Here is a 56,342-nt window from a genome sequence, read left to right on the forward strand (position 1 = left end):
ACCGGTTCAGGAAAACGGGAAGAATCTCGCGTAGCGCAAACTGCGCAATCTCCACGGCGGTGGTCAGCCGGATCACACCGCTGGGTTCGGCCAGGCGCTGGCGCACCGCCTCTTCGGCCACGTCGGAACTGTGCAGCATCGCGACCGCGTACTGGTAGAACTCCTTGCCGATGTCGGTCATACCGAACTGGCGCGACGTCCGGTTGAGCAGGCGCACGCCCAGGTAGCCTTCGAGTTCCTGGACGCGATGGCTCAGTGTCGACTTCGGCAGGCGAAGGGCTGACCCAGCGGCCGTGAACCCTCCGCGGTCGACGACTTGGACGAAATAGAAGACATCCTTCAGATCCAGCATCGCAATCCTGGTGAGAGCGCAGGCAAATCGCGCCGCATGTGCAGCGACAGCGCTGCCGTCGAGGATAGCGCCGCCGCTGCCTGCCCGCTATTCCCTCTCTCAGGCAGCTTCGGCCACCGGCTGCACCACACGCAGCGACCGGGCCACCGAAGCAACACGCCGGCCCTGGTAGGTCGCGACGGCGAGGTCTTCGGCACCGGGCATGACCGCGTCGCGGTTGGAGACGTGGGTCGCGCCATAGGGCGTGCCTGCCGCGAACATCGCCGGATCGGCATAGCCCAGCGGCACGATGATCAGGCCCAGGTGCGCCATGGGGCCGTACAGCGACAGCAGCGTCGACTCGTTGCCTCCGTGCCTGGAAGAGGTCGAGCCGAACACCGAGCCGGCCTTGCCGTTCAGCTTGCCCTGGAACCAGAGACCGCCGAGCGAGTCGATGTAGGCCTTGAGTTCGGCGGCAATGGAGCCGAAGCGCGTCGGTGTGCCGAAGACGATGGCATCGGCCCATTCGGCGTCAGCCTCGGTCGGGGCTTCGTACTTGGCGTTCATCTCGCTGGCCCGCTCGGACCATTCGGGCACCTGGCGCATGACCTCGGGTGCAACGAATTCCCGCGCGCGGCGAAGGCGCACTTCCGCGCCCTCGGCCATGGCGCCTTGCGCGAGGGCCTTGGCCAGAAGCTCGGTGGAACTGTTGCGGGAATAGAAAGCGATGAGAACCTTGGGTTTGGACATGGGTTGACCTGTATGGGAAGCTAGGGAAAAAAGAAGGTGCCTTGCACGTCGTCAGACGGCGATGGGCTCCAGGCGTGCAAGCAGCTCGTCCTTGCGCTCGCGCAGCCATGGCGGCAGCTGGAACTCCGCCCCGAAGTGGCCGGGCTCTTCGTCGATGGCAAAGCCGATGTCGGTGGTCGCCGCCTCGAACATCACGCCGCCGGGCATCTTGAAATACATCGAGCGGAAGTAGTTCCGGTTGACCGATTCGGAGGTGTCGATATGACCCATCGACATCAGCTTCTCCTTGATCTGCATCTGTTGCTCGACGTTGTCCACCGCGAAGGCCACGTGATGGATCGTGCCCTCGCCGTAGATCGACGAGCCTTGCAGTCGGTCGGGTTCGTGCACGAACTCGACGATGGTGCCGGGCTTGCCGTCGGCGGTCTCGAAGCGATGGTGCGGGCCGGCTTGGCCGGCGTAGTGGAAGTCCAGCGCTTCCCTCATGAAAATGATGGATTCATCGACCTCTCGCAGCGACAGCGTGATGCTGTGCACGCCGCGGATCGCGACCTCGGCCGGAATGTCGTCCGCGATGCAGGGCGGGCGTGCGTCGTTGTCGGAGGCCACAAGATCGAACTCGATGCCGCAGGGATGCTGAAAGCGTTGGCGCTGCTCGCCGAAGCGCTCGACGACGTTCTTGTCGAAGGTCACGCCATGGGCGCTGAAGCGGTCGCGCCAGAAATCCAGCGAGCCTGCCGGCACCGAGTAGTTGATGACCTTGATCTGGCCCGAGCCGCGGCGCCCCTTCACGCCCTTCTGCTTGAAGGGGAACGAAGTGACCAGCGTGCCGGCGTCGCCCTGTGCGTTGCCGTAATAGAGGTGGTAGACCGGTTCGTCGCCGTCCAGCAGCACCGTTTTCTTGACCAGGCTCTGGCCCAGTAGCTTCACGTAGAAATCCACGTCTTCCTGTGCGCCGCTGACGCACGCGGTCAGGTGATGAAAGCCTTTGATGATCGACATGTGTGTACCTTGTGTGAATGCGGTTGGTGGCTAGTGGGTGAACGAGGCGAATTGCTCGACCGGTGTTTTGTGCAGGGTCATGCGGTTCTCCGGCATGCCGTTGTTGGCCCAGCCCAGCGACATGCCGGCGATCACCATCTCGTTCTGCGGAATGCCCAGCTCTTGCCGCAAGATGTGGTGTTGCAATGACCAGATCTGCTGCGGGCAGGTGTCCAGGCCCCGACCTCTGGCGGCCAGCATGATGTTCTGCAGGAAGCAGCCGTAGCACAGGAAGCTGGCCCATTCCAGACGCCGATCCATCGTGAAGATGATCCCGACCGGCGCATCGAAGAACAGGAACTGGCGCTCCACGTCGCGAAGGCGCCCGGTCTTGTCGCTGCGATGCACGCCCTGTGCGTCGCCGAGCTGGCCACGGAAGGTGTTGAAGCGGGTGCCGTAGGGTTCGTGCAGCGGCTGAGGGAAGAAGGGGTACTCCGGGGCCAGCGTGGCATGGTTGGCACGGAACTCCGCCACGGCAGCCCGGGTGACACGGTCGCGGGTTTCTCCGGTCACGACATAGCAGCGCCACGGTTGCGTGTTGCTCGAACTGGGTGCGTGGCTCGCGGCCGAAAGGATGTCCTTCACTGTGTCGATGGGAACGGGCCGGTCGAGAAAGCCTCGCTTGCTGCGTCGATCCCGGATGAGGTTATCGATGAAAGGTGCCGAATTCATTTCCAGAATCTCCATCAGTAGGTTGGCTGACATGGTTGTCTCTTGCGGTGTTGTTGTTGAATTCACGCGATCTCGTGAAGGCTGGGGAAATCGTAGGCAGACGGCTGGCGCCTGAGAAGACGTTGCTTCTTGCACGCACGGTCCGACAATCGCGAACGATCAGGGTGTTCATTTCCCCTGCCGGGCCATGTGAGGGCACACGGGTGGCGGATCACCGATGAAGGTGCGTGCCGACCAGAGTTCGGGGAACGGAATCTCGTCCATCGTGGGCGCGAGCCACGCGACGCCTTCGGTGCCGAAGTACGCCGGCCGCGCACCGAAGGTTCGCCGCGTCGCCATCAGGTGGCGGAATTTCCAGTTGCAGAAGCCTTCGGCAATGTCGGCCAGTGTCTCGCCGAGTTGCTGGAGCTCGATGTTCGCGTGCGGGTCGGCATAGACCCCGCGCCAGACCTGTTCGACGTCGCGACTGGGCTTGTAAGGCGCGCGCAGGTCGCGTGCGAGCACCTCGGCCGGCACGTTCAATCCACGACGCTGGAGGAACGCGAGCACGTCGTCATACAGGCTGGCTTCGCCCAGCGCCTTGTTGAGCTGTTCCCAGCGATGGGGTTGCGGCTCGAAATGCTGCAGGTGCTCGGCCTGCTTGATGCCCAGCAGATAGACCATCTGCCGGTAGGTCCACCCTTGGAGCGCCGTGTCCTTGCCATGCGTGGCGACCGCGCGCGAAAGGATGGCGAGCAGGTCATTCGGCGTCATCCAGTCGATCGAGCGCCAGATGGCGTCCAGCGGCGCGTGGTGCGCAACGACGCGCTGCAACGTGCGGCAGGCCTGCGGCAGATCGTCGGCCCGCAGGAAGGCCTGGGCCGACTGAATCTCCTTGATGATGAGCATCCAGTAGAGCTCCGACACCTGCACATGCACGATCCAGGCGTGCTCGCCCGGATGGTCGCTGACCGTGCGCTGCAGCGAGTGCAAGGTGTCGGTCTGCATCCATGCGCTGTAGGGTGTCTGGCCGGCCGCAGGACGTTCGATGGTCTGAGGGGTGGGGGTGTCGCTCATGGTGTGCTCCTGGTGGTGGGGGGAAACGTCGTCGATGCGCCGGCGTGCAACAGGCGTTCGATCTGCTGTGCGATCTGCAGCAGGGCGCCGTCGTGGCCCGGCTTCGCCACGATCTGCAACCCGACGGGCAGCCGGCCGTCGCGTACGGCAAGGGGGATCGAGAGGGCGGGGAATCCTGCGACGTTGAAAGGCGCCGTGTAGGTCATCAGCGCCTCGCGCACCGTGCCGGACCATGGGCCGATGTCGATCGATGGCTGGCCCACTCGCGGTGCGATGCAGGGGCAGGTCGGCAGCACGAGATAGTCGAGCACCGACATCGCGCGATGCAGCCGGGCGGTGAAGTCGCGCCGCGTCTGCTGCGCGCGCGCGTAGTCGCCGAGCGTGAGGGTCCTGGCGCGCTCGAGCCTTTCGATGGTTTCACGGCCGTAGTGGGCTGCGATGCGATCGACGTCGTTGCGCCGGAAGTGCTCGACCCCGCCTTCGGTGAGGACGATGTGCGCAAAGGCTTCGAAGACGCCGTCGAACAACCCGGGCGCATCGAGCGCCGTGCACGCAAAGACCTGGCCGAGGCTCGCCACGGTGGCGTCGAACGCGTCCGCGACGTCCGCGCCCAACGGCACGGGCGCGATCTCGCGCACCACGCCCAGGCGCGCGGAGGCCGGGACGGCGTGCTGCGGCATGTCGATGGCGAAGGCAGCCGCCAGCATCGCGACGTCGTCGACCGTCGCGCCAAGTAAGCCGGGATGGTCCAGCGTCGGCGCCAGTGGAAAGATGCCGCGCGTGGACAGCGCGCCGTAAGTCGGCTTGAACCCCACGACCGCGCACAGCGCGGCCGGGATGCGCACCGACCCGCCGGTGTCCGTGCCGAGGCCGGCCGCCACGGCGCCGCAGGCGATGGCCGCCGCGGCGCCGCCGCTGGAACCGCCGGGAATGCGTGTGCGGTCCCACGGATTCAAGGCGTCGCCGAAGGCGGCGCTGGCGGTGGTGACGCCCCATGCGAATTCGTGCGTGGCCGTCTTGCCGATGGGAATGGCGCCGCGCTCGGTCAGCGTGCGCACGATGTCGGCGTCCGCGCTCGGAATGTGCCCCATGTAAGCCGCAGAGCCATAGCTCGTTTCGACGCCCTGGGTGTCGATCAGGTCCTTGATGCCGATGGGCAGTCCTTCCAGAGGCCGCTGCCGGCCTTGCGCATAGCGCCTGTCGCTTTCGGCCGCGGCGGCCAGCGCGCCGTCCCGGTCGATGGCTGCGAACGCGTGCAGGTCGCGCTTGCTGGCCTGTGCGGCCTCGAGTGCCTGCTCGACCAGCGCCACGGCTGTGATGCGCCGCCCGGCCAGTGCCTCGAGCGCAGAGCGCGCACCGGGTGCGCGAGGGATCACGGGGGATGGCGGGCGATCGGCGATCAAGGTTTTTCTCCGTGTTCAAGAAGGCGTGGGACGAGCGCACCCGCCACCACGACATGTCGGGTGAGGGGAACGAGAATGGAAAAGGCAGCGGCTTGGCTGCGCAGGGAGACGTCAGGCCGTGGCGTCGGCCCGGCAGTCAGCCAGTGCATCCATGCAGCGGGAGTGCGGCATCGAATCGATCGAGGCCTGGATCGACTCCTTGCACAAGGAAGGCCGCTTGGCCAGCGCATCGACATAGCGGGCGAGATGGGGCAGCGCATCCCACATCGACGCCAGGCCGAGGTAGTTCAGCCGCACGAGGTTGACACCCCAGAACACGTCGGCCAGGGAGAAGGCGTGACCATTCAGGAAAGTGAATGACCCCGCGGCCAGGTCGCGCTCCAACTCGACGAGAAGCTGCTTCGTCTGCTGGCGCGCCGTGCGTTGGAAGACTGGATCGCGGGATACCTTTTTGCCACCGCTTTCCTTCACGATCTTGGCCCGGTAGGCGGCCACCAGATCGGGCTCGTCCGCGTTGTCGGCAATCAACCGCTCCAGCGCCATGACCTTGTAGTCATAGACCGTCTGCATCGAAGCCTTGAGTGCGTCGGGCCGCAGATCCGCATCTGGATGAAAACCGTAGAGCAGGGCGCCGTTGGCGATCCGGTCGACGATGCCGACCTGTCGCAGGACTTGCGCACGTGCATCGGGTGCATCGGGAACGAGCTGGACCGGGGTGCGTGAGACGCCGTCGAGATAGATGCAGATGCGTTGCGAATCGGCAATCACGCGGCCGGTGTCGTAGTCGACCAGCAATGGCACAACACAGGGATCGAAGCCTTCCGAGTCGACCGAGGTCCGTCCGCTGTAGCCGCTGACGTACTCGCGGTTCAATTCACGCGCGGCGACCAGGCGCAGGCGGATGTAGGCGGGGCTGTAGTGTTCGGCCGGAACCAAGCCGCCGCTATCCATGGTGCTCAGGATGCGCATGTCGTTGGAGCGATACGGCAACGCCTTCTCGTGCAGCACCGTGCGCACTTTCTGGGAGCACAGTGAGCTTGCCGCATGGAAGAGCTCGAACCGGGGTTCCGAGCCACCGCCCACGGTGGTGATGCGGGAAGGGTCCGCAACGGCGGCGCGCGCGGCGGCGGCCATTTCGATCAGCAAGGCACGACTCGTCATCACATTCCTCATCTGCCTGCGCGGCAGGCACACCAACCAACAATCAATGAGCAGCTTTTCGTTCGATCCGGCGGTGGATGAACGCAGGCAAATCGTAGGGAAGCGGTGGGTGATTGAGAAGGCGTCGGACCTTGTACGCACGGTCCCGGAATGTCGAACGATCGAAGGCGCGATTCAGCGTCCGGCTGCCTGGCCGGCTTCCGGAATCAGGGGCACCCAGCCGCGCTGGCCATGCACGCGTACCAGCCAGTCACGGATGCCGGCAAAGCGGGCCATGTCGTAGCCGCCCTGCTCGGCCAGTGACACGTAGCCGGAAAGTGCGAGGTCGGCGACGGTGTAGTGCGTGCCCACGAGCCATGTGTGCCCGCGCAGACACTGGTCGAGTTTTTCGAGGCCTGCGTACCCGTCGACATGGAGCCGCTCGATGTCCTGCTGCCTTTCCTGGGCAAGGCCTTGCAGGTGAAGCACGCGCGGGATGGCAATGGCTTTCTGGAGGTCGGCCTGCTCGAAGAAGAGCCAGCTCATGACCTCCGCTCGCAGGTACGGGTCGTCGGGAAGGTAGGGCGTACCTTGGGCAAGATGCAGCAGGATCGCGCCCGATTCGACGATCGGGCGCCCGTCGTCGAGTACCAGGACCGGCACGCGTGAGAACCGGCTGATCCGGCCAAACGCGGGTTCGCGCGCCTCGCCCTTCTGCAGGTCCAGCGTGACGCGCTCGTACGCCAGGCCCAGTTGGCTCAGCAGGATGCGGATCTTCCAGGAGTTGCCCGACAGACGGCTGTCGTAGAGACGCAGCATGGTTGACTCCATCAAGTGATGGCCCGCGACAGGCCGTGCGGCGATTTTCGCTGGAGAAAGTCGTTGCTGCTACGGGTGCGTCAGGCGTTTCAGTGCGGCTGCAGATGAAGCGCCAGGAAATCCGCGGTCCTGCCGTTGGCCAGGTAACCTTGCGCCGCGAGTTCATCACAGGTCTGGCGCATGTCGGCGTTAACGCCAAAGACTTCGTGGATGACGACGATGGCTGGCGCGGGAAGTTTCTGCGGGCGGGCGACGTACGCGGTGAAGCGGCCGCCGGTGGTGGCGATCCGAAAGGGCGCGTGCATGGTTTTCTCCTCAAGCGGGCTGGTCGGCGCTGAGCCAGAAGGCGACGTTGCGCACGTATTGCTTCGTCGAGCGAAGCGCTTCGGAGAAGCGGATGATTCCATCGCCGGCCGGTTCCGCGACGAAGGAAGGACAACCGGCTGAAGGGTCCCAGTTGTAGTCGGCGAAATGATGAAAGGTCGACTGCGCGATGGCCCGACCACCGTGCTCGGAGTGCTCGAACGCGACCGCGATGTTGAAGCGCCTGCCGGACAGCGAGCTCTGCCCTTCCATGACCACGCGGCAGCTCGAATCACCGGGCGGTACACCGACCGTGCCTTCATGCGGATGCGCGGGAAGGTACTGGATCACACCCGTGGCCGAGCGCCTGTCGCGCATCACCGGGTGAATGCTGCCGACCGACCGGATGCGCTGGTAGTCGCCGTTTGCGCCCGAGTGGTAGTTGGGCCACGAGATGGCGCCCGAGAACGGGTTGTCGACGCATTGGCGCTTCGTATCGGGCTCGCAGTTGCGGCTGTGGAAGTGGTGCGCGGCGCCGACGCCATTGAGGTTGCAGATCGAACTGCCCAGGTCCATGTGGTCGCGCGTGACCATGAGGCCGCCGCCGCGACGGCGGAATCGGCTGATGCTCGCACAATCTTCCGGTGTCAGGCCGTCGCCGGTATCGACGGCAAAGAGCCAGAGCTGGTCGAAGTCTGATTCATCCAGGGTAGAGAGTACGGGGTCGGGAACGGTGCGTGACGAACGGTCGCGCGCGGTCACTTGGAAGGCGGGCCGACCGTTGTCGTCCTGCAGCTGCGAGAGAAACGAACCCAGGCGACTGAAGCGCGCGATGTTCCAGTCGTCCGGGTCTCGTTCGATCGTGGTTTGCAGCAAAAGATTCAGCATGGTGCAAGTTCGAGGTCGGTCGTGTGCGTGGTTCAGCTCTTGAGGAAGGCAAGCAGGTCTGCATTGATCTTGTCTTGCATCGTGGCGGTGAGCCCGTGCGGCGCGCCGGGGTAGTAGATTGCCTTGGCGCCTTTGACGAGCTGGACGGACTTCTTTGCCGAGTCGTGGATGGGCACGATCTGGTCGTCCTCGCCGTGCATGATCAGGGTGGGCACATCGATCTTCTTCAGGTCTTCGGTGAAGTCGGTTTCGGAGAAGGCCTTGATGCACTCGTAGGAATTCTTCTGGCCGCATTGCATGCTCCAGATCCAGAACTGGTCCAGGATGCCTTGCGACACCTTCGCGCCCGGTCGGTTGGCACCGAAGAACGGGAGGGCGAACTCCTTGTAGAACTGCGAGCGATCGCCGGCGACCCCGGCGCGAAGGCCGTCGAACACCTCGATCGGGAGGCCTTCGGGGTTCGCTGCGGACTTCAGCATCACCGGCGGCACCGCCCCGATGAGCACGGCCTTCGCCACGCGCTTGCTGCCATGGCGTCCGATGTAGCGCGCCACCTCGCCGCCGCCGGTGGAGTGGCCGACCATCGTGGCCTTCTTCAGGTCGAGCGCCTCGAACAGAATCGCGAGGTCGTCGGCATAGCCGTTCATGTCATTGCCCGACGAAGACTGGCTCGAGCGGCCATGCCCGCGCCGGTCGTGCGCGATGACGCGAAAGCCGTTGCGCGCCAGGAAGAGCATCTGTCCGTCCCATGCGTCGGCGTTGAGCGGCCAGCCGTGGGAGAAGGTGACGACGGGGCCGTCGCCCCAGTCCTTGTAGTAGATCTGCGTGCCGTCGGGGGTGGTGATGGTGTTGCTGGTTCTCGAGGGGCTCTGAGACTGGGGCGCTCGGTTGCGGTTTGCTGCGCCGGCTGCTTCTTGCATGCCGAACGCGAGGGTGCCAGTGGCGACGGCAGCGCCGGTCGCAATCAGGTGTCGGCGCGAAGGATTCTGTGTGGTCTTCATGGTTTCCTGCGGTTGAATTTGAAACGTCGGACCACGGTGCGCGAGCGCTGCGAAAGAGGCCGTGGAACGATTGAAATGCTAGGTTTGCCGAGGGCGAGGGGGTAGGCCCGCGCAGGGACTCATGCTGTTGTCGCGACGGCACCAATCCCGGCATCGGCCCGCAGCTTCGGGCTGAGGTCGGTGAGGCAGTCCAGGTCGGCGGCTCGGATCTTCGAAGTCATGAAGTCGATGAACACGCGCATGCGCGAAGGCAGATGTTGGCGGCTCAGATAGCAGATGTAGTGGCCGCTGTCGTCGGGCGCGTACTGAGTCAGGCACGGGACAAGCGCACCGGTCCTGAGCGCCTCGCAGACCAGGTAGCCCGGCAGTTGGGCGATGCCGTGGCCGTCGAGCACGGCCTGCAGCACCAGGTCCGCGTCGTTGTAGGTGAGCTTGGCCTGCGGCACGAGCTTGCGTGGCTGGCCCCCGACCTTGAACTCCCACTCGAAGATGCGGCCGGATGAAAAGCGAAAATTGATGCACTCGTGCTGGGCCAGCGCTTCCACACTGTCGGGCAGTCCGTGGGCCGCCTGGTAGGCGGGGGAGGCGCACAGCAGCAGCTGCATGGGGATGATCTGCTTGGCGATGATCTGGGCGTCTTCCATGCGGCCGTTGCGAAACGCGATGTCCACCCGGTCGGAGGTGAAATCGGTCGGCTTGTCGTTGAGCAACAGGTCGATGGTGACCGCCGGGTAGGTCGCGCGAAATTCGCCCAGCAGCGGTGCGACGACCCGGCGGCCGAAGCCGACTGCGGCGTTGATGCGCAGGTGCCCGCGGGGTGGGCCTTGCCGCAGGTCCCGCATCTCTTCCACTGCCTGGACGATCCGGTCGACGCCGGTGTGGCAATTGGCGTAGAAGAGGTCGCCTTCGCGCGTGAGCGTGGTGCTTCGCGTGGTGCGCAGGAAGAGCCGGACGTTCAGCTGGTCTTCCAGCTTCTGGACGCTGCGGCTCACGGCGGACCGGCCGATGCCCAGGCGATCGGCGGCCCGTGCGAAGCTGCCTTCCGTGACAACGGCAATGAAGGCAACCACCCCGGCATAGCTGGTGGCGAAGCTGGAGGCCAGCGGGTCCGCGCGTGGCGTGAGGGGGATGGAAGAGGGCGAAGGAAGGGCAGAGGTTGTCATGAGTACGGCTTCTCGGTTCGAGGGATCAGATGTCCTGGATCCCCCCATGAAAGCGAAGCAGTCACTCTGCGCGCAAAGCCGTGCCGGGGCCAGTTAAGCCCTGTCAATGTTTGTTATGCCCGTCGTTCCGGCACTGTCCCCGTGAGCCCGATGCGGCGCGGACCTCTCAGGTGCGGGAGAGTGCGCGGCGCAGTGCGCGGGCTTGCGCAAGGCCCGGGTGCTCGACGCGAGGCGCCGCGCGCGCGCAGATCAGGTCCAGAAGGTCAAGGGCGTCCTTCCTCTTGCCTCGGCGATCCCACAGCCGGGCGGTGCTGATCGCCGCACGAAATTCCCATCCCAGCGCGCCTTGCTGCCTGGCAGTGTCGACGGCACGCAGGTAGAACGCCTCAGCTTCATCGTCGAGGCCGCGCTGCTCGCAGCGCCGGCCCGCAGCGCGCCAGGTCTCGGCCGCGCTCCATTGGCCGTGTCCGGCGCCGGCGCGCGCGATCGTCTCGTCGTCGATCCAGTCGGCGCAGAAGGTCACGAGCATTTCTTTGCGTGGCGCGTCAAACTCGTCGAGTTGCTGCGCGACCTGGCGTATATGCCGGTGGGGGTCGTGCGTGGTGAGCGCCTGCAGGCCCAGTGCATAGCAATGCGCCCACTGGTGCCAGTACACCAAACCTCTGCGCTGGGCCTCGTCCAGCAGCATGCGCACCCATTTGCGCGCCAGTTCCAACTCGCCCGACCAAAGGGCGACCGGGCATGTGCCGAACAGCGCGAAGCACAGCGACAGCGCATTGCCCCCGGCCTCGGCAAGAGCCACCGCGTGGGTGGCGGTGGCCATGGCCTTCGCCGCATCGCCCTGGAGCCAGAGCGTACGGGCCAGAAAGGCGTTCGATGCGACGGCGGCATCGACCTGGAACAGATTGACGGGTGTCTGGCGCACGGTGCCGCCCACAACGATCGCCGCCTGGGCGCCGGCGCTGGCCGCAAAAAAGTTGCCGCAGAAGTGACTCGCCAAGGCGGTCATGCGATGTGCCAGGTTGAGCGCGGCGGGATCGGGGGTCGATTGCGCGAATTCGAACAGCACCTGCGAGTGGTGTAGCGCGGCCGAGTATTCGCCGCGAATCGCATGCAGCACGCAGATACCCCAGCGGGCCTGGAGCTCCAGCACGACCGACCGGACCAACATGGCCACAGCAAGCGCCCGATCGTAGGCGGCGCTCATTTCGGGGACCGGTCCGCGGGTGTGCCACAGCGCATTGCCCAGGGCGATCTGCAGCCATGCCTCTGTCTCTGTGCCCGCACCCGGCGGTTGCACGAGGCATGCGAGCGCAGCGATGACCCGGTCGCGATACTCCTCGACCTGCGAGACGTGAAACCACAAGGGCGCCGAAGCGATGGTGAGCGCGGCGCCGGTTTCCCAGTCGTCCTGCTGCGACAGGCAGGCGTCCAGCGCACTGCGCACGTCGTCCAGCCGGTGCGCGTAGCGCGCGTTCCAGGCCAGTACGGTGAGTTCGCCCGAATCCGACGTGGCGGCGCTCATCAGCTCGCGCATGAAGAGCGCATGGCGCCGCCGCAACGCCGGGCCTTCATCGGTCTGCGCGAGAAGTACGGCGGCGTAGCTGCGCGTCGTGTCGAGCAGCCGGTAGGGCGCGATGCCGTCGCTGTTATCGAACGACACCAGCGATTTATTCGCCAGCGAGATCAATGCATCGAACGCCACTTCGGAATCCATGTCCGCCCGGGTGACGCTCAGCGCCGACTCGACATCGAAGCGCCCCCGGAAGACCGAGAGCCGCCGAAAGAGTCGCAGTTCCGCGTCGTCGAGCAGTGCGATGCTCCAATCCAGCGCGGCCGCGAGCGTGCTGTGCCGGGGCAGAACGGCTCGACTGCCTGCGGAGTACAGCCGCATGTGGTCATTCAGCCGGAAGGCAAGGTCGCCGATCGGCTGGACGCCCAGGCGTGCCGCCACCAGTTCGATGGCCAGCGGGATGCCATCGACCTGTCGGGCGACTGCGGTGAGCAACGGGCCGTCGGAATCCTCGAACGCGCGGGCACCCACGGCCTTCGCACGCTCGACCAGCAGTTCGACCGCGGGCGACGCCATGGCTTCGGCCAGGTCGGCACACTGCGCGCCGGGCACCGCGAGCGGCGACAGTCGCTCGACGTGTTCTCCCTCGATGCGAATCGCCTCCCGGCTGGTTGCGAGGATGCGCAAGCCGGGAAGGGCGCCGAGCAGTTCGGTGACAAGAAGCGCCAGCGCGTCGAGCACGTGCTCGCAGTTGTCGATCAGCAGGAGCACGTCGCGGTCCTCCAGGCGCTGCAGGATGGCCCTCGTCGTGTCGGGGGTGTCCGCCGGTGCGTCGAGCGCGCGGGCCACCGTGCTCGCCAGATGGGCCTGCGAGACCAGTGACGAAAGGTCGATGAAAGCTAGCTGCATGGCCGTGCGTTCTGCATGGCATTCGGCCGCATGGATCGCGACACGGGTCTTCCCGATGCCGCCGGTGCCGACGAGGGTGACCAGCCGGCGCGTGGCGAGTGCCGCTAGCACGCGCTCCATGTCGGCGTCGCGGCCCACCAGCCGGGTGAGGCGCTCCGGCAGCTTCGCGAAAGACAGCGCGGGCAGGGCCGCCGCCCGCGGCCGATCCTCGGTCGGCATGCCAGCCTGTTCGCGAAAAACCGTGCCATTGAACCGATAACCACGCAGGGGAATGTTCGAAATCCATTCCTTGCAGTTGTCCCCGTCTTGAGGCTCACCCAAAGCCTTGCGAAGCGCGGAGATGTGGACCCGCACACTGGACTCCTCGACCACCACCCCGGCCCACACGGTGGCGAGCAGCGCGTCCTTGCCCACGACTTCGCCCACACGTCTGAGCAGTTGCAGCAGCAGCTCGAACGAGCGCGAGCCCAGGCGCACGCTATGCCCGAGTCTTTCCAGCCGGCGCTGGGACTCCCAGAGGATGAATGCGCCAAAGCGCCAGCGCACTTCGCACGGCCCCTGCGCCGCGCCGTCATGCGCGTCCCCTGGCGTGGGGCGCGCCGCGATGTCGTACATGTCACCCACTCGCGAGCCCTCGCAATGCCTGCGCTGCGGGCAGGCCCGTGCGGCGTCGGACGGCGGCGACCCGCCAGCCCGCGATGGGAAATGCCTTGAGCGCAGATTTTTTCATTCGATGATCCAGTCAAGAAGATGAAGGCCGCAGCCATTCAGACCCACGACGGGGGAGGAACTGCCTGCCTGGCGGCCGGGGACACGCTCCTTCAAGATGCAAGACGGCCAGGCCTGGGGTTTTGTGACGGCGGCGATGTGCGCCTTGCATGGGCAGCAATCACCGCCGTCGGCGTTGTCGAGCGATTGGATGCGATGAGGGGCGGTTCAGGAATCCGGTTCGGGTGAACGAAGCGTCCTGAGATCACGAACGATGTGCCGCGGCCGGCTCTGGTCGATTGGTGTTCCGCCGGCAACACGGTGCGCCACCGCAGCGCCCTTCTGCGAGGAGATGCGGCTGCCTACGATCGGTGTCGTCGCGAAAAACAGAGAACAACATCGTTCATCACCGAGGCCCCCTGCCGCGTGAATCCGGGGCGGCCGCATCAAGAAGCACGGATTTCTCGTGAACCTTTATCACACCGGGGGCGCGCAGTCCGCCCTTCAGACCCCGCACGACGTTCGAGCCGCAACGAACTTGCGCTGCACGACCCGAGACCGGGCACTGGCCGTCATCTCGCACGAACTCAGGCAGCCCCTGAATGTCATTCAGATGAACGCCAGCCTGCTGCAGCGCCTGCCCGCATCCGCGGAGCCCTCGCAACTGCAGCGCATCGCCCAGGCGATGCAGCGCGCCATCGAAAGCCAGACGCGGCTCATTGACGACCTGCTCGATTTCTCGCGCCTGCGAACCGGCAAGCTGGCGCTGCGCCGCGCGGAGGTCGACTTCGGCGCACTCGCGCTGGACCTCGTCGCCGCCTTCGGTGCGCGCTGGTCGTCGGGCCGCTTGCGCGCACAGATGCAGACGGCCGATGCGTTGATCTGCCATGCCGACCCGGTGCGGCTGGAGCAGGTCGTGGGCAACCTGCTGGACAACGCGATGAAGTTCTCGCCCGCCGGCGCGGAGGTTCAAGTGCGCCTGTCCTCCGAGGATGGCTTCGCCCGGCTGGCCGTCGCGGACAGCGGCTGCGGCATCGCGCGCGAGTTCCTGCCGCATGTCTTCGGCCTGTTCAGCCAGGCCGGTACCGGGGACCGCGGCTCGCGCAGTGGGTTGGGCATCGGCCTGGCGCTGGTTCACGGTCTTGCGGTCGCTCACGGCGGCTTCGTGAAGGCGACCTCCGCGGGACCCGGACGCGGCGCCGAGTTCAACGTGTGGCTTCCTCTTCATCGACGCGCCTGACAGTGCGCCGCACATTGATGCCGGGCATGCAACACGGCAGTACCTCCGGCATGACTACCGCAACCGAGATGCGAAACCTAGCATTCGAGCCGTGCCGCGATGTTCGCGAACCGGAGCCCAGCCGTCCTGAGGCGAGGGCCATCACACCCTTGAGGAGTCACCATGACGCAGCGCATTCGTTCCTTCGCGCCATTGGGCGCGACACGCCGCACGCTCAAGGCGCGCACGCAGGCCTTGCAGGCGGCCGGCGACGCCGCGCCGCGAGGTGCGATCGATCGGGTCTGGAGCGCGGGATACATAAGCATCTCGCTGCTGGCCATCGTGGCCGCCTACGCGATTGCCACCGGTGAGGCGGCGCACGCGGAACTGCGATTTGCGACCGCGGCCATCCATGCGACGGCGTCCGTGCATGACATCTGTTCCGCTCATGTGCACGGAAGCCACTTTCCGGGCGCGTATTGAGTCGCCGCCCATTGCGGCCGCCCAGGCCATCCATTCATCAAAGGACATCAGCATGAAGAATTTTTCCAGCCTCGCACGCGCATTCACAGCCCTCGGCATCCTGACGCTGCATCTGTCGGCACCTGCAACCGCGGCCACATCCGGCGCGCCGACAAAGCCCACTGTCGTGCTGGTCCATGGCGCCTTCGCCGAATCGGCCAGCTGGAATGACGTGGCGCGCGACCTTCGTGCGCGCAGCTTTCCCGTTGTCGCCGCCGCGAATCCGCTTCGCGGCGTGAAGTCCGACGCGGACTACGTGGCAGCCCTCGTGGGGTCGATCCTCGGTCCGGTCGTGCTGGTCGGACATTCGTATGGCGGGTTGGTGATTTCCGCTGCGGCGATGGGAAAGCCCAACGTCCAGGCCCTGGTCTTCGTGGCTGCGTTCGCCCCCGAAGTGGGCGAGTCCGCGGCCGACCTATCGGGCAAGTTTCCCGGCAGCACGCTCGGCTCGGCGCTGGCGGCGCCGGTGCTTCTGCCGGACGGCGGCAAGGACCTCTACATCCAGCAGGACAAGTTCAGCAAGCAATTCGCCGAAGACGTGCCGCCGTCTCTTGCCGGGTTGATGGCCGTGTCGCAACGCCCCATCACAGAGGGCGCCCTGGGCGAACCGTCGCCTGCTGCCGCATGGAAGAACGTGCCCTCCTGGTTCATCTACGGCGACCGCGACAAGAACATTCCGGCTGCCGTGCAGGCCTTCATGGCCGAGCGTGCCAAGTCGATGAAGACGGTCGTGGTCAAGGGCGCTTCACACGTGGTCATGATCTCGCGGCCGAAGCTGGTGTCCCGGCTGATCGTCGAAGCCGCGGACGCGGTCGCGAGGGCACAGCCCTGAGGCTGCGTGCCGCTCGTGTCCTGGCGCTCGTGTACCCATGAAGGTCTCGCTGCCTGGCGCATCCGGGCCCTTAACAAGGCTTGACACGCTTTAACTGGCGACGCGATCGCCAACTGCACAGACTTCCACCCATGACTTTCAGAAGGACTTGAAGCCATGACCGCGCCGATCCAGGCCAGGCCGATCCATGTGGCGGTCACGCACCGCGACCGTTATGTGGCCGCCGGCACCATCACCGTCAAAGCACACGTCTCCAGCATCTGCGAGAAGCCGCGTGTCGGCTCGAGGGTGCAGGTGGGGGCGAAGGCGGCGCAGCGCGGGCTGGTCCGTGTCTGAGAGTCGCCGATGGCGCTTTGGTGCCTTCGTACTGTTGGAAGCCGAGCCAAGGCTCGAGCGCGACGGGCAGCCGGTGCGGCTCGGATCGCGCGCCATCGGCCTGCTGGTCGCACTCGTAGGTCGCGCCGGCGAAGTGATCAGCAAGGACGAGTTGCTCGCGGCGGTCTGGCCTGACACGGCGGTCGAGGAGGCGAGCGTTCGAGTCCATATGTCGATCCTGCGCAAGGCCCTGGGTCGGCCCAGTGCCCAGGACGGCTGCCTGGAATGGATCGCCAACATCCCACTGCGCGGCTATCGCTTCCTGGGCCGGGTGCACTGCGAGTTCGTGCCGCCCGCTGCGGTCGCGCAAGTGGCCCATGCGTCGCTGCGGGATGCGCCTGCCGGGTTGCCCGTTCGCTTCTCCAGGCTCGTGGGGCGCGAGGCGGAGGTCGAGCGCCTGCTCGCCATGCTCGCGGCGAGCAGGCTGGTCACGGTCGCCGGACCCGGCGGCGTGGGCAAGACCAGCGTTGCCATCTGCGTCGCCGCGCGCTATCGGGAAAGGCCGCCGCATGGCCAGGTCTGCTTCGTCGATCTCGCGCCGCTGACCTCGCAGGACCACGTGCTGACGACCATGGCGCGCGCCATTGGCGTGCGAGGCGGCGTGCCGGATATCGAAGAAGCCATTGTCCAGCGCCTCGAAGGCCAGGCGATGCTGCTGCTCGTGGACAACTGCGAACATGTCATCGAGAGGCTGTCGCCGCTCCTGGGCAGATTTCTGGCCGCCTTGCCCGGGTTGCAGGTCCTTGCCACCAGCCGCGAGGTGCTTCGCATGGGAGGCGAGCATGTCTTTCGCTTGATGCCCCTGGCAGTCCAGCAGTCCCAGCCCGATTCCCTGGCGCATGCGTTGCGCTCGCCGGCGGTTCAGTTGCTCGTCGAGAGGGCCGAGGCCGCGGGGGCCCGCGAATTCGATGACGCAAGCAGCGGTCCGCTGACCAGGATCTGCCAACAGGTGGACGGCATCCCGCTGGCGATCGAGTTGGTCGCGGCCCGCCTGGGCGCACAACCCGTGAGCGAGCTCGCATTCAGACTCGACGATCACATGCGCCTGCATTCGACGGCCAAGCGGGCTGCGCTGGCAAGACAACGCACACTGGCTGCGACGCTGGACTGGAGCATCGGCCTGCTGGGCGATGCCGAGCTGCTTCTGTTCCGCAGGTTGTCGGTGTTCCGCGCTTACTTCGGCGTCGCGGCGGCGCTGAGCGTGGCAGCGAGTGCGCTGGACCCGGACGTGGCGTCCGATGCGTTGCTGAGCCTGGCCAGCAAGTCGCTCGTCGTCTACGACACCGATCAAGCCGCGGACTCGCCCTACCGCCTGCTCGATACCACCCGCAGCTATGCGCACGCGCTGCTGGTGCGGGCGAGCGAGAAAGACGCGGTGTCGAAAAGCCATGCCCTTTTCATGCTGGACCTCATGGGCATTGCCACCGCGGAACTCGCGTCGCTGGACGCAGATGCCTGGACGCAGCGCTACCGCGGCTCCCTGGACGACGTTCGTGCGGCGCTGGATGCTTGTATCGGCCACCACGACGACATGACGATCGCGGGCGCGCTCACTGTCGCATCGGCGCCGCTGTGGTTTCGCCTGTCCGAGGTCAGCGAATACCGGGATCGTGTTCGGGCGGCGCTGGACCACGTCGATTCGCTGAAGGTACCCGACCGCCTGACGGCCGGGCGGCTGGAGATCGCGCTTTACAACGCCTTGTGGCACACCGGCGGCACGGTGCCGGAGATGACACAGGCTTGCGAGCGGGCGCTGGATTGCGCACTGGAATTCAAGATGAAGACGCTCGAGTTCCAGGCTCGGTGGGGCCTTTGCGCACTGAACGTCACGCGCGGCGCGTACCCACCAGCATTGCGGCATGCCGAGATCCTGAACGAATTCGCGAGCCACTCGACCAACGCCGTGACGCGCAACCTATCGCACCGGATGCTGGCGCTCGCCAGTCACTTCTGCGGCTTGTTCGCCCAGGCCAGGATGCACGCCGAAGCGGCGGCGGACGTGGACGAGGCGATCCGGCGCAACCATGTCAACGCGTTCCAGCCTGACGCACGCACCACCGCCATGGCCATTCTTGCCAGGACGCTGTGGATCCAGGGCGAGAGCCGTCTCGCCATGGCCACTGCCGTCCGGTGCATGCAGGAGGCGGAGGCACTAGGGCACGCACTGTCGCTGTGCGTTGCGCTCTTCTGGATCTGTCCGGTGGCCATATGGGCCGGCGAACAACCGGCAGCGCGCGCCTGGGTCGACACGATGTTGCAGCAGACCCGTTCCAAGGGCTTCGCCTACTGGCATGACTGGGCCCTTTGCTACGACGACGCCATGAAGCTCGGTGAGGTCGACGACGCCGGCGCGCACATCGATGCCGTCGCGGCAAAGGTCTTGGTCATGGATGAACCCCGCAGGGAAATGATGGTCACGTTCTGCGACCGGTGGGTGGACGATCACCTGCTGGCTCGCGCAATGCAGGGCGAAGGCCAGTGGAGCGCTGCGGAGGTGTACCGTGCCGCCGGGCGGCGCAAGGAACTGCTGGGCGACGCCGCGCAAGCCCAGGCACTTTATTTGCAGGCCCATGCCCTCGCACGCTCGCAAGGCGCATTCGCCTGGGAACTACGTGCAGCGCAGACGCTGGAAGAGTTTCGCGCCAGGATGGGTTAGCGTTGAACCGGCCGGGCGCCCGGCGGGCGGGTCCGTGCCAGTGTGGCGCGCTGTTCCCAGGCGACGGCACCCTGTCGCCTGGCGGTTTCGATGGCCCGGAGGTAGAAGACCTCGGCCTTGTCAGGCGCAGCGCTTTGCGCTGCGCGCCACCCGGCGGCGCGCCAGACCTCGGCGGCGACCCAGGGACTGTCTCCGCGCGAGACGCGCTCGACCATCTCGTCGTCGACCCAGTCGACGCAGAAGGTCGCGAGCATTTCCCGGTGAGGGGCGTCATAGGTCGCGAGCTGGTCGGCCACTTCGCGCACGTAAAGGTCCCGGTCCGGCGCGATGCCCAACTGCAGCCCCTGGGAGAACCACTCGGCATAGCGCAGCCAGCCCACCAGGCCCCTACGCTGTGCTTCGTCCGTCATCAAGTGAATCCATTGGGCGGCAAGCTCGAGTTCGCCGGCCCACAGCGCGACCGGGCAGGCGCCATACAGCGCGGAGCACAAAGAGACGGACTTTCCGGCCGCTTGCGCGCGGTCCACCGCGTCGCTTGCCTCTTCGAGGGCCCTGGCCGTTTCCCCTTGCACCCACAGCGTTCGGCTCAGCATGGCTTTTGCCGCAACGATGGCGTTCACTCCCACCATGTTGGCTCGGGCATGGCCCAGGCCGCCGCCCACGCGCACGGAGGCTTCGCTGTGCATTCTTGCCACACCGAAGTGGCCGCAAAAGTGGTTGGCCATCGCCATCACGCGGTGAGCGAGATTGAGCGCGGCGGGATCAGACCAGGATTGCGCGGCCGCCATCAGCGTGTGCGCCTGATCCAAGGCCGCCGAATACTCGCCGCGGAACATGTCGTGCGTGCACCGGCCCCAGCGGGCTTGCAGTTCCAGCACGGGGATCTTGACGGCAAGCGCGCCGGCCAGGGCTTGGTCCGCGGCGGCCCCAAGCTCGGGCGAGGACCTGCCGGTGTGGAGCAGGGCGCTGACCAGTGCCGTGTTCAGCCAGGTCGCTGTTTCCGTGTCGCGGGTGGGTTGCCGATCGACCAGCGCTAGCGCTGCGGAGACCCGGTCGCGGTATTCCACGACCTGGGCCAGGTGAAACCACAAGGGCGCGGAAGCCGTGACCAGCGAGGCGGCCATCTTCGCGTCGGGTTGCTGCGTGAGGCAGACTTCGAGTGCAAAGCGCACGTCGTCCAGGCGGTGCGCGTATCGATCGGCCCAGGCCTGCTCGGTCAGGTCCGAGAGTTCCGCCGCTGCGGCCTTCATGAGATCGCGCATGAGCATCGCATGGCGCCGCAGCAAAGCCGGTCGTTCGTCGCTCTGCGCGAGAAGCGCGGCGGCATAGCTTCGCGTCGTGTCCAGCAGCCGGTAGGGCGCGACAGCGTCGCTGCTGTCGAAGAAGACCAGCGACTTGTTGACCAGCGAGATCAGAGCGTCGAATGCCACGTCGGTGTCCATGCCGCCGGCACTCACGCCGAGCGCGGATTCGACATCGAACCGGCCGCGGAACACCGACAACCAGCGAAAGAGCCGCAGTTCCGTATCGCTCAGCAACGCGATGCTCCAGTCCAGCGCCGCGGCGAGCGTTCGGTGTCGTGCGAGCGCGGCGCGGCTGAAGGCATAGAGGCGCATGTGGTCGTCCAGCCTGCGCGCCAGATCGGCGACCGGTTGGACGCCCAGGCGCGCGGCCACCAGTTCGATCGCCAAGGGAATGCCGTCGACCTGCCTGGTGATCTGGGCCAGCAGAGGGCCATGCGATTCGTCGAACGCACCCGCACCCGCAGCCTTGGCCCGTTCCACAAGCAATTCGACGGACGGCCAGTGCAACGCCTGCGTGAGCGAGATCTGTTCGGCGTCCGGAATCGCCAGCGCCGGCAATCGGAAGACATACTCGCCCGCCACGCGAAGCGCCTCACGGCTGGTCGCGAGGATGCGCAAGTCGGGGAGCACGGAAAGCAGGCCGTCGATCGGCGGCGCCAGGGAATCCACCACGTGCTCGCAGTTGTCAATCAACAGCAGCACGGCGCGCCCTGCCAGCCGCTGCGTGATGGCTCCGACGATGTTCGGCAGGTCGGCGGGCACCCCCACGGCGCGTGCCAACGTGCCGAGCACGTGATCCTGGGAAATCAGCGACGACAGATCGGTGAAGGCGATCTGCGTGCCGTGTCGCTGCTGATGGTTCTGCGCCACGTGGATCGCGAGCCGGGTCTTGCCGATGCCGCCCGTGCCTGCAATCGTGACCAGCCGGTGGGCTTCGAGCGATTCGAGAAGGCGCGCCACATCGGCTTCGCGACCGACAAGCTCGGTCAGCCGAACGGGCAGCGGCGTGAAACCAGCATCGGGCAGTGACGCCACGGGCTTGGTCCAGATGCCGGTCGTCTCGCGCCGGACACGCCCATTGAAGCGGTAGCCGCGCAGCGGAATGTTGGAGATCCACTCCTTGCATTCGTCGCTCCCGCCTGGCTCCCCGAGCGCCTTGCGGAGCGTGGACATGTGGACACGCACGCTGGCCTCTTCGACCACCACGCCGGCCCAGACCGCCGCAAGCAGGACGTCCTTGCTCACGAACTCGCCGGCCCGCTTGATCAATTGCAACAGCAGATCGAAAGAGCGCGGGCCCAGCCGAACGGCCTCGCCGGCCCGCTCGAGGCGGCGCTGCGCCTCCCAGACAACGAAAACGCCGAAGTACCATCGGACTTCCGCCGACGCCAGGTCAGGTGACTCCTCAGGCTGCATTTGAATGAGCGTCGCAAGGCGGCTGACTGGGAAGGTGGATCAGGTCGACGGTTTCCATGGGCAGGGACTCAAGTATCTGTTTGATCGTAGCCGGAGGCTGCACGACAGCCGGCTAGGCCCTCCTGCCCATGGGTCATAGAGTCATGCAGTGTGCCCTGGCGTGCAAGGCATCGGCCGTTTGGCAACCGTCCCTATCGAAGTGTCTTCAGGTACCTGACGAGTTCCGCCACCTCGCCAGGATCCGGAACGCCTGCAAAGGGCATCCGGTTGCCCGGTACGGCTTGCTGCGGATCGCTGAGAAAGGCCGCCAAGAATTTTTCGTCCCAGGTGAACTGTGCGTTCTTCATGGCTCGGCTGTAGCCGAACCCCGGCGACGAGCCGGCCTTTCGGCCCACCACACCGGCCAGTGGCGGCCCAATGGCGGCCGCGCCTTGCGCCGTATGGCATGCCGCACAGGTCGCCCATGTCTTGGGCGGCTGCACGGACGATTGACCATGCGCCAGGTTCATCAAAGCTGCAGCGCAGGCTGTGAGCAGGAGTGTTCGCATTTCAGGTCCTTCAAAGCATGCGCGGTTGCTTTGCATAGCGCACCAGGTCGTCTCCCAGGCGCAGCGCCAATGCCGCGAGCGGACCCGTGGGGTTGTATCCCGCGTTGTGTGCGTAGACGGAGGCGCCAACCACGAAGAGGTTCTGCGCATCCCAGTGCTGAAGCCGCGGCGACACCACGCTCGTTGCAGGGTCGGCGCCCATGATCGTTCCGCCTGTGGTGTGCGTCGTCTGGTATTGACGCGTATCGAAGTCGCCTTGCCGCGGTAGCGGTGTACCGACTGCAGTGGCACCCATTGCGCGGGCGATCCCGGCGGCCTTGTTCGTGACGTACTCGCTCATGCGGTGGTCGTTCTCGTGGAAGTTGAAGGTCATGCGTAGCAGCGGCAAACCGTAGGCGTCGCGGTACGTCGGATCGAGGTCGAGGTAGTTCTGGCTGTGCGGGTAGTTGCTGCCGTGCACCGCGACGTTGAAGGCATGTGCGTACCAGTCGGCGTTGGCCTGTTTCCACGCCGATCCCCAGCGCGGCGTCCCGGGCGGGTGGAGCCGGGCATTGATGGGGCGGCCGTTGGTCACGTTCGAGTAGATGTAGCCGCCGCCGAAAAAGCCCAGCCCTGCGTGGTCGAAGTTGTCGCCGTTGAATTCGTCCACCACCATCTGCGAGGCACCCGAGGCCATGAACGGATTGATGAAGCGGTCCTTGAAGAACACCGGCACCGACGACATCACCTGGTAGCAGAAGTTCTTGCCGACCACGCCCTTGCCCGTCTTCGGGTCATAAGGGCGGCCGATGCCGCTCGTGAGCAGCAGCTTGGTGTTGGTCATGGTGAAGCCGGACAGCACCACGACATCGGCCGGCTGCTCGTACGTTTGCGCGGTCTGCAGGTCGATGAACTGCACGGCCGTCACGCGCTTGGCGTGCTTGTCGTAGACGAGGCCGGTCACCTGCGAGTGAAGTCGAATTTCGAAATTTCGTCGCTTCTGCAGCAGCGGATACAGCAGCACTGCCGGGCTGGCCTTTGCATTGGCCTCGCAGATGAAGCGCTCGCAATGGCCGCAGTACTGACACGGTGCGAGACTTGCGCCATCGGGGTTGGTGTAGGCGCGTGGCGAGTTGGCCGCAGGCAGGGGGAACGGCTTGTAGCCGAGGCCTTGCGCGGCCGCCTTGAAGATGCGACCCGACTCGAGAATCTCGAGCGGGGGCTGCGGAAAGTCGCGTTTTCGGGGTGCCTCGAAGGGGTTGCCACCTTCTATCAGCTGCCCGCCGATATTGCCGGCCTGCCCCGCGATGCCGAAGAGCTGCTCGAACAGGTCGTGGTACGGCTCCATCTCTGCGTAGCTGACGCCCCAGTCCTGCACCGTCATCTCGCGCGGGATTGCCGCCTTGCCGTAGCGCGATTCGAGCCGGGTGCGCAGGGCCGGGTCGTACTCGGCCCAACGCCAAGTCTGTCCGTTCCAGTGATTGGCCGCGCCGCCCATGCCTTCGCCGGGAAGGAAGGCTTCCATGCGGCGCACCGGCAGCGCGCTCTCGCTGATTGAATGACGCAATGTGTAGGTCTCGTTGGCCCAGTTCTGCACCAGGCTGTTGCGCACGCCCCAGCGCAATTCGTCACGCTGGTTGGGCAGCGTGGCGGCCGCACTGCCGTCGAGATCGCCACCGCGCTCGAGCACCAGCACGTCGATGCCGGAATCCATCATCTGCCGCGCCGCGAGGCCGGCGGTGAGGCCGCCGCCGACGAAGACGACGTCGCGTTTGGGAAGTTTGTGAGTCATGGGAATAGACCTTCAGCTGAAGTCATCGATCGACTGGGGCTTGGCCGCGCCAGGAAAGGGCTGGCCGCGGTACTGAACCACGTTGCGTCCGTGAAAAGCGGGCAGGCCGGGGAAGCCGACCGCGCGCCAGAAGACTTTGTCGCGGTTGCCGCCGTACATCGGGTCGGCAAAGCAGGCCTGAACGAACAGGGGATAGAAAAAGTCGTTGAACCAGGCACCGAGCGCATAGCGCTCGTCGTCCATCCGGCCGGCAGCGACCTCCTGCAGCAGGGCGTCGAGCCGGGCGGCTTCGAGCTGCTCGATGGGCTCGCCCGTGCGTTGTCCGGCCGCGCGGCGCAGCACTGCGAGGCCGGCCTTGAAGTGCTGTTCGGGTGTGAGGGGAGACTGGTAGCCATGCTGCGGCTTGCCGGGGCGCCAAGGGCCTTGCCGATAGAGCTGGTCGCCACGCCCCCAGCCGCCGGCCAACTGACGATCGATGTACAGATGCAAGCCGCAGCCGACCCCATTCGGTGTCATCGCATCGGCCGGGCACATCACGTTGACGAGGGCCTCGACGCAGGCGGCTTCCTGCGGGCCCAGCGACAGGTAGCCCGTGGGGTGGGCGTTGTCGGTCGGCTGCGCTGCGCTGGGCTGCGCCGCCGCCAGCGGGCTGCCGAGGCCGCTCAGCAGTGCGGGCGCCGCAAGCGCTGCGACGCTGGAAGCGCCGCCGATCTGGCGCAGAAATAGACGTCGCGGGGGGGACTCTTGGTCAATCAGGGACATGGGGGCTTTCTTCGTGGGGCAGAGTTCGTGCAGGCGCATCGGGAGGATGGACAGGCATTGCGTGCGATGGGGAAAACGGGTTCGCACGTTCTTCATCTGTTGCACCAAATCTAGATTTCGACAGCTCGATGCGGTAGCCCTGTCGAGCGAAACGCCGCAGTGAGCCAGCGGCACCAATGGCGACGTAACACCGCTTCAGTGCGATCGAAAACGCGCTGTTCCAAAACGCACGGCTGCGCCGCCGCGAAGTGGCGAGAAGGAAGTCGAAGTGGGGAAAGGCAATGGTCTGCGAGGCGCGGCCATCGATGGCGAAGGGAGACTGCGCTCCCGAGGTGCCATTGGACTTCGGCGCGAAGGGTGTATCGCGCAGGAAGAGCAAGCGCCACCGCCAGAGGCGGCGACGCTTGCGGCAAAGACTCAGGAAAGGTTTGCCTTGTCCAGGCCGAAGGCCTTGTCGGACGACCCTGGCACGGTCTGGAACGCGACGTTCACGCGGTTCCATGCATTGATGGCCATCACGCTGAAGGTCAGGTCCGAGAGTTCTTTTTCCGACAGCTGCGTGCGCACGCGCTCGTAGATGTCGTCGGGGACGCCGAGTTCGGGCAGCTTGGTCAGCACTTCGGTCCAGGCCAGGGCCGCGCGCTCGCGGGGAACGAACAGCGTCGATTCACGCCATGCAGCCAGATGGTGAATGCGCAGTTCGCGCTCGCCGTGGATCTTGGCTTCCTTGATGTGCATGTCGAGGCAGAACGCGCAGCCGTTGATCTGCGAGGCGCGGATGGCGATGAGGTCCCGAATGGTTTGCTCGATGGTGCCGTTATCCACGAGTGTGCTGAACTCGATCAGCTTCTTGAAGAGCTCGGGCGATTGCTTGATGTAGTTGAGGCGATGAGTCATGTGTGGCTCCGCCCTCAGTGCGGCTGAGGTACCCGTTCGCGAAGAGCGCGAGAGAGAAAAAAATCCTGGCGTCGACGATTCGGCGCATCAGGCCGGCGGCCTGCTTGCGCGCCGCAGGCTGTGTTCAGTAGTCCCAGATGATCGGAACCCAGCGAAAGATGTCACCGTCGATCGCCACTCGGCCGAGCGAGGGGAAGGGCAGGTGAGCGGCCACCAGCAGCCCGCGGGTCTGCGCCAGTTCGCGCAGGAGTCCGATGCGAACTTCGGCCGCTTTCTCGGGGTCGTGCTCGAAGCCGTTCTGCCAGTCAGGGTGGTCGAACGCGACCGGGAACATGGCGTCGCCGGCGAACGTCAGTCGCTCAACGCCCGACACCAGGTCGACCACGCTGTGCCCTGGGGTGTGGCCGCCGGTACGGCGAACCACCACGCCCGGCGCTACCTCGCGTCGCTCCTCGAAGGTCTGCAGCCGGTCGCGGTATTCGTTGTAGAAGCTCTTGGCCGTCGAGCGGAGCACCTCCGGCACCGGCTTGGGCATCACTGTCTGGGAAAAATCGGGCGAGATCCAGAAATCGACTTCGGCCTTGGCCACGTGGATGCGCACGTCGGGACGCAGCCGTTCCTTGATGCCGGGAACGAGCAGCCCGCCGACGTGGTCCATGTGCATGTGGGTAAAGATCACGTCGGTGACGGACTCGAGCTCGATGCCGGCCGCGGCCAGACGCTGGGGGAACTGCCCGGCGCGCGGAAAGCCCGGGAACTGGCCACCCAGGCCGGCGTCGATCAGGATGGTCTGGTCCCCGCTGCGGGCCACCATCACGTTCAGCGGCCAGTCGTACTTGTCGGGCGGCATGAACATCTGGTCCAGCCAGCTCGCCAGATCTGCCGGGTCGGCGTTGGTGGCCATGGTCGAGGTGGGCAGCGGCAGCACGCCATCGCTGACCACCAGCGCGTCGATATCGCCGATGCGCAGCGCGTAACGGGAGGGCACCAGATCTTTGGGTTTCTCGCTCGTTGGTTGCAAGATGTCATCTGTGGGGGACATGACGGAATCTCCAAAAGGGCGGCCCGGTTGCGCGGGCCTAACGTGCCAGGTGACTGGCAGCAAGTTGCCGTTCAACACCGAAGGTTGTCGGGCCCGGATCACGGCGGAAGGCCGTATGGCGTTGATCGTAGGGAAGCAGGGGAGGCGCCGGTAGGCTCGCAAACGGACGCACAGTGGTGCCTGATACGCACCAACGCATGGTTCGTGGGATGGGTGGTGACAGTCTTAGGTCACCTGCAATGCAAGATCGGGAGAAGCGGCGTTGACTGCGGAAAAGTCAACGCGCGCAGGCCGAGGGCATTTGAATGTCCTTCGCAGTGGGGTCCTGCCAGCCCTGCCGCGCGTGGCAATCAGTCTTCGATCAAGCCAAGAAAATCTCTCGAGCGCTGGCTTGCGGACGGTCCGAAGAAATGATCGGGAGAGGCGTCTTCCGCGATCACGCCGCCTTCCATGAAGACGATGCGGTCGGCGACATCCCTGGCGAACCGCGTCTCGTGTGTCACAACCAGCATCGTCATGCCCTTTTCAGCAAGATCGCGCATCACCTTGAGCACCTCCCCGCGCAGCTCGGGGTCGAGCGCGGAGGTCGGCTCGTCAAAGAGAATGACTTCGGGGTTCATCGCCAGGGCGCGTGCGATGGCCACGCGCTGCTTCTGGCCGCCGGAAAGGCGGCCCGGATATTCGTCGGCCTTCTCCAAGAGGCCGACCTGCGCCAGCAAGTCGCGGCCGCGCGGCAGCGCTGACGCTTTGTGGACACCTTGTACCGACACCATTCCCTCGATCACGTTCTCCACCGCCGTCATGTGTCCGAAAAGGTTGAACGACTGGAACACCATCGCTGTCTTCTTGCGAATTTCACGCATCTTGCGACGCGTGTCGCCCGAGGGCTTCGGGCCCGCGTTGGCGATCTCGATGCCGCACATGCGGATGGTGCCGCGGTCGGGCATCTCCAGGAAGTTGAGCGAGCGGATCAACGTGGTCTTGCCAGAACCCGAGGGGCCCATGATGACTACGACTTCGCCGCGTGCCACCGTGAGGTCGATCTGCCGAAGCACGTGGTTCGCGCCGAAGCTCTTGGCCAGGCCCTGCACCTGCACAGGGGGGGCGGTGTGAGTGGAGGATGTGTTCATGTGTAGCGCTTCGAGAGGTGGTTTTCGAGCCAGGTCTGCAGGATGGTGAGCACCTGGTTGATGAACCAGTAGATGGCTCCGACGATGAGGAACATCTCCATGTAGCGAAAGGTCGTGGCGCCCAACTGCTCGGCCACACGGGTGAGCTCCACCACCGTGACGGTCGATGCGAGGGACGTGTCCTTCATGAGCCCGATGAGCCGGCTGCCCACCGGGGGCAGCGCGATGCGGAAGGCCTGCGGCAGCACGATGCGAAACAGCGTCTTCCAGTAGCCCATGCCCATGGCCCACGCAGCCTCCCACTGTCCCTTCTCCACGGCCATGATCCCGGAACGGAAGTTCTCACTGAGGTAGGCCGCGGCGAACAGGCTCAGCGCGAGCAGCGCAGAGGGAATCGGAGAGATCACGATGCCGTAGCTCGGCAGGCCGAAGTAAATCAGCAGGATCTGTATCAGAAGCGGCGTGCCGCGAAAGATCGACACGTAGGAAAAGGCGAACCAGCGCAACGGCCGAAACGGAGAGATCCGCGCCAGTGCCACCAGTAGCCCCAGCACGCAGCCGCAGAAGAATGCAGACAGCCCGAGGCCGAGGGTGACCAGCACCGCCTTCTCGAGCAAGGGCAATGCCCTGAGGAACAGGTCGAGCATCTTGTCCTCCTCAGCGGGTAGGCAACAGCGCGCTGTAGCCCGCCAGGCCGGCCTCCAGGTCTGCGATGAGGTCGTCGGTGTCTTCCAGGCCGATCGAGAGTCGGATCACCGGCTGGTCGGTGGCAGGGAACACGCGCTCGGCCTGCAATGTCGCGGGATAGTAGGCCGCCAGGCTGTGCACGCCGCCCCAGCTCGCGCCGATGACGAACTGCTTCAGCGAATCAAAGAAGCCATGGAAGGCACGCTCGGGTCCGGGCTTGAGCACCAGGGAGAACAGGCAGCCGTTGGTACGGAAGTCGCGCTTCCATAAGGCATGGCCGGGGTCCGGTTCAAGCGGTGGGTAGAGCAGCCGCTCAACCTCGGGTTGATCGGCCAGCCACCGCGCCACGCGCAGAGTGGATGCGCTCTGGGCTTCGAGCCGCAGCTTGAGGGTCTCCAGCCCGCGCAGCACGAGGAAACAGTCGTCCGGGCTCACTTGCTGGCCGAGGATGCTTTGCGTCTCGCGCAGCACATCGTAGTGCGCATGGTCGTTCATGCTGATGCTGCCCATCAGCAGGTCGGAGTGGCCGCCGAGGAACTTGGTGGCGGCCTCGATGCTGAAGTCCACGCCGTGATCCAGCGGCCTGAAACCCAGCGGGCTGGCCCAGGTGTTGTCCATCATCGTGAGCACGCCGCGCCGGCGCGCCACCGCTGCGATGGCGGGCGTGTCCTGCATTTCCATGGTCACGGTGCCGGGCGACTCCATGCAGATCATGCGAGTGTTTGGACGAATCAGCGATTCGATTTCCGCGCCGATGGCGGGCGGATAGAACTCCACCTCCACATCCATTTGCGCGAGCCACTTCAGCGCGAAGGCCTTGAGCGCGCCGTAGCACGCGGCCGACACCAGCAAGTGGTCTCCGCCGCGCACGAAGCCCATGACGGTGGTCATCAGCGCCGATTGCCCCGAGGGCGTGACGACGCAATGTCGCCCGCCCTCGAGTGCCGCGATCTTCCTCTCGAGGCCTCGCGCCGTCGGCGTGCCGGTGATGCCGTAGCTGAAGCCGTCGGGCTGCCGACTTTTGCGTTGGACGAAGTCCTCGAAGGTCTTGAAGACGACCGTCGATGCGCGCATCACGGGCGGCGACAGGCTCTCGAACTGGTCATTAGTTGTGGCAATTGATTGCATCTATGCTATTCGTCCAGATTAGGTGTGTTGGCGGGTGCGCTGGAGTATTTGTCAGGCGTTCGATCAACTCAAGAGCGTGGATTACTCGCTCGATAAACGGAGGTTATGGATGGAAAAGCGCGACATCGAGGTCTTTCGCGCGGTGATGCGCGCCGGCACCACCAGCCAGGCTGCGAACCTGCTGGGCGTTTCGCAACCGGCGGTGAGCCAGTCGTTGCGCAAGTTCGAGCAGGCCTGTGAGCTGCGCCTGTTCGAGCGCGTGCGGGGGCGGCTCGTGCCTACACAGGAGGCCGTGGCGCTGATGGTGGAGGTGGACCGCTACTTCACCGGCCTGGAAATCATCGAGCACCGCATCCGCAGTCTCAAGTCGTTCGGGCTCGGACGTCTGGCCATCGGCTCGCTCCCGGCGCTGGGCACCGGCTTCATGCCGCGCGCCATCGCGGCGTTCGGGCTCGACAAGCGGCAGATCCAGCTGTCGTTCCAGGTCATGAGTTCGCGCGAGGTCTACCAGCAGGTGTCCGCCGGACAACTCGACTTCGGCCTCATGGCGGAAGAGTTGTCGGTGACGGGCCTCGAGCACTCGCCCTTCGCATCGGTGTGCGGCGTCATCGTCATGAACGCGCAGCATCCGCTGGCCAGGAAAAAAGTGCTCGACGCCAACGATCTGGCGGCCCACCCGTTCATCGCACTTAATCCCGAAGACGTGGGACGACGCGCATTGGAGGAGGCGTTGGCGGCGCAGGGCAAGGTCCTGCGGCCTGTGATCGAGACGCCTTACTCGAACTCGGTGTGCGAGTTCGCGCTGAACGGTGTCGGCATGGGAATGGCGCACCCTGTCATGGCCCTCGACTACTTCTCGCGCGGCCTGCTGCTCAAGCCGATGGCCTTCGACATTCCCGCGACCTCGCTGCTTGTGTTCCGGCCCGGCATGCCGCTGTCGGACAACGCAAAAGATCTGCTGCGCGTCATGCGCATCCAGCTGGATACGGACTTCAAGCGATTGCGCGAGGTCCTCGGCCGCTCCCCGGTCTCTGCGATCACGAGGGCACCCAAAAGGGGATAGTAGTTTCCCTGATTGGTGCATAAGTCCAGCTTATCGACCAACTAGCGGCGCCGGATTGCGGCAGGGCGGTGCGGCGCGACAAGATGGCGCCCATCGAATCGACCTACAACTCTGGACCGCGACATGAATCGAACACGCCCCCTGCAGCGAAGACTGCTCTGCACACTGGTTGCCGCTTCGGCGATGGCCACGGTGCTGGCCGCGCCCACCTGGGCACAACAGCAACCGCGTGACATTCTCGCGAGTGCGAGAGCAGCGGGCGTGATCCGGATCGCGAACACACAGGCCAGCCCGCCCTGGAGCATGCTGGACGACAAGAACCAGCCCGCGGGATACGACGTCGAAGTGGCGAAGGAAGTGGCCAAGCGCATCGGCGTGGCCCGGGTCGAGTTTGTGGCCGACCTTTTCAAGAACTTCGTCGAGGGGCTCAAGGCCGGCAAGTACGACCTCGTGATGAACGACCTCACGCCGACGGTCGAGCGCGAGAAACAGGTCGATTTCAGCGCGGCATATGGCCTGGAGGATTTTCGAATCTTCGTGCGCAATGCCAACAACGACATCAAGGACCGGCCTGACCTGAAGGGCAAGCGCATTGGCGTGACCGCCGGCACCAGCAACGAATCGTGGTCTCGCGAAAATCTGCTGGGGTCCGAGATCGTCACCTACGACAACGGTGGACTCGTGTTCAACGACCTCGCCATCGGCCGCGTCGATGCGCTCATCAGTTCGCATTTCGGGGGCATGAAGTACGCCACCGTGAACAAGCTGCCAATCAAGGAGGTCGGCCCGATCCTCACCTACCAACTCTCGGCCGCAGCCATGGCTAAGAATCAGCCAGCCTTGCGTGAAGCCGTGAGCAAGGCCGTGAAGGACATGCGCGCTGATGGCACCATCGATCGGCTGTCGAACCGATGGTTGGGCGTGAGCTACCAGATGTCCGTTGAGATCGCGAAGGCGGAGCGACCGTGAAAGCCGCTCAATGGAGCTTCGCTGTGGCAATAGGGCTACTGTAGGAACGCTTCGAAGTCTTCAGTGATCCACAGGGAAGCGCTGCGCTTGGATCAAGCGATTTTTCAGTGGTTTGACTCAGGGAAGATTTCAGTTTCCTACAGCGCCCGCCCACACCTGAATCCTTGGTGGACACCATCGTCATGGACGCAGGGCCGCAGCTCAAGACGGGATCACCGCGCGCGCACGTTGAGAACCCGTCGAAGGCGGACGTAGGACCGAAGTACAGCAGAGGCTTGCGGAAGCGGCAACACAAAGAAGCCTCATCTTTTGTCCCAGAGCCGCCTGGCAACGCAACCATCAGATCGCTGCCAAGGATATTCGCACAGGTGCGAGTCAGGCGATCCATAGAGTGGCTTGACTCCTTGCGGGGCAATGGCGTCACGATTGGAAGGTTGATGAAGCGGTTCGGGTACCCGGTAGTGGAATGAACTCTCCCCCCAAGTCTTTGCGGGTGGGGACTATGCTGATAGACCTGCCTTTGCGCCCAGTGACGCTGCAGAATGCGCGTGCCACCGACGTCATTGCTCCTGAGCCTGCGCTAGTCAACAGATCGTGTCCGCTCTCTGCAATCCACATCTCACGAGGCGTTGCCCACTCTGGCCACTCATAAGAGCCAGACCTCATGACACCGATTATTGCCATTCGACCATACCAATGCTATTGCACATCGCGCTGGGCGGGACCGCGGCCAATGATCTCCAGGATCAGGCGTCCGGTGCCCATGACGTGGTCAGTCACAAGTGCTTTTGCTCCGCTCGTGTCGCCGGCAAGGCATAAACGCAACAACTTCTTGTGTTCAACCTCCGACCGATCAACGTTCATTCTTGATCTCCAGGGAAGGTGAAGATAGCGACCAAGATTTAGTCGCGCGGAGTCCACCGATTGCAGCAACAACGGGCGATCGGCCTTGATATACAAGCCCGTATGGAAAGCCTCATTCAGGCGGACTACGTCTTCAACTTCCTTTGCTTTGCTTAGCTGATCCAGCAGCTCGGCTGCCCGACCAATATCTGCGCGTGAGAGGTTCGGCACCGCAAGCTCGATGAGGCGTCCCTCCAGGAGCCACCGCAGTTCAATGAGCTCGACAGCCTGCGCTGCACTCAGGGAGGCAACAGAAGTGCCTTTGTTTAGCTTGGCTGTCGCAAGTCCTCCTGCGACCAATCGAGACAGCGCCTCGCGAACCGGAACATGGCTGACGCCAAAGCGCGCAGCGATGTGGTCTTGCTTCAACGCCGCCCCGGGCTCGAGCTTGGCCGTCGCGATCTCTGACCTGAGCGCCTCGTAAACAGATCCCGCGCCCACTTGCGAGTTGCCTTGCTTCATGTTGTGTCTTTTTCTGAAGTATATATACTACAAATCTTTAATATATTATACGGGGACGGCGGCCGTTCCCGCCTTAGGACTATGGCTGAAAAGATCCCAGGCTTCTGTGCCCTCTGTCGCTCCCGGTGCGGATCCATCAGCGTCGTCGAAAACGGCGTGCTGATTGCGCAGGAGGCGAACCCCAGCCACCCGACCGGCAAGGCGCTCTGCGTCAAAGGCCGAGCCGCGCCCGAACTGGTGGCCAATGCGCAGCGACTGCTTCATCCTTTGATACGTACAACCCCGAAAGACGGCGGCGATCCCGGCTGGCGACGCGCCTCGTGGGACGAAGCCCTGGACTTGGTCGCGCAACAGATCGGACGCATCAGGGAAGAAAGTGGATCAGAGTCCGTTTCCTTTGCGATCACATCGCCGAGCGGTTCTCCCTTGTCCGATGGAATCACTTGGATCGAACGGCTCGTCAATGCGTTCGGTAGCCCGAACCTCTGCCGCGGTACCGAGATCTGCAACTGGCACAAGGACGTCGCGCACGGGTTCACCTTCGGCCGAGGGATCAGCTCGCCCGAATTCTCGAACACGAAATGTGTCCTGCTCTGGGGCCACAACCCGTCCGCAACCTGGCTGGACCACGCAACGGGTGTGACAGAGGCGTTTGCGCGCGGTGCGAAGCTCATCGTTGTCGACCCGCGCAAGGCGGGGTTTGCCATGCGCGCGCACCAATGGCTTCGCGTGCAGCCGGGCACTGACGGGGCGCTAGCGCTGGCCATCGCCGGGGAGATGATCCGCAACGACTGGTACGACGTAGACTTCATCCGTCGCTTCTCCAATGGCCCGCTGCTGGTGCGGGAGGACTCAGGCGAGTTCCTTCGGGAAGCAGACATTACGGGCGTTGCGTCGGGACGGCTTGTGGCTTTCGACGAAAGCGGCGGATCAATCGTTCCCTACGACCTCGGCACGGGAAAGTATGCGCCGCACAATGGCGTCCTTGCGCTTTTCGGCGCGAGGGACGTGAATACGCTGGCCGGTCTTGTCAAATGTCAGCCTGCCTTCTCGCTCTATGCCGATCTGTGCAACAGCATGCCGCCAGAGCGAGCTGAGGAACTTTGCTGGGTACCTGCCCAACAGATTCGCGATACGGCACAACTGCTGTTCTCCAATCGCCCGGTCAGCTATTACGCGTGGTCGGGCGTGGGCCAGCACACCAATGCGACGCAGACCGACCGAGCCATCGCGCTTCTGTATGCATTGACCGGTAGCTTCGATGCTGCAGGCGGCAACGTCGACTTCGCGCACCCGCCGGCGCGGAAGGCTTCGGGCAAAGAGCTGATCTCAAAAGAGCAGCTCGCAAAGTGCGTCGGCATCGACGATCTTCCTCTTGGACCGGCCGCACAAGGATGCATCGGCAGCGATGGACTTTATCGCGCAATTCTCGACCAGAAGCCCTATCCGATTCGCGGTGTGGTCGGGTTTGGCGCCAACCTTCTAATGGCGCACGCGAATCCGCTGCGCGGCGCCGAAGCACTTGGTCGACTCGCCTTCTTCGTTCACGCCGACGTGACGTTGACGCCCACGGCGCACTATGCGGATGTTGTATTGCCCATAAGTACGCCCTGGGAACGTGAGGCATTGCGCATCGGATTCGAGGTGAGTCAGGACGCAGAGGAACTCATCCAGTTGCGACCGCAGATGGTGGCACCGGCCGGCGAGAGCCGGTCGGATACCTGGGTCGTTTTCGAGCTTGCGAAACGGCTCGGCCTGGCGGACAAGTTTTGGGACGGAGACATCGATGCCGGCCTGCGATACATGCTCGAGCCTTTGGACATCACCCTGGAGGCGTTGAAGGAGCGCCCCGATGGCATTCGCTATCCACTCACGACGCACTACCAGAAGCACCTCGAAGAGGGATTTCGGTTTGCCACTGACACCGGCAAGGTTGAGATCTATTCGGCGCTCCTGCACCGACACGGCTATTCGCCACTTCCAATATATGTTCAGCCGCTGCCGAAGCTCCGACTTCGGCAAGACATCTCAGATTTCCCGCTTGTCCTGACCTCGGCCAAGCTGCCCCAGTACTGCCACAGCCAGCATAGACAGGTCGCATCCCTTCGCAGCAAAGCGCCGGAGCCGCTCGTGTCGATGAACCCCGCCACAGCAGCTGCACGCGGAATCAGACCGGGAACGTGGGTCCGGGTGCGCTCTCCGAGCGGCTCTGTCCGCTTCAAAGCGTCTCTGGACCCAAGCCTTGACTCCCGTGTCGTCTGCGCGCAATACGGATGGTGGCAGGGCAATGAACAGCTAGGCCTACCCGCGCATGCGCCGCTGTCAGACCAGGGTTCAAATTTCAACATGCTCATCGATGACAGCGACCTCGACCCGATCAGTGGATCAGCTCCCCACAGGTCTTACATCTGCGACGTCGCGCCTGAGGTCGAGCCAGGCTAGTCCATTCGAATCACTTCCAGCAACTGAGTCATGCAAGTCAAAGTCCAACGCAAAGCACTCGAAGCGACCGACATTTATTCCTTCGAGCTCGTCTCCACCGATGTCGGTGCGCTTCCTCGCTATGAGCCAGGCGCCCACATTGACGTCGAAGTCGGCAGCGGAGAGATCCGTCAATACTCGCTGTGCACGCCGTACAACGACAGCTGCTACGTTGTCGGCGTGAAGCGCGATCCACGATCGCGCGGTGGTTCCATCTTCATGCACGCCGAAGTGAAGGAGGGTGACTTCCTCTCAATTGGACCACCGAGGAATCACTTCCCGCTCGCTGAGAATGGCGAGCGTTTCATCCTCGTCGCGGGGGGCATCGGGATCACACCGCTGCTTGCCATGGCTAGCTATCTCAGCGGTTGCGGGAAGACCTTCGAACTTCACTACTTCGCGCAGTCAGAAGAGCATGTCGCTTTCCGCCGGCACCTGCAGAACTCAGTTCTGGCGTCTTCGGTCAGCTACCACCTTGGCTGTGAGCCAGACGCACTTCCCGAGTTGCTGGCTTCCATCGTGGGAGATCCATCTTCGCGAAAGTATCTCTACCTCTGCGGACCTCGCCCCTTCATGGAACTCGTGCGGCAAGCGGCATCGAGTTGGCCTGCAGAGCAGGTCAGGTTCGAATATTTCGGCGCAGGTTCGACATTGACGGCCGGCCCGGCGCCCGAAATCGCCTTCGAAGTCCACGCAGCCGCATCCGGGGTCTCCGCTCAAGTGCAGCCGGGGGAAAGCATCGTTGCCGTGCTTCGTGCCAACGGGGTGCACATCGAGACGTCTTGCGAAGAAGGCCATTGTGGGACATGCATGACCGAGGTGCTAGAAGGGACGCCTGAGCATCGAGACTCGTACCTCACTGCGGACGAGAAGACGGCGGGGGCGCGGATTCTCCCTTGCGTTTCGCGGAGCTGTTCCGCGCGGCTCGTCCTGAATCTGTGAAGTGCTTTGGGGGGCCAATTCGCGCTAGTCAGTACTTGTCCACTCGGGTGGCACGAGGACAAGAGCGAATGTGGCCCTCTTCGCAGGATAGGTCGACGCGATCAGAAAATAGAGATGTCCCACTCGTACTCCGTCGCGACCTCGCCGAGCATGAGCAGGCGCTGCGCCGGTTCTGCATCGAGTGCGGCGACGACCTTCGTGGTCAATGCGGACATCCTGGCCTTCGCGTTGTCGGCAAACTCAGGCGTGATTCCCTGGTCCTCGTACCTCTGGACGAAAGCCTGCGCTGCAACACCAATGACGAAATAGAGGCCCGCGTTGTGAACGTCGGCCTTCATGAGATCGAAGGCTCCGCGATACAGGGTCTTGAAAGCGTCAGTGCCTGAATGGTCGGTCGAGAATCGGTCGCTGATTTCTTTGAATGTCATGGCGTTTTACTCTCAGTGTGGTCGATGATGGAACCCTTGCCGCCGTGCGCTCGCGACCAGGCAATGGGGTCCCCCAGAAAGTCGTTGAGTTCGGCGATGGCGTCGCTAGTGAAGTCACCACGGCGGATTGCTGTCGTCCGGATGTCATGCCATGTTGCCAGGGCATGCACTTTCAGTCCCGTCGCTGCGAGGATCCGGTCGGAGCCGAACACCTTGTAGTCGAACAGCACGAGCACGTCACGGACCTGTGCGCCCGCCGCTCGTAGCGCCCGCGCGAAATTGAGCTTCGATGTGCCGGCGGCCATCACGTCGTCGACCAGCACAACACGCTCTCCGGGCCACACCACGCCTTCGATCTGGGCCGCACCCGCTGCGCGCTTTCTGACGTACTGCATTGGCAGATCCAGGGCGTCTGCGATCCAGGCGGCCAATGCAATCCCACTAGACTCGCCGCCCGCGATAGAGGCGGCTTCGGCAAGGCACCCATTGGCTTTTAGAGCCTCCACCGCATAGCCAACGAGAGCGCGGCGAGCTTCGGTAAAGGAGATAAGCCGCCTGCAATCCATGTAGACCGGTGTTGCCCACCCGGAAGGCAGCCGGAAAGGTTCGTCGGTGCGCAATATCACACAGCCGGAATCGATGAGACGAGCCGCAACCGCTAGGCCGGTCTCGGAGGAAGGGCGAGGTGTGGTCATCGAAATGGGGCCATGGCTAGTGAATTCGATCGAGTAGTTTTCGAAGGTGCTGTGCGCCGGCATTTCCTTTGTAGGAGGCCTTCCAGAGCTTGCCAATCATGGCTTCATACATTCGCACGGCCTCGGGGGAAGCGGTGACGGTCGCGATGCCGTTTCGCACATTAGGCAGCTCGCCCAGGCGGAACGGACTCACGGCCAGGACGCTACCTTCTCGGCCGGAAAACACCTGAAAAGTCGCGGCTGGCATGGCGTCATCAATGAGGCCGATCTGCACGTCAATGGGTTCGCTTTCCATCAGATCTGCGATCCGTTCTACTTCGCGGCGCGCCGCCAGCCGACGTTCAGAGCGAACTCTCTCGGGCAGATCGATCCGGCCGACCAGCCCCGTCTCGACAAAGCGCTCGATCTCGCGCAGCCCAATCAGGCTCACGATGTGGGGACGTCGCCGCTGGAAGTAAGCGCGGCGCTCCTGCATGATTTGAAGCATCTTGTCTACGTCGGCAGAAGTCGGGCCCTTGCCCGACCCCTTCGGCGAGGCCTCTATGAGCATCTGGCGCAGGACGGGCAGGTAGTCTTCGGAGGTCAGCAACAGCGAGATGGGCTCGAAGTGCGCAAGAATGCGATCCGACGACTCCTCGAGCTGGCGCATGCGCTCGAATAGGCCAAGCGCCGTCGAGTAGTACTCGACCTCCACCCCCAGCAAGGAGGCTAGGGAAGTATCGAGCAAGTCGGCCAAGCGCTCCAGAGTTTCAATTTTGACGATCTCTCCTTTTTCGAGCCGATAGACGACCGCGCGGGAGACACCAAGCCGCTCCGCCACATCTTCCGCCAGGAGCGAAGCACCGACACGGTAAGCACGCAAGCGGTTGCCCAGCGCCACATAGTCGATCGTTGATTTAAGGGTCGAGTTTGACGTTTCCATCTCGTTTTCCACCTCGTGGATCGAAAAAGAAACTATAGGCGAAATTCGACACGGGAAATCCTTACCGAAGCCGGCCGGGGTGCTGATCTCTGCAAGATTGCAACCGCGTCTGCATCGGGCGTCATAGCGTGCCGCGTCATGCTGCATTGGTTCCGTCGCGCGTCGCTTGCAAGGTCCATGGCAAGCGATTTCCGCCAAGGAACGGATGGAGCATCCCGCCTTCGGGGAGCGCCACGTTCTGGGGGAAGTCGCAAGGTACCCGCACCAGCGTCACCGTCCCGTCATTGGGTGCTAAGCCATAGAACCTGGGGCCGTTCAGGCTTGCAAACGCCTCAAGATGCTCCAAAGCGTTCTCCTCGTCAAAGACACTGCAGTAGCTTTGCAGCGCGACAGGCGCGTTGAAGATCCCGGCGCAGCCGCAGCCTGCCTCTTTCAGCATGCGAAGGTGCGGCGCCGAATCCGTCCCTAGGAAGAAGTGCATGTCGCCCGATGTCGCAGCTTTGCGCAGCGCCATGCGATGGCGCTCTCGCTTGAGCACCGGCAGGCAATAGAAGTGCGGCCGGATGCCCCCCGTGAAGATTGCGTTCCTGTTGAACATCAGATGCTGGGGCGTGATCGTCGCGGCCAGACGTGCGCTCGAGTCGGCAGCGACAAAATCGACGGCCTGCTCGGTCGTTATGTGCTCCATCACTACCTTGAGTGCGGGGAACGCGCGCAACAAGGGGCGCAGCGTCGACTCGATGAACGTGGCCTCACGGTCGAAGATGTCTACGTCTGGGTCGGTGCTCTCACCATGGAGCAACAGGGGCATCCCAATGGCCTGCATCGTCTCAAGCACCTTGGTTACTTTGGAAATTGAAGTAACTCCGTACTCGGAATGCGTCGTGGCTCCGGAGGGATACAGTTTGGCCGCGGTCAGCACACCTTCTTCAAAGCCACGGCGTAATTCGTCTGCCGGCGTGTTGTCGCAGAGGTAGGCCGTCATCAGCGGCACGAAGTCGACGGACCTCGGGAGAGCCGCAAGGATCCGGTCCCGATAGGCACGTGCGAGTGCGGTGCTTGTCACGGGGACCTTGAGGTTCGGCATGACGATCGCGCGTCGGAATTGCAGTGTCGTGAACGGCAATACGGTGTCGAGCACAGCGCCATCGCGCAGATGCAGGTGCCAGTCGTCGGGGCGGCGAATTGTCAGTCGTGTAGTCATATTGTGAGACTCACTTCAATTGCGTGAACGCAGCGTCCATTGCACAAACCCCGAGCATGAAGTCGCCGATGTCCATCGCCTCGTGCGGATTGTGTGAGCCGTTCTGGTTACGTACGAACAGCATGCCGCTGGGGATCCCGGCGTTGGCAAACAGCGAGGCGTCGTGCCCCGCGCCGCTCGGAATGACCTCGAATGCAGCGTCCTGCGCCGCGCAGGCGCTCGCGAGCACGTCGCAGATCCCCGTGTCCATCGTGGCAGGCTCGCTAAGCAGGCGGCGATCGAACACGAAGCGCACCCCGCGTTCGCGCTCAATAGCGGTGCATTCGGCGCGCATGAGCTGATAGAACCCCTCCAGCGTGTCGGTGCTCTTGCTTCGTGCTTCGAAGCTGAAACTCACTTGGCCGGGAATGCGCGAGACCGAATGCTCGGCGGGGTCAGTACCGACGATGCCCGTGGTGACGACGAGATCGGTGCCGCGCTCTAGCAGCACGCGCCAGTGTTCATCGATACGCATGATCAAGTCGGCGACTGCAAACATGGCGTCATGACGCAGCCAGCGCGGCACAACGCCTGAATGCTGCGCGTCGCCGTGGCACACCACGCGGTTGTGGCGCACATTGCCGCGGATACCGGAAACCACGGCGAGCGGGAGTTGTCGAGAGACCATGACGGGCCCCTGCTCGATATGCAACTCGACATAGGCCTTCACGCGCGACTTGTCCAGCAGAAGCTTCCCGGCTCGGATCGCATCCACGTCAGCCCCGCAACGGCGCATGCAGGATTCCATCGACTCGCCCGTTGTGCGCTGCTTCAAGGAGAGATCCCTTTCGCTGATCTTGCCAAAGAGAGCGCCTGATCCCATGTACGCCTTACCGAACCAAGCACTTTCCTCGCCCCGGAAGGCCACAACCTCAAGGGGCCGCTTGTAGGCTTTTCCGCTCGTCTTCTGAGCGACCAGACACAGCAATCCCGCGACCACTCCGGCATAGCCGTCGAAGTTACCGCCTTGGGGTACCGAATCGATGTGAGAACCGGTCCAGGTAACGGCATTTGACGATGCAGTCTCAGGCCACCGAAACACGAGGTTCGCGGCCTTGTCGGGTTTCACTTCGAGCCCCTCACTTGCGGCGAAGGCGCACAAGTACTCGGCGGTATCCGATTCTCCAGGGCCGTAGCTTTGCCGGGTGACACCCACCCCATCGAAGGTCAACTCGCGAACATCCGAGAAGAGTTTCTCGGCCACAGGCCGAAGCCCAAGAAGGCTCATGATCGATTCATCCATTTCCTCATCTAGCCCGACTGCTGCGCAAAGCGCAGCCAACGGTCTGAGAGCTGGCGGTCCAGCTTGACCTGGCCTGTCAGATCGCGGATGTTCGTGACGCCGGATTCCTCGCAGTAGGTGGCCAGTCCGTCGATGATGGTCTGCATGACGCCCGGATCGATGAAGGAAGCCGTGCCCACCTGCACAGCACTCGCACCGGCCAGCATGAACTCGACGGCATCGTCAGCATTCGATATTCCGCCGCAACCGACAATGGGGATTCGGACGCTGCGATAGCACTGATGCACCATCCGCAGAGCGATCGGCTTGATGGCGGGCCCCGACAGCCCGCCCATCACATTGCCGAGTTTGGGCTTGCGCGTGCGCACGTCGATCGACATGGCGAGCACGGTGTTACCCATCACGAGCGCATCGGCGCCAGCCTCTTCCGCGGCCCTGGCAACAATCCCGATGTGCGCGGCGTTCGGCGTAAGCTTTGCCCACACCGGATGATGCGTGCGACGCCGGATTGCGCTCACCACCTTGTACGTCGTTTCCGGGGCCATCGCAAATGCCATGCCGTCAGCCTCGAGGTTCGGGCAAGAGATGTTGGCCTCGATCACGGCCACCTCGGGCAGAGACATCTCGGCCACGGAATCCGCGAACTCGTCGACAGTGTCCGCCGAGATCGAAACGACGACCGGCGTGTCAAAGCGCGTGTACGACGGCAGCACCGATTTACGGTAGTGGTCGAGACCCTTGCTGGGGATTCCGATGGCATTCAGCATGCCGCTGTAGGCCTCGGACACTCGAGGCGTAGGATTGCCTGCGCGGCTCTTGGGAGAAACGCTCTTGATCACCAGCGCCCCGAGCTTTTTAAGATCGAGTGCTTCCGCGTACTCGATGGCAAAGCACCCTGACGCTGGCATTACCGGGTTGCGCAGACTGACCTCGCCGACCCTCACGTTCAGATTAGCCAAACTCCACCTCCCCGACGACGTCGCAAATCGGAAACACCGGGCCTTCGCGACAAACGCGGAGGAATTGCTTGTCGCCGTTTCGATCGAACAGCCGAACACATGACAGGCACACGCCCATGCCGCAGGCCATGCGCTGCTCCATGGCCACTTCGCCTCGAATGCCAGGGTAGTCGGCAAGAATGCGCTGCAGCAGCATCAACACACGATGCGAGCCGCAGGTGTAAACGGCGTCATGGTGTTCTGCATCGAGGAGCCGACGGATGATGACGCCGGTGGCCTCTACCGAGGAGCTGCCATCGGAGTCGTAAACGCAGTGCACGTCGACTTCGGCGCCACGCAGGAATTCATCGCGCATCAGATCCTTGGGCGTGCGCGCCGACATAATCGCAGTGATCCGGATGCCGGTCTTGGATGCCTGCTGCAGTAGCGGTGCCATCGTCGCCAGACCGACTCCGCGTGCGACAACCATGATGCGCCGGAAGTCCGGTCCCAATACGAAGGTGTTTCCCAGCGGGCCGACGATGTCCATGTAGCCGCCAACGGGCAGGCTGGCGAGCGCGTGGGTGCCGAGACCGGTCACGTTGTAGAGGAACTCGATCGTGCCCTCCTCGGGGCCTACGCCATAGACGCTCATGGGGCGCAGCAGAAAGGGCCTGAGTTCGTTCGTGACCGGGCACTTCAGCTGGTAGAACTGCCCTGGCTTCGTAAGGCTCAGCAAGTCGGCCGGCGCGGTGAGCCTCAGGTACCTGTAGCGTTCGTTCACCCAGCGGTGTTCTGCGACCTCGCAGCGATACGAGGCAACGGTCTGCGCGTTGCGCGAGAAGCATTCGCCTTTTGATGGGGAAAGAGGCGCATGCACGAGCCCGCACCCAAGCGACCGGTTGTCGGCGTGTGCGAGCATCATTCGAGTTCCTTGCCCTTCAGCTCTGGAATGAGGAAAAGGGTGGCGATCATGGCGAGCAGGTAGGTCGCGGCGAGCATCGAAATGGCGACCTGGAATGAGTATGCGGTGACGAGAGCGCCAACCACCACCGGTCCGAAGCCTCCGAGGCCACGGCCGATGTTGAACAGGACGTTCTGCGCTGTGGCACGCGCCTGCGTGGGATAGGCCTCGGAAATGAGTGCACCGTATCCGCCAAGCATTCCGTTGACAAACATGCCGAGGATCGCCCCGACCCAGAGTAGCGAGATCGGATCCGACAGCTGGGAATAGGCCAGGACCATAGCCACAGCGCCAGCCTGGAATAGCAGGAAGCTTGGCTTGCGCCCGATGCGGTCGGCCAATTGCCCGAACGCAAAGATGCCGGCCATCATCCCAAGGATGGTCACCGAGGTCCACATCCCGGATTTCGTGAGGTTGAAGCCGAGCTTGTTGGCCAGGAAGCTTGGCATCCAGATCATGATCCCGTAGTAGCCGAAGTTCTGGACAGTGCAGAGCACAACGATGCCCAGGCTCGTGCGGGTCGTGCGAGCATCCTTTACGAGCAGCTTGAACGACTTCAGTTTCGAGCCTTTGGCCTTGGGTTTGCGCACGAAGACCTCAGGCTCGTGAAGCCGGTTCCGCACCATCCATGCCACGATCGCCGGAAACACGCCCACGAGGAACATCCCACGCCAGCCGATGTGGGGCATCAAAAGCGGCGTGAGCAGTGCGGCCCCGAGCACGCCGATCTGCCAGCCGAGCGCCACATAGGAAGACGCGCGCGCTCGATGCTTGGCTGGCCAGGCCTCTGCGGCCAGCGCCATGCCAATGCCAAACTCGCCGCCAAGCCCGACACCCGCGATGGTGCGGTAGAGCAGCAGGTCCCAGTAGCCTTGCGCGAAGGCGCAAAGGCCGGTGAATACAGCGAACAGGACGATCGTCCATGTCAGCACCCGGATGCGCCCGAAATGGTCGCTGAGAGACCCGAAGACGATGCCGCCCGCAACCGCGCCGATAAGCGTCCAGGTCACCAGCGAACCGGCTTGGCCGGGCGTCAGGTGCAGCTCCGCGGAGATCGCGGTGAGCATGAAGCCCAGGATCAGGAGGTCGAAGCCGTCCATGGCGTAGCCCACGGCAGACCCGGCAAGTGCCTTCCACGCGTAGCCGGATACCGCTTCATCGGGTCTCATGGACACCGTTCGGTCGAAAGTTGATGACACGTCAATGCTCCTGGTTCGACGCGAAACGGTTGGCGTCGGCAGATTGATGAACGAAGAGGGCAGCGGGCCGCAAGAGGCCGCCGTTGCGGAGGGTGATACTAGGATCAAAAATGAGATTGTTCAAGTGGGAATCAACTATGACTCGATCGGTGGATTGTTCCTTCGTCTCGGGTCCATCGGCGGGACTCGTCAGTCAGAGGCGCTCGTTGCTCCTTGCGTGGTGCCTATTTGAAGTTAATAAAAATGATACGAGAATCAAAAATGAGATCAAATTCTCTCTGCTTTTTCGCGACCATGGATGAGGGTTTTTCCGGTGCGCGTGGTGCGCAGGCGGCATGTCGTGGACGGCGTTCACGCCTGCGCGGATAGATCCAGCTTGGCGGGCCTTCCGAAGATGGACTGCTCGTGCAGGCACGGGGAAACAGCTGGGGCCGCCTGATCTTCAAGGACCTCGTCGACTGATGAGCCTGACGGAGAAGACGACATGAGCACCCGGAACAACGTCAAGGTCGTAAAGGACTTCTTCGCCACCATCGGCCTCGGCGACAAGCAGGCTCCGCGGGCTGGTCGCCGACGACATCGAGTGGATCATCCCGGGCGAGGACGCTAGTACTGCGGACATGCGGCAATCGCGGACGTGCTTCGGAAGGCGTCCGATGAAGTGGAGATGAACTACCCCACGCCTCCGGAATTCCTTGCACAGCGATCGTGTTCTGGTCATCGGTGTCGCGACGGGAAAGATCAAGGCCACGAACAAGCCATTCGAGGACCGCTGGGTACTCGCCATCACGGTTCGGGGCGGCAAACTGGCCACGATCCGCGAGTACATCGACACGCAGGCCATGACGCGAGCGGCGCGGACCGACGCGTCGGGGCCGGACAGCGAAGCCTTACGGCTCGGGCTTGGCACGTCGCTTTGCGACACCGTGACCCGGCAGATTCGGCAGGATGGCGCTTGCGACGATGTGGGAGAGATGATCGGCCCGCCTCGCGAATGCCGGCAGGTCGACAAGCCAACCGAGCGCCGACATCAGTCCGAACAGGTCGTCCCCGTTCATATCGGTGCGCGCCTCCCCGGTGGCCTGAGCGCGAAGCAACAGGCGCTCGCTCGCTGAGTGCACCGCGGCGCAAGCAGCATAAAGAGCGGACTCCGGGTTTGTGTGGGCGGCCGCCATCATGGCGACAACGCCTCGATAGCGCTGAGCGAACCCCATCCATTCGTCAAACCAAGAGACGAGCGCTTCGCCGGGCGCATTCAACTTTTCGAGCTCGAGCGCCTTTTGTGTCAACTCGTCCAGATGCGTGCACAGCAAGGCTTCGAACAAGGCCTCGCGCGTCGGGAAATGACGAAGCAGTGTGGCCAAACCGACATCGGCACGGCGCGCGATATCGCGCATGGACGCATTGACACCCTGTTCGGCGACGACGTCTAGCGCGACCGCAAGGAGATGGGTTCGATTCTTTTGGGCGTCGGCTCGCATAGGTTCCTTGACAAACGGATCACCGATCCGTATATGTGGATCACTGATTCGGATGCTATGAATCTTGATCTGGATCAGTGAACCAAATGATACAGCGCCTCGTGCCAAACGGAGCAACGGCGTTGCGTCACACCACAAATGAAAGGTTGAAGATCATGAAAAAACTTGAAGGTAAGGTTGCAGTCGTCACGGGCGGGAGCAGCGGGATTGGCTTGGCCACAGCCAAGCGCTTCGTTGAAGAAGGTGCACACGTTGTGATCACTGGGCGACGAGAGAAAGAACTGGTGGAGGCTGCGGCCTCCATCAAGAGAAACGTTACGACGGTGGTGGGCGACGTGTCGCGCTTGGAAGATCTGGACCGGCTCTATGCCGTCGTGAAAGAAAAACACGGCCACATCGACGTCCTTTTCGCGAACGCAGGCGCGGGGACAATCGCGCCGCTCGCAGTAGCTACTGAGGCGCATTTTGACCAGACCTTTGACGTGAATGTGAAGGGGCTGTTCTTTACGGTGCAGAAGGCACTTCCCCTCTTCAAAGACGGCGGTTCGATAATCCTCAACTCGTCGGTCTCAAACGTGCTAGGCCTTCCAGGATTTACTGCTTACGCTGCGAGCAAGGCAGCTGTGCGCAACTTCTCGCGCGGTTGGACTTTGGAATTGAAGGACCGCCACATCCGCGTGAATTGTGTGAGCCCCGGAGCCATCGATACTCCGGCCTTGGCGACGACAACGGGCCTTACCGCTGAGCAGGCAGAGCAGGCGGTCGCACAGTTCACCGCGCAGATCCCGATGGGTCGTAGAGGCGTCCCCGAGGAAATCGCGGCTGCAGTTGCGTTCCTCGCCTCTGATGAGAGTTCCTACATCACCGGTGTGGATCTTGCCGTCGATGGAGGCATGGCGCAGGTCTAATACGAGAGTGCAGATCAACGGTGGACCCGCCGTGGACCGCCCCCTCGCACGCCCGCGCGCTCGTCGTATGCCAACCGCAAAGGAGATTCCGATGTACGACCAAGCCAAACTCTCAGAGTTGATCCAGTTCGCGCGAGTCGGTGCGGGCTCCATCGTCATTGACGTTTACCCAGGCGATGGCGATTGGACTCGTCTCTTCTCCGAGATCGTCGGACCCGCAGGACGGATCTTCAGTTTCGTGCCCGCCGAAGTCGCCCACTTCAAGAACGATCCGGTCAGCCGCATGCGAACGCTTGCGACGGAGCCGGGCCGAGAGAACGTGGAAGCCGTCTCGGCGGACCTTGTGGCGATGCCCAAGGTCACGCAACAAGCGGATGTTCTTTGGATGCATCTGTTCTATCACGATCTTCACACTGCGCTGATGCAGGCCAGGGGCGCGACGGCGGCCCACTTCAATCGAGCGGTCTACGAGCGGCTGAAGCCCGGTGGCTACTACGTCATCGTGGACCACGCCGCCGCCGGGCTGGGCACGAGCGACGCCCAGTCGCTGCATCGGATCGCGCCTGCATCCGTTCGCGAGGAGGTGGAGGCGGCCGGCTTCGTATTGGACGCGGAAAGCAACCTGCTCGCCAGAAGTGACGATCGGCACTCGATCAAGGTGTTCGATCCTTCGATCAAGGGCGAGACGGATCGCTTTGCCTATCGGTTCGTGAAGCGCTGACAGGTACCCGCGGCGACGGGAGCGACTCGAACGACGCGAACCTCAAGAAGCGTTTCGTCCCTTGCTCCAGTCTCGGTTTTTTTCAATCGTGTCCTATTGGTCGGACACGATGCGCTGCAATGTAAATGGAGAAATCTCGATGAGCACACAAGCGAATGTACGGACTGTCAAGGACTTCTTTGCGGCTGTTGGCCGCGGCGACCAGCGGGGTCTGCGAACCTTGTCGGACGATGGCATCGAGTGGATCATTCCGGGCGCGGACTGGCCGCTGGCCGGCACGCACCGCGGGCACGCGGGACTTATCGACTTGCTGCACAAGTCTTCCGAGTTGACGACTTCGTTTCCCGAGCCCCCCGAGTTCGTTGCGCAAGGCGACCGGGTTCTGATGATCGGCTTCAGCCGCGGGAAGGTCAAAGCCACGAACAGGACGTTCGAGGACCACTTCGTCTTCGCCATCACCGTTCAAAACGGCAAGGTGACGAAAATCCGCGAATACATCGACACGCTCGCCATGGCGCGGGCTTCCGGACCAACTTGATGCAACGAACGACGAATCTCAGAGAAGTCGCGAAGCAGCTTTCGTCGAGTCCGGTCTAACGCGGACCTCAGCTCTCGATTCCAAACGGAAGTTCCTGCATCAAGTAGCGGCGCCCGCAAGCGGCCACCCGCCGCACCGTCGACCAGCTCTGCGGCGGCACGGCAGTGAAATGCTTCCCAGGGACTTAAAAAGAGGAGCCCGCGGGCGTTTGCGAAAATTCGGGCGTGGGCGCCCAAACTGGCGTGCTCTCGGTCCGCAGATCGTTCGGAGGCCTGACGGGTCAAGGTGCTCCAGACCTTCCTGGCAGCTGCGGAGCCCACAGACGGTCCATTTCATGTTCAACGCATATGCCACGGGAGAAGGCAGCGCGGCTCGTGCGCGGTACTCGCCTCAAGTTGAAGCGAATCTGTCTTTGGCCGGCCCGTGGTTCGGATCGTTGCTTGCCCAGGCCTATCCTCCGAATTGAGTCTTTCTGTAGTCCCACGAAGGATGGACAACGATCGAGCCCGCTCAGCCGCCGAGCTCAATGAGGTTCTGCAGAACGAGCGGACCGCGGAACCGCAGCAGGCTTCCGCGACGCGATCAAAGATGCAACCTCTGTGTTCGCCTCGTCATGGTTCCCAGCCACAAACATCACTCGCCGTCCGCCGTCCGCCGCCCTCGACCGGATTGCTCGCGAGGAGAGCTGCCGGGAGCTGATTGAACGTCTTGACACTCTCGCACCGGGAAGGCCCATAGCCACGAAATCACTTGATTGCAACCCACCAAGCGGTGTGAGGTCCGTTTCGCGGAAGTTCGTGACATCAACGACGGTCTTGCCCTTCCAGTCCTTCCTGGCCTTCGCGATCTGTGCATGTGCTGCGAATTGCACGGGCAGAAGGATGATGTCGGCCTCCAGGGCGTCCTGGAGGCTGGCAGCAGTCACTGCAGGCGCCAGCTCATTCACAAGCTCATTGAGGGAAGCAGGGCCGCGCGTATTGGAAATCATCACGGCAATCCTGATGCGCGCGAAGCTTCTCGGCTGCGGCTCGCAAGCTCAACCGCGTCCAGTCGGCGGTAAGCGGTCGGGTTGCCAGTCTCGAGGACCATATCGGGTTGTGCTCTTTGACCGCTCCGGTCAAGGACTGCGTGGAGTGGGGCGGGATACCTTTGCACATGGTCGAGGAGAACATTGCCGCGGGTACGTTGGTTGTCCTTGATTGCACGACATCTCGCCGACAGGCTTTGCGTTGACGATGTCCGCATACCACCGGCCTTCAGAACCGCACGGGCCCGCCGGCAGATGCCTTGATGGCAATGCCCCTAGCAGACCTTCGCCGATAACCAGATCTGGCCGAAGTCGGAAATCGACATGCGCCGTCCGAACAGAAACTCCCGCTGCGTAGCCGCAGAGGCCGTTGCTGGTCGGTCGGGTCGTCGGATCGGTCTGCTATGAGTCGGACCGGGTGATCATGAGGTTTAGTGGTGTGGTTGGTGCACTATCACTATCCCGACGGAAATGATCCAGGGATTAATGGGGAGGCAGCGTTTCGACGCCTTTCTTTCCGGACGCAATCGCATGATCGAAGGCTTGCGAGCTGCGGTACTGCCAGAGCAATGAGGGATAGGGCAAGGCGGTTGCGAGAGCAGTGCTGCTAGTTCAGGGCCAATGCGCAAACTGAACGGTACAAAGCCGCCGAGGAGAAGCGATGGACCACCTCTGCGGAGTCCCGGAAAACTAGCGACGTGGTGAGTAATCTGCAGATTATCTGTTTTATGGGTATTACGCCGAATACCCTTCACATAGTTAAACTGTGATTATCATCCACACGGGTAGTCCGATGAGACAAGTGCTTTCGATCCCTTCGCAGCTGGGACCACTCCTCAAAGCTGCTCGAAAAGCCGCGGGGCTCTCGCAAAAAAAACTCGCCGAGCGCGTGGGCATCAGCCAGAGCCGAATGTCGCACATGGAGTTGAACCCGGGCTCTGTGAGCCTTGGCCAGCTACTGGATATTTTCGCAGTTCTCGGCTTGGAAGTCGTGGTTGGCGCCAAGCCAAGTGCAGCGGTGGCATCCGCTACGCAAACGCTCGATTCCGCTGGTCAGGGCGCCATCGTCCGGGGCGGCCACCTTCCGGACCAAAAGCCGGAGTGGTGACAAATGGGCCGCAAAGCACACTCACAGGCACTTTCCGTGTGGGCCAATGGCGAACGAGTCGGCACTTGGCGCGTCCCTGGGCGCGGGGCGGACGAACTGCGCTACGACGAAAGATGGCTGGAGTCCGCGTCTGGGCGACCGCTGTCGCTGTCCTTGCCCCTCGTCCGGGGCATTGCTCACAAAGGCGCGTTGGTCCAGAACTACTTTGACAACCTCTTGCCCGACAGCATCGCCATCCGGCAGCGTCTCGCTCAGCGCTTCCAAACGGAGACAGCCGGGACATTCGACCTCCTGCAGGCTGTTGGGCGAGACTGCGTGGGCGCCATCCAGTTGCTGGGGGAGGACGCCGCGCCGGCCGGCGCCGAGCGCATCGACGGCTTGCCCATGAACGAAGCAGATGTTGAACGCCTCCTCCAGCAGACGGTCGCACCGGGTGGCTTCGGACTTGGCATGGGCGCAGACGACGAGCTGCGCATCTCTCTGGCTGGTGCACAGGAAAAAACGGCTCTTCTCTGGCACGAAGGCCAGTGGCTCCTGCCTCGCGGCGCCACGCCAACCACTCACATCCTGAAACTGCCACTAGGTCTGGTGGGGCACCGCAAGGCAGACTTCAGCACGTCCGTCGAGAACGAGTGGCTATGTCTGGCCATCCTCGAAGAGTACGGAATCCCGGTACCCCGGTCGGCTGTGCTGCACTTCGGAAGTCAAAAGGTGCTCGCGGTCGAACGCTTCGACCGCAGAATGCATTCTTCTGGCAAATGGTGGCTACGCCTTCTCCAGGAGGACTTTTGCCAGGCGCTTGGAAAACCCTCGCACTTGAAGTACGAGGCTGATGGCGGTCCGGGGATGATTGACCTGGCCAACGTGCTGCGCCAGTCTGTGCAGGCACATGAGGACCTGGGCACGCTACTCACCGTTCAACTGCTTTTCTGGATGCTGGGCGCTCCTGACGGCCACGCGAAGAATTTCAGCATAGCGTTACTACCAGAGGGCCGCTACCGCCTCACGCCAATCTACGATGTCATGTCCATATGGCCGGTAGAGGGCAACGGGCCGAGCCAGTTCTCCAGACATGAAGCCAAGCTCGCGATGGCTGTTTTGGGAAAGAACAAGCACTACCGTTTCAAGGATATCCAGCGTCGGCACTTCAATGCAACAGCCCAGAGATGCCACTTTGGGCAGGATGCCGAGAGCCTGATTCAGCGGGTTTTGGCGGCAACCCCGCGCGTCATTGAGCGCGTCGGCGCGCGCGTGCCAGAGGGTTTTCCGGCGGCCGTCTCCGAAGGCATCTTCGCCGGCCTCGCACGGTCAGCGAAGGCGTTGGAGGCGATGCCGCCGAGTTAGCATCCAAAGAAAAACGAAGCTCCCAGGAACTCCGTTCAGTGGGAGGAAGAGAGCCCCCCGGGGATAGTCCGTCAAGCCCGGGGGGAACGCTGACGCTGAGATGCGGGCCTACGCCATTGTTGAGGGAATGAAGCCTTGCTGGAATGACTGGCAGCCGTTGCTGTCGACACCGCAAAGGCAAGCCCGGTTCAGGCTAATCGGCCTGCTTGGCGGAGATGACTTCTCCGTGGATCAGGACGAACACACGACCACACCGGCCATGCGAGCGGAGCTGGCACTTGAGATCCCGCAAGCTGTCCTGGAACATCCATGCTCTCTGGCTACCGCTCAGACTTGCTGACTATGAGTGCGGTGCCTGATGATTGTGCGCCGAATCCTGCCACTTACCGCGCGCGTGCTTTCCAGTTACGAAAGCGTCCGCCGCGCAGAGTGGTCGTCCCTTCAGGCTGCCGGTGATTCCCGCGCAACCTCTGCAGCCGTGATCCCTTCAAGCGCCAGGCCACCCAACGCCTTGGTCGACGATGCGGCGCAGCCGCTGGGTAAATCCAATACGCGTGTATTTCGTCCTTAGCGGAAGCTGGGCTGCACCCGACGCAGCGAGTTCGCAAGCAAAGCGCAAGTTCGCCGCGGCTTGGAGTCTCTGTCGCGCGCACCTTGCTGTTTGTTTTGCTTGACGGAATAAGATTCCTTAGGGCAGAATGAACCTCCGCTTTTCCGGGGCTGCGAGCAATGGAGAAAACTTGAACTTTGGAAGAGGAACAAACGTCCGTGCCAATGGCATACGGCAGCACTACCTGCATTTCCCGGGTGTTGGTCCCCGCGTGCTCATCGTGCCCGGCATCGTGAGCCCTGCAATCCTCTGGAGTCACGTCGGCAGATGGCTCATGAGCCGCCATGACTGTTTCGTGCTGGATGTCCGAGGTCGTGGACTGTCCGAGGCCGGACCGCATCTCGACTACGGACTGACCACGTGCGCGCATGACGTTGCAGCTTTTATTCGCCAGACAGAGTTGGGGCCTACGATCCTGATTGGGCATTCGATGGGCGCTCGGATAGCGCTGCGGGTATCGGTACAAGATCGAGAACTCGTGCATGGCCTTGTGCTCGTGGACCCGCCCACCAGCGGGCCCGGTCGAAGAAGCTACCCTGTTCCCATCGCCCGGACCCTTGGTCTATTACACGCAGCCCAACGCGGGGAAGCGGCCGAGGCGTTGCGCAGGAGCACTGCCGCTCCGTGGCCAGAGGATCTACAAAGTTTGCGCGCGGAATGGCTGTCGACTTGCGATGAGCGAGCGGTCTATGCAGCCTACGAGGACTTCCACTCTCAGGACATGTTTGCAGACCTTGCAGCGAGTGCATGCCCAGTCTCCTTGATATGCGCAGGCGAGGGCGGCGTGGTTTCTGATGCGGACATTGAGGAGATGCGTCATCTGCGCCCTGATCTAGAGGCGCTCCGTCTAGCAGGCGCGGGACATCAGCTGCAAGCAGAGGACTTTGCTGGATTCAGCGACCTGCTGAGTACCGCGCTGCGCCGCCAATATCAATCGGATTAGGAGAAGCAATTGAAACTTGATGTCGAAATGCTCGATCTGTTCACTCGCGAGCTGGAGCTCTGTCGAGTGAAGCAGGGAGAGAGCGTCGTGGTACTCACTGCCGATGACGAATGGCAGGAGCACGCTCATGCTTTCATGGCGGCCGCTGCCCACCTTGGGGCCACCACGTTCAACATGAACCTGCGCCGCGGTCGGCAAAACGCGGTCGGTGTGCAAGGACGGCACCCTTTGGTGGGCAATGCGCTCGCAATGACCACGCTGAAATCCGCGAGCATGGTCATCGATATGGTCGGCCTGCTGTTCTCGCGTGAGCAGGCAGAGATCCAAGCCGCGGGTGTACGCATCTTGCGGGTGATGGAACCCTTCCATGTGTTGAAGCAGATGTTCCCCACCGAGGATCTTCGGCGCCGCGTTGAGTACGCGAAGGGATTGTTGGAGTCGGCAAAGCAACTGCGCTTCACTTCGGATGCCGGGACCGACATCGTCTACAAGCTCGGCCAGTATCCGGTCATCTCGGAGTACGGATTCACTGCCGAGGCCGGGCGCTGGGACCATTTCCCATCGGGTTTCTCCTTCACTCAAGGCAACGACGGCGGTGTCGATGGTGTGGTCGTGATGCAGCCCGGTGACATCCTTTGCGCCTTTAAACAGTATGTCCAGTCGCCAGTGGTGCTGCGTGTCGAGAAGGGCTATGTGGTCGAAATAATCGGCGAGGGACTAGATGCCGAGCTCATTCGCAGTTATATCGACAGCTTCTGCGATCCTCGGGCCTACGCCATTTCTCACATCGGTTGGGGTCTCAATGAAAAAGCCCGCTGGTATCAATTTTCGGTGACGCGCCAACTCACGAGCGAGCATGTCATGAATGCGCTGTCCTTCTACGGCAACGTGCTCTTCTCGCTCGGGCCGAACCTGGAGCTCGGCGGTACGAACGACACTGCGTGCCACCTGGACCTGCCAATGCGTAACTGCAACCTCTGGCTGGATGATGTGCAGATTCTGAAGAACGGTGATGTTATTCACCCGGCAATGCGCGTCGACATCGCGTCCTCGGATGCGTGAGCGGCGCAACCTGCAGCGCATTCCATCGCATCCGAAGGAATGGCGCCCACGTTCCCCATGAGATGCCCGTTGCGTCCGCGAAAGAAATGGTCCAGAGCAAGGTGAGTCGAGCTGCTTGCGGGACCTCGGCCATCGTCGATTCAGCCGGTCGATCGCTGAGGGGGTGCGTGCTCGACACTTGACTCTGGGCGAACGTTCGGACGGTAGGCACGCGGGAACATCGTCGGGCCTGTCGGCCACGTCCTGGTCAATGCGCCTGGGCTTCTTGCCGTACGCGCAGGTGATCGACTCGGTTCGGTGGTGGACATCGGCGCGCTGCAGGCGCGCCGGCGGCAGGGTGCGGCCGTTGCTGCGTGTTCCGCGGCGTCGGGCTGGTGGGGAGAGAAGCGGCCCAGCTCGGCTTCGATGGCCTCCGTTTGGAGTCCAGCATGTTCTCCAAAATGACCTGCCTGTTCTGGATCGCACTTCTCGCTGTGCTTGCGAAAGCGCAAGCGAAGCACTCGGGTTGTGCGAGCTCTCAGCGAAGCCATCGATGAGCCACAGGCTCACTTTGTGACTGCTCTGCATCGAGGCCCTTCAGTCGTCGGCATTCACCACGAGACGCAGAGAGTCGCGCGGTCGCGCGAGGGACATGAGCTTGCGGTGCAATTGCAGGCCCGTGGGAGTTCGCACGGCCGTGATCACCTCCTCTACGCCCCGAGCACCGGAGCGTCGAGCTGTTCCCCCACATCACCGCCATCCGTAATCCGGGCACGCGTAAGCCGCAACGTGCAGACGCTGGTGCAGACGAGGCGCGGGCACAGCCAGATGGGGATGCCGCAGTGCCCAGCTCCTCGGCGGTCGAAGGGAGCCCTTCCAAAGCTCGCGCACTGCTCATTTCAATCGCCATTGAAGGATGGAAGGAACTGCGGCAAGGCTGGCTCCACGGCGGGAAAGGACCGACCGATTTGCGCCGCCGGGCTCTGGCCCGCCTGGATTGGAGTGGCATGGCGGCTGGACCGCGAAGAGGGGATTTCGCTCTGGTAGACGGCGGTTGCGCAGGCTGTGGGTCGCGCTCGATGCAGAGCGGTCGTCGGAGCCGCGGCGTTAGGAAATTGATCAGGGCTATTGCGCTTTCCGAAATTCCGCCCCAAAATCGTTCCTGTACGCACAACACCGTTCTGTCTGAGGGAATTAACAAATGAAACGCAGATGCTGCCAGCGCGAACTTCGACGCCCAACGGAAAGCGCGTCTTCATGACCATGAAGGGAAAAGCCTGCATTGCGGGCGCGTTCGAACATCCACTGCGCAAAGCCGAGCATCACTCGGTTGCCCAGTTGCACGCGGAGTGCGCTCGCGGAGCACTCGCCGACGCGGGGCTTTCGATCAAGGACGTCGACGCCTACTTTTGCGCCGGTGATGCTCCAGGGTTGGGACCTCTGTCCATGCTGGACTACATGGGGCTGGACGTGAAGCATCTGGACACGACGGAGACCGGAGGCTCCTCGTATCTCATCCACGTCGCGCACGCGGCCCAGGCCATTGCGGCGGGCAAGTGCAATGTCGCGCTGATCACGCTGGCCGGCAAGCCGCGCACTGATCCGTCGACGGCGAAGCCGCGCGAATACGGTGCTACATCGCCAGATGTGGCGTTCGAGCAGCCCTTCGGCATGAACACGCTCACCGGCTACGCCCTTGCTGCGCGCCGCCACATGCATGTCTACGGCACGACGCCAGAGCAGTTGGCCTGGATCAAAGTCGCGGCTGCCACGCACGCTCAGCACAATCCGAACGCGATGCTTCGCCAGCTCGTCACCGTCGAGGACGTGGTCAACTCACCCCTCGTCGCAGACCCGCTTCATCGTCTCGATTGCTGTGTTGTGAGTGATGGCGGCGGCGCGCTCGTGGTCACTCGGCCAGAGATTGCGAGAAGTCTCAAGCGCCCAGTGGTCACTGTGCTGGGCGCGGGAGAGTCTGTGCGCGGTGTCTATGGCGGCTGGGAGGACCTGCTGGTTACGGGGGCGGCGCATTCGGGTTCGCAAGCCTTTGCTGAAGCGGGCGTCAAACCGGCCGATATCCAGTACGCCTCCATCTACGACAGCTTCACGATCACAGTTTTGCTCCAGCTGGAAGATCTTGGGTTCTGCCGCAAGGGTGAGGGCGGCCGTTTCGTGCAGGACGG

Annotated in this window: 52 protein-coding genes and 2 pseudogenes (2 of these 54 only partly in view); 20 read left to right on the top strand and 34 right to left on the bottom strand. The window is 63.4% G+C overall.

The window, feature by feature from the left end; translation table 11 throughout:
* From AC1DEK_RS07090 to AC1DEK_RS07150, 13 genes are all read right to left on the bottom strand, one after another.
* Nucleotides 1-352: the beginning of a LysR substrate-binding domain-containing protein gene (locus tag AC1DEK_RS07090; RefSeq protein WP_478124506.1), read on the bottom strand. The gene continues 572 nt to the left of window position 1, outside the view; 352 of the gene's 924 nt are visible here — the first part of the coding sequence; it begins with the start codon at nucleotides 350-352; its stop codon lies beyond the left edge, outside the window.
* A gap of 99 nt (nucleotides 353-451) precedes the next feature.
* The gene (gene wrbA / locus AC1DEK_RS07095) at nucleotides 452-1,081 is read right to left on the bottom strand and encodes an NAD(P)H:quinone oxidoreductase (protein ID WP_478124507.1); all 630 of its coding nucleotides are present in this window, start codon (nucleotides 1,079-1,081) and stop codon (nucleotides 452-454) included.
* A gap of 51 nt (nucleotides 1,082-1,132) precedes the next feature.
* Nucleotides 1,133-2,083 (bottom strand): ring-cleaving dioxygenase, encoded by a 951-nt coding sequence (locus tag AC1DEK_RS07100; RefSeq protein ID WP_478124508.1) that lies wholly within the window; start codon nucleotides 2,081-2,083, stop codon nucleotides 1,133-1,135.
* A gap of 30 nt (nucleotides 2,084-2,113) precedes the next feature.
* Nucleotides 2,114-2,794: a nitroreductase gene (locus AC1DEK_RS07105; protein ID WP_478124704.1), complete on the bottom strand. Its 681-nt coding sequence runs from the start codon at nucleotides 2,792-2,794 to the stop codon at nucleotides 2,114-2,116.
* 168 nt (nucleotides 2,795-2,962) lie between these two features.
* Nucleotides 2,963-3,850, bottom strand: a complete 888-nt coding sequence (locus AC1DEK_RS07110; protein WP_478124509.1) for a tryptophan 2,3-dioxygenase — start codon at nucleotides 3,848-3,850, stop codon at nucleotides 2,963-2,965.
* Nucleotides 3,847-5,253 (bottom strand): amidase, encoded by a 1,407-nt coding sequence (locus AC1DEK_RS07115; protein WP_478124510.1) that lies wholly within the window; start codon nucleotides 5,251-5,253, stop codon nucleotides 3,847-3,849. Before AC1DEK_RS07115 ends, AC1DEK_RS07110 begins: the two co-directional genes overlap by 4 nt.
* Nucleotides 5,254-5,364: 111 nt before the next feature.
* On the bottom strand, nucleotides 5,365-6,414 hold the full coding sequence (locus AC1DEK_RS07120; RefSeq protein ID WP_478124511.1) for a glutathione S-transferase family protein: 1,050 nt from the start codon (nucleotides 6,412-6,414) through the stop codon (nucleotides 5,365-5,367).
* A 174-nt stretch (nucleotides 6,415-6,588) separates the two neighbouring features.
* On the bottom strand, nucleotides 6,589-7,212 hold the full coding sequence (locus tag AC1DEK_RS07125; protein WP_478124512.1) for a glutathione S-transferase family protein: 624 nt from the start codon (nucleotides 7,210-7,212) through the stop codon (nucleotides 6,589-6,591).
* Between the two features lie 89 nt (nucleotides 7,213-7,301).
* Nucleotides 7,302-7,517, bottom strand: a complete 216-nt coding sequence (locus AC1DEK_RS07130; RefSeq protein WP_478124513.1) for a dienelactone hydrolase family protein — start codon at nucleotides 7,515-7,517, stop codon at nucleotides 7,302-7,304.
* A 10-nt stretch (nucleotides 7,518-7,527) separates the two neighbouring features.
* The gene (locus AC1DEK_RS07135) at nucleotides 7,528-8,403 is read right to left on the bottom strand and encodes a hypothetical protein (RefSeq protein ID WP_478124514.1); all 876 of its coding nucleotides are present in this window, start codon (nucleotides 8,401-8,403) and stop codon (nucleotides 7,528-7,530) included.
* A 32-nt stretch (nucleotides 8,404-8,435) separates the two neighbouring features.
* Nucleotides 8,436-9,404 (bottom strand): alpha/beta fold hydrolase, encoded by a 969-nt coding sequence (locus AC1DEK_RS07140; protein ID WP_478124515.1) that lies wholly within the window; start codon nucleotides 9,402-9,404, stop codon nucleotides 8,436-8,438.
* A gap of 119 nt (nucleotides 9,405-9,523) precedes the next feature.
* On the bottom strand, nucleotides 9,524-10,567 hold the full coding sequence (locus AC1DEK_RS07145; protein WP_478124516.1) for a LysR family transcriptional regulator: 1,044 nt from the start codon (nucleotides 10,565-10,567) through the stop codon (nucleotides 9,524-9,526).
* Nucleotides 10,568-10,733: 166 nt separating this feature from the next.
* A complete protein-coding gene (locus tag AC1DEK_RS07150; protein WP_478124517.1) occupies nucleotides 10,734-13,604 on the bottom strand; it encodes an ATP-binding protein in 2,871 nt (956 codons plus the stop codon).
* Between the two features lie 559 nt (nucleotides 13,605-14,163).
* Between AC1DEK_RS07150 and AC1DEK_RS07155 the strand changes: the two genes are divergently transcribed.
* The 5 genes from AC1DEK_RS07155 to AC1DEK_RS07175 all read left to right on the top strand — a co-directional run bounded on the left by AC1DEK_RS07155 (nucleotide 14,164) and on the right by AC1DEK_RS07175 (nucleotide 19,301).
* A complete protein-coding gene (locus AC1DEK_RS07155) occupies nucleotides 14,164-14,937 on the top strand; it encodes a sensor histidine kinase (RefSeq protein WP_478124518.1) in 774 nt (257 codons plus the stop codon).
* Between the two features lie 162 nt (nucleotides 14,938-15,099).
* Entirely contained in the window at nucleotides 15,100-15,399 is a 300-nt protein-coding gene (locus AC1DEK_RS07160) for a hypothetical protein (protein WP_478124519.1), read from the top strand.
* Nucleotides 15,400-15,451: 52 nt separating this feature from the next.
* Nucleotides 15,452-16,270, top strand: a complete 819-nt coding sequence (locus tag AC1DEK_RS07165; protein ID WP_478124520.1) for an alpha/beta fold hydrolase — start codon at nucleotides 15,452-15,454, stop codon at nucleotides 16,268-16,270.
* 156 nt (nucleotides 16,271-16,426) lie between these two features.
* Nucleotides 16,427-16,606 carry a hypothetical protein gene (locus AC1DEK_RS07170; RefSeq protein ID WP_478124521.1) on the top strand — a complete coding sequence of 60 codons (180 nt, stop codon included), beginning with the start codon at nucleotides 16,427-16,429 and terminating at the stop codon, nucleotides 16,604-16,606.
* Complete coding sequence (locus AC1DEK_RS07175) at nucleotides 16,599-19,301, top strand: ATP-binding protein (RefSeq protein ID WP_478124522.1); 2,703 nt, start codon at nucleotides 16,599-16,601, stop codon at nucleotides 19,299-19,301. The genes AC1DEK_RS07170 and AC1DEK_RS07175 overlap by 8 nt, the downstream gene beginning before the upstream one ends.
* On the opposite strand, the gene AC1DEK_RS07180 is transcribed toward AC1DEK_RS07175, so the two are convergent.
* From AC1DEK_RS07180 to metC, 10 genes are all read right to left on the bottom strand, one after another.
* A complete protein-coding gene (locus AC1DEK_RS07180; protein WP_478124523.1) occupies nucleotides 19,298-22,021 on the bottom strand; it encodes an ATP-binding protein in 2,724 nt (907 codons plus the stop codon). The two genes, AC1DEK_RS07175 and AC1DEK_RS07180, sit on opposite strands and share 4 nt — an antisense overlap.
* A 191-nt stretch (nucleotides 22,022-22,212) precedes the next feature.
* Nucleotides 22,213-22,569, bottom strand: coding sequence for a c-type cytochrome (locus AC1DEK_RS07185; protein WP_478124524.1), 357 nt, complete (start codon nucleotides 22,567-22,569; stop codon nucleotides 22,213-22,215).
* Between the two features lie 10 nt (nucleotides 22,570-22,579).
* The gene (locus AC1DEK_RS07190) at nucleotides 22,580-24,340 is read right to left on the bottom strand and encodes a GMC family oxidoreductase (RefSeq protein ID WP_478124525.1); all 1,761 of its coding nucleotides are present in this window, start codon (nucleotides 24,338-24,340) and stop codon (nucleotides 22,580-22,582) included.
* 12 nt (nucleotides 24,341-24,352) lie between these two features.
* Complete coding sequence (locus AC1DEK_RS07195) at nucleotides 24,353-25,102, bottom strand: gluconate 2-dehydrogenase subunit 3 family protein (protein ID WP_478124526.1); 750 nt, start codon at nucleotides 25,100-25,102, stop codon at nucleotides 24,353-24,355.
* Nucleotides 25,089-25,481: a hypothetical protein gene (locus AC1DEK_RS07200; protein ID WP_478124527.1), complete on the bottom strand. Its 393-nt coding sequence runs from the start codon at nucleotides 25,479-25,481 to the stop codon at nucleotides 25,089-25,091. The genes AC1DEK_RS07195 and AC1DEK_RS07200 overlap by 14 nt, the downstream gene beginning before the upstream one ends.
* 38 nt (nucleotides 25,482-25,519) lie before the next feature.
* The gene (locus tag AC1DEK_RS07205) at nucleotides 25,520-25,999 is read right to left on the bottom strand and encodes a carboxymuconolactone decarboxylase family protein (RefSeq protein WP_478124528.1); all 480 of its coding nucleotides are present in this window, start codon (nucleotides 25,997-25,999) and stop codon (nucleotides 25,520-25,522) included.
* Between the two features lie 124 nt (nucleotides 26,000-26,123).
* A complete protein-coding gene (locus AC1DEK_RS07210) occupies nucleotides 26,124-27,041 on the bottom strand; it encodes an MBL fold metallo-hydrolase (RefSeq protein WP_478124529.1) in 918 nt (305 codons plus the stop codon).
* A 350-nt stretch (nucleotides 27,042-27,391) separates the two neighbouring features.
* The gene (locus AC1DEK_RS07215; RefSeq protein WP_478124530.1) at nucleotides 27,392-28,171 is read right to left on the bottom strand and encodes an amino acid ABC transporter ATP-binding protein; all 780 of its coding nucleotides are present in this window, start codon (nucleotides 28,169-28,171) and stop codon (nucleotides 27,392-27,394) included.
* On the bottom strand, nucleotides 28,168-28,818 hold the full coding sequence (locus AC1DEK_RS07220) for an amino acid ABC transporter permease (protein WP_478124531.1): 651 nt from the start codon (nucleotides 28,816-28,818) through the stop codon (nucleotides 28,168-28,170). Before AC1DEK_RS07220 ends, AC1DEK_RS07215 begins: the two co-directional genes overlap by 4 nt.
* Before the next feature lie 10 nt (nucleotides 28,819-28,828).
* Nucleotides 28,829-29,986 carry a cystathionine beta-lyase gene (gene metC / locus AC1DEK_RS07225; protein WP_478124532.1) on the bottom strand — a complete coding sequence of 386 codons (1,158 nt, stop codon included), beginning with the start codon at nucleotides 29,984-29,986 and terminating at the stop codon, nucleotides 28,829-28,831.
* Nucleotides 29,987-30,095: 109 nt separating this feature from the next.
* Here metC and AC1DEK_RS07230 point away from each other — a divergent pair, with 109 nt between their 5' ends.
* Nucleotides 30,096-31,049 (top strand): LysR substrate-binding domain-containing protein, encoded by a 954-nt coding sequence (locus AC1DEK_RS07230; RefSeq protein WP_478124533.1) that lies wholly within the window; start codon nucleotides 30,096-30,098, stop codon nucleotides 31,047-31,049.
* A gap of 123 nt (nucleotides 31,050-31,172) precedes the next feature.
* The gene (locus AC1DEK_RS07235; protein ID WP_478124534.1) at nucleotides 31,173-32,018 is read left to right on the top strand and encodes a transporter substrate-binding domain-containing protein; all 846 of its coding nucleotides are present in this window, start codon (nucleotides 31,173-31,175) and stop codon (nucleotides 32,016-32,018) included.
* A 699-nt stretch (nucleotides 32,019-32,717) separates the two neighbouring features.
* Here AC1DEK_RS07235 and AC1DEK_RS07240 read toward each other — a convergent pair.
* Nucleotides 32,718-33,383, bottom strand: coding sequence for a GntR family transcriptional regulator (locus AC1DEK_RS07240; protein WP_478124535.1), 666 nt, complete (start codon nucleotides 33,381-33,383; stop codon nucleotides 32,718-32,720).
* Here AC1DEK_RS07240 and AC1DEK_RS07245 point away from each other — a divergent pair.
* Nucleotides 33,375-35,825: a molybdopterin-containing oxidoreductase family protein gene (locus AC1DEK_RS07245; RefSeq protein ID WP_478124536.1), complete on the top strand. Its 2,451-nt coding sequence runs from the start codon at nucleotides 33,375-33,377 to the stop codon at nucleotides 35,823-35,825. The genes AC1DEK_RS07240 and AC1DEK_RS07245 overlap by 9 nt on opposite strands.
* 30 nt (nucleotides 35,826-35,855) lie before the next feature.
* Entirely contained in the window at nucleotides 35,856-36,806 is a 951-nt protein-coding gene (locus AC1DEK_RS07250) for a PDR/VanB family oxidoreductase (protein ID WP_478124537.1), read from the top strand.
* Between the two features lie 101 nt (nucleotides 36,807-36,907).
* Here AC1DEK_RS07250 and AC1DEK_RS07255 read toward each other — a convergent pair whose 3' ends face one another.
* The 8 genes from AC1DEK_RS07255 to AC1DEK_RS07290 all read right to left on the bottom strand — a co-directional run bounded on the left by AC1DEK_RS07255 (nucleotide 36,908) and on the right by AC1DEK_RS07290 (nucleotide 44,408).
* Entirely contained in the window at nucleotides 36,908-37,234 is a 327-nt protein-coding gene (locus tag AC1DEK_RS07255) for a hypothetical protein (protein WP_478124538.1), read from the bottom strand.
* Complete coding sequence (locus AC1DEK_RS07260; protein ID WP_478124539.1) at nucleotides 37,231-37,992, bottom strand: orotate phosphoribosyltransferase; 762 nt, start codon at nucleotides 37,990-37,992, stop codon at nucleotides 37,231-37,233. Before AC1DEK_RS07260 ends, AC1DEK_RS07255 begins: the two co-directional genes overlap by 4 nt.
* Nucleotides 37,946-38,851, bottom strand: coding sequence for a helix-turn-helix transcriptional regulator (locus tag AC1DEK_RS07265; protein ID WP_478124540.1), 906 nt, complete (start codon nucleotides 38,849-38,851; stop codon nucleotides 37,946-37,948). The genes AC1DEK_RS07260 and AC1DEK_RS07265 overlap by 47 nt, the downstream gene beginning before the upstream one ends.
* A gap of 136 nt (nucleotides 38,852-38,987) precedes the next feature.
* Entirely contained in the window at nucleotides 38,988-40,055 is a 1,068-nt protein-coding gene (gene pyrC / locus AC1DEK_RS07270) for a dihydroorotase (RefSeq protein WP_478124541.1), read from the bottom strand.
* Between the two features lie 10 nt (nucleotides 40,056-40,065).
* Nucleotides 40,066-41,322, bottom strand: coding sequence for a hydantoinase/carbamoylase family amidase (locus AC1DEK_RS07275; RefSeq protein WP_478124705.1), 1,257 nt, complete (start codon nucleotides 41,320-41,322; stop codon nucleotides 40,066-40,068).
* Between the two features lie 23 nt (nucleotides 41,323-41,345).
* Complete coding sequence (locus AC1DEK_RS07280; RefSeq protein WP_478124542.1) at nucleotides 41,346-42,296, bottom strand: dihydroorotate dehydrogenase; 951 nt, start codon at nucleotides 42,294-42,296, stop codon at nucleotides 41,346-41,348.
* The gene (locus tag AC1DEK_RS07285; protein ID WP_478124543.1) at nucleotides 42,289-43,200 is read right to left on the bottom strand and encodes a dihydroorotate dehydrogenase electron transfer subunit; all 912 of its coding nucleotides are present in this window, start codon (nucleotides 43,198-43,200) and stop codon (nucleotides 42,289-42,291) included. The genes AC1DEK_RS07280 and AC1DEK_RS07285 overlap by 8 nt, the downstream gene beginning before the upstream one ends.
* A complete protein-coding gene (locus tag AC1DEK_RS07290) occupies nucleotides 43,197-44,408 on the bottom strand; it encodes an MFS transporter (protein WP_478124544.1) in 1,212 nt (403 codons plus the stop codon). Before AC1DEK_RS07290 ends, AC1DEK_RS07285 begins: the two co-directional genes overlap by 4 nt.
* 399 nt (nucleotides 44,409-44,807) lie before the next feature.
* Here AC1DEK_RS07290 and AC1DEK_RS07295 point away from each other — a divergent pair.
* Nucleotides 44,808-44,900, top strand: a pseudogene (locus AC1DEK_RS07295) (NADP oxidoreductase coenzyme); the annotation flags it as partial.
* A gap of 22 nt (nucleotides 44,901-44,922) precedes the next feature.
* Entirely contained in the window at nucleotides 44,923-45,048 is a 126-nt protein-coding gene (locus tag AC1DEK_RS07300) for a hypothetical protein (protein WP_478124545.1), read from the top strand.
* Nucleotides 45,049-45,328: 280 nt separating this feature from the next.
* Here AC1DEK_RS07300 and AC1DEK_RS07305 read toward each other — a convergent pair whose 3' ends face one another.
* On the bottom strand, nucleotides 45,329-46,027 hold the full coding sequence (locus AC1DEK_RS07305) for a TetR/AcrR family transcriptional regulator (RefSeq protein ID WP_478124546.1): 699 nt from the start codon (nucleotides 46,025-46,027) through the stop codon (nucleotides 45,329-45,331).
* Between the two features lie 47 nt (nucleotides 46,028-46,074).
* On the opposite strand from AC1DEK_RS07305, the gene AC1DEK_RS07310 reads away from it, so the two are divergent.
* The 3 genes from AC1DEK_RS07310 (at nucleotide 46,075) to AC1DEK_RS07320 (ending at nucleotide 48,086) form a co-directional block, all read left to right on the top strand.
* A complete protein-coding gene (locus AC1DEK_RS07310; RefSeq protein ID WP_478124547.1) occupies nucleotides 46,075-46,827 on the top strand; it encodes an SDR family NAD(P)-dependent oxidoreductase in 753 nt (250 codons plus the stop codon).
* Nucleotides 46,828-46,918: 91 nt separating this feature from the next.
* Nucleotides 46,919-47,548, top strand: coding sequence for a class I SAM-dependent methyltransferase (locus AC1DEK_RS07315; RefSeq protein WP_478124548.1), 630 nt, complete (start codon nucleotides 46,919-46,921; stop codon nucleotides 47,546-47,548).
* Between the two features lie 139 nt (nucleotides 47,549-47,687).
* A complete protein-coding gene (locus AC1DEK_RS07320) occupies nucleotides 47,688-48,086 on the top strand; it encodes a nuclear transport factor 2 family protein (RefSeq protein ID WP_478124549.1) in 399 nt (132 codons plus the stop codon).
* Nucleotides 48,087-48,609: 523 nt separating this feature from the next.
* Here the strand turns inward: AC1DEK_RS07320 and AC1DEK_RS07325 are convergent.
* Nucleotides 48,610-49,074 (bottom strand): NAD(P)-binding domain-containing protein, encoded by a 465-nt coding sequence (locus AC1DEK_RS07325; protein ID WP_478124550.1) that lies wholly within the window; start codon nucleotides 49,072-49,074, stop codon nucleotides 48,610-48,612.
* Nucleotides 49,075-49,133: 59 nt separating this feature from the next.
* On the opposite strand from AC1DEK_RS07325, the pseudogene AC1DEK_RS07330 reads away from it, so the two are divergent.
* The 6 genes and pseudogenes from AC1DEK_RS07330 to AC1DEK_RS07355 all read left to right on the top strand — a co-directional run.
* Nucleotides 49,134-49,319 (top strand): annotated as a pseudogene (locus tag AC1DEK_RS07330) (hypothetical protein); the annotation flags it as partial.
* Nucleotides 49,320-49,915: 596 nt separating this feature from the next.
* The gene (locus AC1DEK_RS07335; RefSeq protein WP_478124551.1) at nucleotides 49,916-50,221 is read left to right on the top strand and encodes a helix-turn-helix domain-containing protein; all 306 of its coding nucleotides are present in this window, start codon (nucleotides 49,916-49,918) and stop codon (nucleotides 50,219-50,221) included.
* Between the two features lie 3 nt (nucleotides 50,222-50,224).
* Complete coding sequence (locus AC1DEK_RS07340; protein WP_478124552.1) at nucleotides 50,225-51,565, top strand: type II toxin-antitoxin system HipA family toxin; 1,341 nt, start codon at nucleotides 50,225-50,227, stop codon at nucleotides 51,563-51,565.
* 698 nt (nucleotides 51,566-52,263) lie between these two features.
* The gene (locus AC1DEK_RS07345) at nucleotides 52,264-53,118 is read left to right on the top strand and encodes an alpha/beta fold hydrolase (protein WP_478124553.1); all 855 of its coding nucleotides are present in this window, start codon (nucleotides 52,264-52,266) and stop codon (nucleotides 53,116-53,118) included.
* Between the two features lie 9 nt (nucleotides 53,119-53,127).
* Entirely contained in the window at nucleotides 53,128-54,180 is a 1,053-nt protein-coding gene (locus AC1DEK_RS07350; protein WP_478124554.1) for a 2,5-dihydroxypyridine 5,6-dioxygenase NicX family protein, read from the top strand.
* 1,236 nt (nucleotides 54,181-55,416) lie between these two features.
* On the top strand, nucleotides 55,417-56,342 hold the 5' portion of the coding sequence (locus AC1DEK_RS07355) for a thiolase domain-containing protein (RefSeq protein ID WP_478124706.1). The gene runs 238 nt beyond the window's last position; only the first 926 of its 1,164 coding nucleotides appear in the window; the start codon lies at nucleotides 55,417-55,419; its stop codon lies beyond the right edge, outside the window.

It is taken from the genome of Variovorax sp. 10N420, from assembly GCF_056394705.1.

What these genes read in the sequence shown, in the direction of transcription:
- pyrC (WP_478124541.1), bottom strand. Translation starts at nt 40,055, where the DNA reads ATGACTACACGACTGACAATTCGCCGCCCCGACGACTGGCACCTGCAT.
- AC1DEK_RS07315 (WP_478124548.1), top strand. Translation starts at nt 46,919, where the DNA reads ATGTACGACCAAGCCAAACTCTCAGAGTTGATCCAGTTCGCGCGAGTC.
- AC1DEK_RS07345 (WP_478124553.1), top strand. Translation starts at nt 52,264, where the DNA reads ATGAACCTCCGCTTTTCCGGGGCTGCGAGCAATGGAGAAAACTTGAAC.
- AC1DEK_RS07185 (WP_478124524.1), bottom strand. Translation starts at nt 22,569, where the DNA reads ATGCGAACACTCCTGCTCACAGCCTGCGCTGCAGCTTTGATGAACCTG.
- AC1DEK_RS07190 (WP_478124525.1), bottom strand. Translation starts at nt 24,340, where the DNA reads ATGACTCACAAACTTCCCAAACGCGACGTCGTCTTCGTCGGCGGCGGC.
- AC1DEK_RS07290 (WP_478124544.1), bottom strand. Translation starts at nt 44,408, where the DNA reads ATGAGACCCGATGAAGCGGTATCCGGCTACGCGTGGAAGGCACTTGCC.
- AC1DEK_RS07215 (WP_478124530.1), bottom strand. Translation starts at nt 28,171, where the DNA reads ATGAACACATCCTCCACTCACACCGCCCCCCCTGTGCAGGTGCAGGGC.
- AC1DEK_RS07125 (WP_478124512.1), bottom strand. Translation starts at nt 7,212, where the DNA reads ATGCTGCGTCTCTACGACAGCCGTCTGTCGGGCAACTCCTGGAAGATC.
- AC1DEK_RS07310 (WP_478124547.1), top strand. Translation starts at nt 46,075, where the DNA reads ATGAAAAAACTTGAAGGTAAGGTTGCAGTCGTCACGGGCGGGAGCAGC.
- AC1DEK_RS07235 (WP_478124534.1), top strand. Translation starts at nt 31,173, where the DNA reads ATGAATCGAACACGCCCCCTGCAGCGAAGACTGCTCTGCACACTGGTT.
- AC1DEK_RS07205 (WP_478124528.1), bottom strand. Translation starts at nt 25,999, where the DNA reads ATGACTCATCGCCTCAACTACATCAAGCAATCGCCCGAGCTCTTCAAG.
- AC1DEK_RS07240 (WP_478124535.1), bottom strand. Translation starts at nt 33,383, where the DNA reads ATGAAGCAAGGCAACTCGCAAGTGGGCGCGGGATCTGTTTACGAGGCG.
- AC1DEK_RS07250 (WP_478124537.1), top strand. Translation starts at nt 35,856, where the DNA reads ATGCAAGTCAAAGTCCAACGCAAAGCACTCGAAGCGACCGACATTTAT.
- AC1DEK_RS07110 (WP_478124509.1), bottom strand. Translation starts at nt 3,850, where the DNA reads ATGAGCGACACCCCCACCCCTCAGACCATCGAACGTCCTGCGGCCGGC.
- AC1DEK_RS07180 (WP_478124523.1), bottom strand. Translation starts at nt 22,021, where the DNA reads ATGCAGCCTGAGGAGTCACCTGACCTGGCGTCGGCGGAAGTCCGATGG.
- AC1DEK_RS07130 (WP_478124513.1), bottom strand. Translation starts at nt 7,517, where the DNA reads ATGCACGCGCCCTTTCGGATCGCCACCACCGGCGGCCGCTTCACCGCG.
- AC1DEK_RS07300 (WP_478124545.1), top strand. Translation starts at nt 44,923, where the DNA reads ATGAGCACCCGGAACAACGTCAAGGTCGTAAAGGACTTCTTCGCCACC.
- AC1DEK_RS07325 (WP_478124550.1), bottom strand. Translation starts at nt 49,074, where the DNA reads ATGATTTCCAATACGCGCGGCCCTGCTTCCCTCAATGAGCTTGTGAAT.
- AC1DEK_RS07320 (WP_478124549.1), top strand. Translation starts at nt 47,688, where the DNA reads ATGAGCACACAAGCGAATGTACGGACTGTCAAGGACTTCTTTGCGGCT.
- AC1DEK_RS07210 (WP_478124529.1), bottom strand. Translation starts at nt 27,041, where the DNA reads ATGTCCCCCACAGATGACATCTTGCAACCAACGAGCGAGAAACCCAAA.
- AC1DEK_RS07120 (WP_478124511.1), bottom strand. Translation starts at nt 6,414, where the DNA reads ATGACGAGTCGTGCCTTGCTGATCGAAATGGCCGCCGCCGCGCGCGCC.
- AC1DEK_RS07170 (WP_478124521.1), top strand. Translation starts at nt 16,427, where the DNA reads ATGACCGCGCCGATCCAGGCCAGGCCGATCCATGTGGCGGTCACGCAC.
- AC1DEK_RS07105 (WP_478124704.1), bottom strand. Translation starts at nt 2,794, where the DNA reads ATGAATTCGGCACCTTTCATCGATAACCTCATCCGGGATCGACGCAGC.
- AC1DEK_RS07145 (WP_478124516.1), bottom strand. Translation starts at nt 10,567, where the DNA reads ATGACAACCTCTGCCCTTCCTTCGCCCTCTTCCATCCCCCTCACGCCA.
- metC (WP_478124532.1), bottom strand. Translation starts at nt 29,986, where the DNA reads ATGCAATCAATTGCCACAACTAATGACCAGTTCGAGAGCCTGTCGCCG.
- AC1DEK_RS07160 (WP_478124519.1), top strand. Translation starts at nt 15,100, where the DNA reads ATGACGCAGCGCATTCGTTCCTTCGCGCCATTGGGCGCGACACGCCGC.
- AC1DEK_RS07285 (WP_478124543.1), bottom strand. Translation starts at nt 43,200, where the DNA reads ATGATGCTCGCACACGCCGACAACCGGTCGCTTGGGTGCGGGCTCGTG.
- AC1DEK_RS07230 (WP_478124533.1), top strand. Translation starts at nt 30,096, where the DNA reads ATGGAAAAGCGCGACATCGAGGTCTTTCGCGCGGTGATGCGCGCCGGC.
- AC1DEK_RS07260 (WP_478124539.1), bottom strand. Translation starts at nt 37,992, where the DNA reads ATGCCGGCGCACAGCACCTTCGAAAACTACTCGATCGAATTCACTAGC.
- AC1DEK_RS07220 (WP_478124531.1), bottom strand. Translation starts at nt 28,818, where the DNA reads ATGCTCGACCTGTTCCTCAGGGCATTGCCCTTGCTCGAGAAGGCGGTG.
- wrbA (WP_478124507.1), bottom strand. Translation starts at nt 1,081, where the DNA reads ATGTCCAAACCCAAGGTTCTCATCGCTTTCTATTCCCGCAACAGTTCC.
- AC1DEK_RS07150 (WP_478124517.1), bottom strand. Translation starts at nt 13,604, where the DNA reads ATGTACGACATCGCGGCGCGCCCCACGCCAGGGGACGCGCATGACGGC.
- AC1DEK_RS07140 (WP_478124515.1), bottom strand. Translation starts at nt 9,404, where the DNA reads ATGAAGACCACACAGAATCCTTCGCGCCGACACCTGATTGCGACCGGC.
- AC1DEK_RS07275 (WP_478124705.1), bottom strand. Translation starts at nt 41,322, where the DNA reads ATGAGCCTTCTTGGGCTTCGGCCTGTGGCCGAGAAACTCTTCTCGGAT.
- AC1DEK_RS07100 (WP_478124508.1), bottom strand. Translation starts at nt 2,083, where the DNA reads ATGTCGATCATCAAAGGCTTTCATCACCTGACCGCGTGCGTCAGCGGC.
- AC1DEK_RS07255 (WP_478124538.1), bottom strand. Translation starts at nt 37,234, where the DNA reads ATGACATTCAAAGAAATCAGCGACCGATTCTCGACCGACCATTCAGGC.
- AC1DEK_RS07265 (WP_478124540.1), bottom strand. Translation starts at nt 38,851, where the DNA reads ATGGAAACGTCAAACTCGACCCTTAAATCAACGATCGACTATGTGGCG.
- AC1DEK_RS07340 (WP_478124552.1), top strand. Translation starts at nt 50,225, where the DNA reads ATGGGCCGCAAAGCACACTCACAGGCACTTTCCGTGTGGGCCAATGGC.
- AC1DEK_RS07135 (WP_478124514.1), bottom strand. Translation starts at nt 8,403, where the DNA reads ATGCTGAATCTTTTGCTGCAAACCACGATCGAACGAGACCCGGACGAC.
- AC1DEK_RS07165 (WP_478124520.1), top strand. Translation starts at nt 15,452, where the DNA reads ATGAAGAATTTTTCCAGCCTCGCACGCGCATTCACAGCCCTCGGCATC.
- AC1DEK_RS07195 (WP_478124526.1), bottom strand. Translation starts at nt 25,102, where the DNA reads ATGTCCCTGATTGACCAAGAGTCCCCCCCGCGACGTCTATTTCTGCGC.